This window comes from Chryseobacterium defluvii, assembly GCF_014204415.1.
Classification (GTDB): Bacteria; Bacteroidota; Bacteroidia; order Flavobacteriales; family Weeksellaceae; genus Chryseobacterium; species Chryseobacterium defluvii_A.
In genome coordinates, this window is the sequence record NZ_JACHLE010000001.1 from 403,699 (window position 1) to 461,369 (window position 57,671).

Genomic DNA, 57,671 nt, shown 5'->3' on the forward strand with positions numbered 1-57,671 from the left:
GATTTGCAAGCTCAAGAACAGGGCTATTCGGTGGAAACGATCTTGAAAGATCCATATTCAGCTATGCCAACTTCCTGTCTGCAGAATGGAATGTGACTGACTGGCTGTCTTTTCGCCCGGGGGTGAGGATGGCTTTAAGTGATAAGTTCGATTCCCAATATAATTATTCCACAACAACAAGATTCAAAATATCACAGAAATCAGATCTTCGTCTGGTATTTGGTACCGCCAACAGATTCCCGGCCTATGAAGAACTCTATGCCTATATGGTAGACAATAACCACGATATCCAGGGAAATGAGAACCTTAAACCTGAAACAGGGTATTCTACAGGAGTATTCTGGGATTATAATACCACATCATCAGGCAGCTGGAAATTCAATTTTAGTTTTTCAGGTATGTACCTCGATGTGAATGACAGGATAGAAAGTGTGATCATCAGTAACAGTCCTTTAAAATTCACCTATCTTAATGTAGATAATTATAAATCCATATTGTTTGGAGGAGGTCTTAATATCCGTAAAGGAGATCTGGCAGTTAATGCCGGGGTTTCTGTAATGGGAATTTCCCAGGTGCTGAACACAGGTAATATTTATTCGCCGGATGATTTTAACTATTATGCAGAAGCTAATCTGGCGGCCAATTATACATTGCCTTCAAAAACGCTTTTCGCATTGTACTACAAATATACGGGAAAACAGAAAAGATACACCCACAGAAGCAATGCACAGGACCCTATGGATCGGGGAGAATATGTTCTGGGAGAAATAGGAGACTTCAATATGCTGAATTTTACGGTGAGCCAGCCGTTCTTTAACAATCATCTGGAATTAAGTCTTGGTATTAAGAACATTTTTGATGTTACCACCGTAAAGAATACTATAGTTGCCGGAGATGGGCATAACGCAGCGGCCGGTGAACAAAATCTATTCTATGGCAGAAGTTATTTTGCCAGATTAAATTATAACTTTTAAAAATTTAAACATGAAGAAAATACTATTTTGCCTTTTAATAGGAGCTTCTTTTATTTCTCAGTCATGTATCAATGATAATGAAGATCCTGTTGCGGTAACTCCTACAGACGGTGCAGTTGTGAATCCTGATGTAGGCGGTGCCACGGAACCTAACCAGGTTTGGTTTGATTTAGGTACCAATACTGAAATTATTACGAAGAGAACAGATTGGGATCTTGCCTTCTATTCCGGAAGCGCATTTAAAGTAATTTTAAACTCATCGATCATGATGGCTGCTGGAAAAATCCCGGGTGCTGTTAATATCGATCTGGTAAAGGAAACTGATGTAACAACATTAATGGATGAGGTTCAGGTTGCTAATTTCAACCCGGCAAATGTTGCATATATAGACGATGTGAAAGGAGATGTTCCTGTAGGTTATACAGCAATTGGGGAGATTAAGGCCACCGATTCCGAAAATGCGGTCTACCTTGTGAACATGGGAAGAGAGATCTTTACAGGGACTGTACCTACAGGATCCGTATCAACCGGTGGAGATTTAAGAGGATGGATGAAAGTACAGGTGGTAAGATCAGGAGACGGGTATAAAGTGAAATATGCAGAGCTGAATGCGACCAGCCATAAAGAACTGATAATTGCCAAGAACCCTGCCTATAATTATACTTTTGTCAGCTTAAAAAACAATAAAGAAGTGCTGGTTCAGCCTGAGAAAAAGAAATGGGATATCTGCTTCACCGTATTTACCAATACCATTACCGGGGCAGGAAGTTATATTTACGCAGACTTTGTGACCAATAATAATCTGGGAGGTGCAGGGGCTTATGAAGTGAAAATCGCAGCGCCGGCATCCGGAGTGGAAGCTTATAATAATTTTAAAGCTTCAGATATCGACCAGTCTAAATTTGTTTATAACGATCAGCGTGTGATCGGTTCCAACTGGAGAAATCCTGTGGGAGTAAACGGCCTTGAAGTCTATGGAGACCGCTTCTATATCGTCAAAGATGCCGAAGGATACTATTTTAAGCTGAGATTCACCAGGCTGACCAGTACGGCAGGAGAACGTGGAAGGCCGCAGTTCGAATATAAACCTTTATAAAAATCAAATATAGTATATCATGAAAAAATTCGTTTTAGTAGCATCCGTTCTTTTAGCAGTGTACTCATGCAAAAAAGAAGAAAATGCCAAAAAAGAAAATACAACGGAGGCAGCTTCGGAAGCCCCAAAATCCAATAATAAAATCGTTACCCTTAGTGGTGGAATTACAGAGATCGTAAGTGCTTTAGGACACGAAAAAGAGATCGTGGGAACCGATGTTACCAGCACCTATCCTGAAACACTGAAAGCTACAGCCAAAGACCTGGGGCATGTAAGATCCATGACCATTGAGCCGATCATGGCCGTAAGCCCGACCCTGATCCTGGCTTCCGAAAAAGATATCAACCCTGAGTTACTGGGGAAAATTAAATCTTCAGGCATCAAAGCTGAGGTCTTCAAACAGGAATATTCTGTAGAAGGAACGAAAAAACTGATCACAGATGTGGCAAAAGCTGTAGGCAATACAGACTATCAGAAACTGATCGATAAGATTGATGCCGATCTGAAACAGATCCAGCCTATCGCTAAAAAACCGAAAGTATTATTCATCTATGCCAGAGGAAACATGATGATGGTGGCCGGAAAAAATACCCCGATGGAAAAATTAATAAGCATTGCCGGCGGAGAAAATGCAGCAAATGATTTTGAAGATTTCAAACCTTTGACCCCTGAAGCGGTAGTAAAAGCTAACCCGGATGTCTTATTCTTTTTCACCAGCGGACTACAGGGAGCAGGAGGAAGCGAAGGAGTTCTTAAAATGCCGGGTGTTTCCCAAACTAATGCAGGAAAGAATAAAAAAATCATCGCTATGGACGGAGGCCTGGTATCAGGTTTCGGGCCAAGAGTAGGAGAGGCAGCAGTAGGATTAAACAAACTGTTAATTGAAAACACAAAGTAAACTATATTTTTATTTTACCCTGAGTGCCGTATTGCTTGTTATTATAGCAGTACTGGCACTTAACACAGGAGTATATGACTTTGGAGGAACTTCCCCTTTCAGGATCCTGTGGCAATTTATAAAAGGCGATCCGGGCTTATCCTTAAGTGACAAATATGTGATTTGGGATGTACGGGCAGCAAGGATCATCATGGCTATTTTAATCGGGAGTATGCTGTCTGTTTCAGGAACCGGGCTTCAGGGGCTTTTCAAAAATCCTCTGGCAACAGGAGACCTGATCGGACTAACTTCCGGAGCCACATTGCTGGCGGCTATTGCCATTGTCTTGGGAGGACATTTCAAAGAATATCTTCCTGAAATGGTGCAGTTCTCGCTGGTCAGTTTCTCAGCTTTTCTGGGAGCTTTCCTGTCTATGATGCTGGTGTACAGGATCTCTACAAGTGGAGGAAAGACCAATGTGGTCATGATGCTGTTGACAGGGGTTGCCATAACAGCTATAGGGTTTTCGATCACCGGTTTTTTGATCTATATTTCAAAAGACGAGCAGTTGAGAGACCTTACCTTCTGGAATTTAGGAAGTTTAGCTGCAGCAACATGGACAAAAAATATTGTTTTAACGGTGGTTATGATCATTTCCTACATCATTTTGCTGCCACAGGGAAAAGCGCTGAACGCCATGATGCTGGGAGAAAAAGATGCACAGCATTTAGGGATCAATGTTGAAAGGCTAAAGAAGCAGATCATTATCATCACAGCATTAATGGTGGGAACCTGTGTGGCATTTGCCGGGACAATTGGTTTTGTAGGTCTTATTGTACCTTATATCTTAAGGCTTCTGTTCAAATCCGATTATGCTTTTATCCTGCCGTTGTCGGCCGTTTGCGGAAGTATTTTGCTGTTGACTGCAGATACCTTCAGCAGAAGCATTGTAGAGCCTTCAGAATTGCCGATCGGTATTCTTACCGCTCTGATGGGAGGCCCGATCTTTATTGCCATCCTCGTTAAATATAAAAGAGCATTATAATGATAAAGGCACATCAGATCAAATATGCACATAAGGAATTTCATATTCTGGACGGCGTGGATGTCTCTTTGGAATATGGTGAATTTCTGGCCATTGTCGGCCCGAACGGAGCGGGAAAATCAAGCCTGCTGAGTGTTCTGGCCAATGAAATAAAAGTCGGAAAACAAAAGATTTTATTTAAAAATAAACCCATCCATGAATGGGAAGTCAGGGAATTGTCCAGACATAAGGCTAAATTTTCACAACATAACAGCAATGATATTCCTCTTGAGGTAAAAGATGTTGTTATGATGGGCAGGTACCCGTATTTCGACGCACAGCCGGGAAAAGAAGACTATGAGGCAATGAATAACATGATGTACGACACCGATATTTTCCACCTGAAAGACAGGGAATATAATACCCTGTCGGGCGGAGAAAAGCAGCGTGTACATCTTTCCAGAGTAATGGCCCAGCTACAGAATGAAATTGCCTATAAGCTGGTTTTTCTGGATGAACCATTGAACAATCTGGATATTAAGCATCAGTACAAGGCTTTGGAAATCATTAAAAACTTTACCAAAAAAGCCAACAGTGCTATTGTTGTCCTGCACGATCTTAATCTGGCAGCCCAGTTTGCAGACAAGATCTTATTGATGAAATCCGGAAAAGTGTCAGCGTACGGGACACCACAGGATGTTTTCACTATTGACAATATCAGTGATGCATATAGTTTTCCCTGCACTATCTGCCCGCACCCCATTAATAATAACCCAATGATCATTTTCGGATAACCATGGAAAAAGACGAATTAAAAATCCTTGCTCAGAACCTTGCCAATCCGCAGGGAGAAAAAGGAATTGAGATCGGCGAAATGATGAATGCCAACAATATAGGAATGACTTTGGAAAGCATTCAGTCACTCCTCATAGAAGATGAAGAACACATTCTTGAAATAGGTCACGGAAACGCCGGACATCTGAAAAGCATTCTGAATAAAGCCAAAGGCATCAGATATACTGGTATCGACATTTCGGAAACCATGCATCATGAAGCCGGAAGATTAAACAAAGAATTTGAAGATCAGGCTGATTTTGTATTATATGAAGGAAAGAAATTTCCTTTTGAAAATAAGACTTTTGACAAGATATTCACGGTAAATACAGTGTATTTCTGGGAAGATCCGGCAGAATTCTTACATGAGATCTACAGAGTACTGAAAGACAGCGGAACCTTCGTTCTTACCTTCGGACAAAAGGAATTCATGGAGAAATTACCTTTTACGGAATATAATTTCACATTGTACAGCAACAGCGAAATGGAAGAGCTGATCTCCAAAAGCCATTTCAAAAGAATGAAAATATCCGAAAAAGAAGAAGAGATCCAAAGCAAGACAGACAACGAAATCATACAAAGAAAATATACAGTTTTAACCATAAAAAAATAAAATATAATGAGCACATTAGTTAACGACCTGAAAGAAAAATGGGAAGCTCTTAAAGCAGAAAATCCACACCTGAGAATAAGAAACGCTGCTGCACAATTAGGTGTAAGTGAAGCTGAGTTATTAGTGACCAACATCGGGGAAGGGGTGACCGTTTTGAAGCCTGAGTTTCAAAATATCCTGTCAGAAGTTGAGCAATTGGGAAAAGTGATGGCTCTTACACGTAATGATGAGTGCGTACATGAAAGAAAAGGAACGTATCTGAACGGAGATTTCAGCAGCCCTCATGCACAGCTTTTCGTAGGAGAAGATATTGACCTCAGGATTTTCCTGAACTCATGGAAATCTGCTTTTGCAGTAGTGGAAGGAGACAAGAAAAGCTTTCAGTTCTTTGGAAAAGACGGACTGGCTCTTCATAAGATCTACTTGACCAAAGACAGCAATGCAGCAGCTTTTGATACTATTGCTGAAAAATATAAAGCGGAAGACCAGAATCAGACCTTTGAATTTGAAGCAGTTGCTGCGAAACCTGAAGAAAAACCGGATTCTGAGATCGATGTGGAAGGCTTTCAAAAAGCATGGAAAGAATTAAAAGATACGCATGAGTTCTTCATGATGACCAGAAAATTCGGGGTAAGCAGAACCCAGGCTTTGAGGTTGGCTCCGGAAGGTTTTGCGAAAAAAATAGAAAACTCCAAAGTAGTCAATGTTCTGGAAGATGCCTCTGAAAAGAACCTTCCGATCATGGTATTTGTAGGGAACAGAGGGATTATCCAGATCCATACCGGAAATGTGAAGAAAACACTTTGGCATCAGCAGTGGTTCAACGTAATGGACCCGGATTTTAACCTGCACCTTGATGTAACGAAAATAGCAGAAGCCTGGATCGTGAAAAAACCTACTGAAGACGGGGAAGTGACAGCAGTTGAAGTCTTTAATAAAGAAGGGGATTTCATTGTTCAGTTCTTTGGAAAAAGAAAACCGGGAATTCCTGAATTACAGGAATGGAAAGACCTTGTAGCAGAATTAGAGAAATAATAGTTAGATGATTTGAGGAGGGCCGTTTTGTTTTTTATAATTCAAGGCGGTCTTTTATTTTATGGCTAAAAAGTAAAAAGGCTAAAAGGCAAATTTGCGATTTAGCTTTTGTGGTTACCATTTTTTAATAGTATTTTTATAAATCATGATAAAGATAAAAATGAAAAATATTTTCATAGCAATATTGCTTGGATTTTTTTGTACTCTTAATGCTCAGGACTTTAAAGCCTATCAGTTTTATGATCAGAAAGGAAAAACGATTAAAACCGATAAGCTGATCAAAGAGCTGGCTGAATATGATGTGGTCTTCTTTGGTGAAAATCATAACAGTTCCATCAATCACTGGCTTCAGCTAAAAGTAACGGAAGGGTTGTATGAAAAGAAAAAGAGGCAGATCATCTTAGGTGCCGAAATGTTTGAAAGAGACAACCAGTCTCAGCTGGATCAGTATTTGAATGGGAAATTTGATGCCAAAACATTGAAAGATTCGGCCCGGTTGTGGAACAATTACTCTACGGATTATAAACCTCTGGTGGATTTTGCAAAAAATAAAAAACTGAATTTCATTGCGACCAATATTCCGAGAAGATATGCTTCACAAACAGCAAAAGAAGGGTTGGAATCCTTAAATAAACTAGGTGAAAAAGAGAAAACCTATATTGCTCAGTTACCCATAAAAGTCACTCTGGATACGCCCGGCTATAAAGAAATGAAGACCATGATGGGAGATCACGCGGAAGGAACAAAGGTAATGAACTTCATTTCTGCACAGGCAGTGAAAGATGCTACCATGGCAGAATCTATCCTGAAAAACTTGCAGTCCGGGAAAACCTTTATTCATTATAATGGTAACTATCACAGCAAAGAGTTCGGGGGAATTTACTGGTACATTAAACAGAAAAATCCCAACCTGAAAATGGCCGTGATCTCGGTTTTTGAAACAGAAGATCCGGAACTGAAGATCCCTGAAAAAGAATATATCCCGACAGATTTTAACCTGATCATTCCGGCGGATATGACAAAGACCTTTTAATTATTTAAAACTATTTTATTCTCACAGATTCGGCAGATCACACAGATTTTCACAGAATAAAACAGCTTAAGAAAGATCTGCGTAATCTGCCAAATCTGCGAGAGCAAAAAACAAAACAGAGAATCCCGATAAAGCATCAATCTATAGTCGAGGTAGATTTTCATCGAACCACTTCATCATATTTCCGGTGAAATGAAAAAGGAATAAATTACAATATCTATCTTTGCTTTAGAAAGAATTAGAATGAAAAATTTATCCTGCCTTTTATTCCTTTTTGTTGGGTTGATCAATGCCCAGAAACTGAATTCAGATGAGCTTTCGATCATTAACCGAGGGAGTTCGGATTCTGCCTTATCCATTTACCAGACAACTGATGCCGACCAGCATAAAACATTATTGAGCCTTTCCACAGAAATCGATCCGCTAGATCCACATACGGAAACCCTGGTAAAAAGGATGAAACTGTCGCTGCTTTCCACAGACGGGGGAGTGGGGATTGCCGCTCCGCAGGTGGGGATCAACAGAAAAGTGATCTGGGTTCAGCGTTTTGACAAAGAAGGCGAGCCTTTGGAGTATTTTATCAATCCAGTGATCGTATGGAGGTCGGAGATCCTGAATCTGGGGCCGGAAGGAGACTTATCTATTCCTGATTTCAGGGACCAGTTTTACAGAAGCAAAGTGATCCATCTGGAATATGTGGATCTGAAAGGGAAGAAGCATTCGGAGATTGTGGAAGGTTTTACGGCTGTGATCTTTCAGCATGAGATCGACCATCTTTTCGGGATCCTGATCTCTGATAAGAAAGAAAAAGAAAAAGGAGATGCTTATCAGAAAGTGGATGCTTTTGAAAAGCTGAAATAAAATTAGGTGATTGTATATATCTGTCAAGTCATGTAGAGATGCTTCTAGCATGATAAACAGATTGTTTGGCCTCATTTAAATGTAGTTAAAATATCAGGACTTTCAATATTTAACAAATTTATCAGTTTTTTACCAGATTGCTGTTCAGGATGATATCTTTGATCTTTGTTTCAAAATAGTAATACAGGTCACTATTTTCATTCATCTGATTTTCCAGAACGATAATGCTGACATCATCTTTGGGAATATAGATATTTAAAGAAGCGAAGCCGTCTCCCAATCCACTATGGCCTAAATACTCAGCCCTCGGATCTTTTACAATTCTGATGTTATAACCATAGCCCATTTTCTCCTTCCCGAATACGTCATGCTGTGATAATACCGATGAGGTTGTCATTAATGCATAAGTTCTTGGCTTTAGAATTTTTCCTTTATGCAATTTGCTGTTCCATATCACCAGGTCTTTTGCAGTGGTGACCACTCCGTCAGCAGGCATATTTTCATCGTTAATAAAAGAATTTTCAACAACGGTAAAATGGCTGTTATTGCTCATATGGCCTGATACAAGATTCCTGCGGTTATCTTTTGAATAACAAAACGTATCTCTCATATTGAGTTGGCGGAACAATTCATTGGCTAACTGCGTATAGGTTTTCCCGGAAACATTTTCCAGTATTTTCCCCAAAAGAATATTGGACAGGTTTCCATATTTAAATTCCGAACCGGGTGTAAACAGCAGAGGTTTTTCAATAGCTTCAATCCCGTGGGTGTGATTCAGTAACTGGTGAACGGTAACCGTATCTGCCCATGTTTGGCTTAAAAACGGTAAATATTTTTTTATGGATGACTGTAGATCTATTTTTCCTTTTTCGACTTCTTTTAAGATCAAAACAGAGGTGATCTGTTTGGTATTTGACATGATCTCAAACTGATCATCAACATTTAAAGGAATTTTGGTCTGACTGTTTTTAAAGCCATATGCTTTTGAATATTTGCTTTTGCCGTCTTTAGTAATTACAACAACACCATTAAATGTCCTGGGAGTTTTAACTTTTATGAGACTATCAATTTTACTGGTATAATTATCTTTGCTTTGACCGTTAAAACAGGATACTGAAAAAAGTATAAGAAGGGTATACAATAACCCGGAAATGAATTTCATATTTTTTAATAGCTATCTTTAATTACCTGTTTATGATCTCTGCTCCGAAAACATCTACAAAATGCTTTCTGATCTTTGCTTTCACATCTTCCATTTCCTCAGGGGTAAGTTCCCTTTCCAGCTCCCTTTTTAATGAGGTCACCTGTTTGTCTTTGATGCCACATGGGATGATGTATTCAAAATACCGCATATCCGTATTCACATTCAGGGCAAAACCATGTAAAGTTACCCAGCGGGACGCCTTTACTCCCATTGCACAGATCTTTCTGGCATAAGGTTTTCCCACATCCAGCCAGACCCCTGTTTCTCCTTGGGAACGCTCACCGTTTAGCCCATACTCACCAATAGTCCTGATGATCACTTCTTCTAGGTTTCTCATATAAAGATGAATATCCGTAAAGAAATTTTCCAGATCCAGAACGGGATATCCCACAATCTGCCCATATCCGTGATAGGTAATATCCCCGCCGCGGTTGGTCTTCACAAAAGTGGCATCTATTTCTTTTAATTTGTCAATTCCCGCCAGCATATTTTCTTCATGCCCACTTTTTCCTAATGTATACACATGAGGGTGTTCCACAAAAAGCAGGTGGTTGGGAGTAATAAGGTGCTGTTCGGCGGGAAGGTCACGGTTTTTAATCTTGGTATCAATGATATCTTTCATCAGTTTTTCCTGATAATCCCATGCGGGCTGATATTCTTTTATACCCAGGTCTTCAAATTCTACTACTTTATTCAGATTGGTATTCATACTACAAATTTAGTGAATTTTACCCTTGTATGGAATTGAGAAAATCTATGGCATTCTTTCTCCAGTCTTTATTTTGTAATAAAATATCTACAAAGGCAGTTCCTATGATCCCGCCATCGGCTTTCTCCGTTACATTTTCGAAATCCTGTTTAGACCTGATCCCGAAACCGATCATTACAGGATTTTTTAATGAAAGAGTAGCTAGTTTTGTAAGATAATCCTCATTTTTTAAGACTGCATTTTCTTTTCCTGTGGTAGATGACGAACTCACCGCATACAGGAATCCTGAACTCAGGGAATCCAGATACAGAATCCTTTCATCAGAGGTTTCAGGAGTTACCAGAAAAGTAAAATTAAGACGATATTTTTTTAAAATTTCTTTATAATTTTTTTCAAATTCAATGGGAGGAAGGTCAGGAATGATGAGCCCCGAAACCCCGCTTTCGGAACATTCCCTGCAGAAATTCTCAAATCCGAAACTCAGGACAGGATTAATATAACCCATTAAAATAACCGGTATCCTTATTTCGTTTTTGATAGATTTAAGTTGCGAAAAAAGTTTTGCAATCGTCATTCCGTTTTTCAGGGCCAGTTCGTGGGCCTGCTGAATGACAGGGCCATCCGCTACAGGATCAGAATAAGGCATTCCGATTTCCATCATATCAGCCCCGGAATCCTGAATGAGTTTTATAATTTCGGTAGTATCTTCCAGCTGTGGAATTCCAGCTGTGAAGTATATGTTGAGTTTTTTCATTTTTTATTAGAAGTTAGAAATTAGAAGTTAGAGAATTTTGGTAAACACAGACAGAGACTAATAACTCATAACTTATAACTTTTCAGATATGTTTCCATATCCTTATCCCCGCGTCCACTGAGGCAAATGACCACAATATCATTTTCATTGAATTTCTTTTTGTCTAAAATCGCCAGAGCATGGGCACTTTCCAAGGCGGGAATGATACCTTCCAGTTTTGTCAGTTCAAAAGCAGACGCTAAAGCTTCATCATCATTAATACTGAAAAATTCTGCACGTTTTTCTTTGAATAAATGGGCGTGAAAAGGGCCTATTCCGGGATAATCCAGGCCTGCGGAAATAGAATGGGGTTCTATGACCTGACCGTCATTGGTCTGCATCACGAGGCTTTTACTTCCATGCAGTACCCCTAAGGTTCCTAAAAAAGTAGTAGCCGCCGATTTTCCGGAATCAACTCCTAAACCCCCGGCCTCAGCTGCAATGATTTTCACTTCTTCTTCATCGACAAAATGATAAAATGTGCCCGCTGCATTACTTCCGCCGCCTACACATGCAATCACATAATCCGGATTTTCCCTGCCAGTTTGTTCTTTAAGCTGCTCTTTGATCTCTTTGGAAATGATGCTCTGAAACCTTGCCACCAGATCCGGGAACGGATGCGGACCTACCACACTTCCGATCACATAATGGGTGGTTACGGGATTGTTGATCCAGTCTCTTAATGCTTCATTAACGGCATCTTTCAAAGTTTTTGAACCTGAAGTCGCTGCAACCACTTTTGCACCCAGCATTTTCATCCTTGCTACATTAGGGGCTTGCCTCCGGATATCAACCTCACCCATATACACAATACATTCCAGCCCCAGTAAGGCACAGGCCGTAGCGGTGGCCACACCATGTTGTCCTGCACCTGTCTCGGCAATGATCCTCGTCTTTCCCAGGCGTTTTGCCAGCAAAACCTGTCCCAAAGCATTATTGATCTTGTGAGCTCCTGTATGATTGAGGTCTTCTCTTTTCAAATAGATGTTGGTTTTGTATTTATGGCTTAAATTTTTGGAGTAGTAAAGTGGAGTAGCCCTGCCTACATAATTTTTAAGCAGATCCTGATATTCTTTCTGAAAATCTTCTGATTCTATGATCTCAATATAATTTTTCTGTAATTCTTCCACATTAGGATAAAGCATTTCCGGAATGAAAGCTCCTCCGAATTCTCCATAATATCCATTCTCATCAGGATTTTTATAATTCATATTCATATTTTTTGTTGATAGAGAGCCCCGAAGGGACGATTTAATAAATTGAAAGACTTAGTCCCGCTATATGGTCTATTTAATCCCACAAATATTTTTCATCATATTGAATTTTATGTTTTTTCAATATTTTAAGCAGCTTATCTTTACTGGAGTTTACCTTTAAAAGCTTTTATTTTTTCCAGATCTTTAATTCCGGGTTCAGTTTCAAACTTTGAATTAATATCCAGGGCAAAAGGGTTTTGATTTAAAATTCCTATTTTATCTATATTATCTTCCGAAATCCCGCCGCTTAAAAAGTAGGGTAGCGGAAGTTCAATATCATTCAATATATTCCAGTCAAATTGTTTTCCTGTTCCCCCAAATGCCTTTGAATCAGTATCAAAGAGAAAGTAATTGACAGCTGATAAAAGCTGGCTGGTGGCTTGCTGTATTTTATTTTCTGTTCCTGTCTCTTGATTACCTATTCGGATAGCTTTAATAATTCCAATCCTGGGATTCAATTTTTCTTTTAATTTTGAAATGTATATTTCATCCTCATCTCCATGAAGCTGGATAAAATTCAATCCCGATTTTTCTGCTGTTTCTGCTACTTTTTCTATGCTTTTATTAACAAATACCCCTGTTTTTCCCCGATGGCCGATCTTTGAGATATCTTCTAAAGTCAGATGGTTTAATACGTATCTCGGGGATTTCTCATAAAAAATGAATCCTAAGAAATCAATATTCATATAGATGAGTTCATGGATTTGATCAGGCTGTGTCAATCCACAGACTTTGAGCTTTGGCCTCAAGTTCATTATAATTTTATGTTGTTAAGTTTAAAATAAACTTTTCAAATGTCTGAGCCGGATTTTCATTTTTCATAAAATATTCTCCCATTAAAAAACCGTCAAATCCTTTTTCTTTCAGGTAATTGAAATCTTCAACATTATAAATTCCGCTTTCAGCAACTGACAATGCATTTTCCGGAAGCTGATCTTTCAGTTGTACGGAATGTTGAAGATCAACTTTAAAATCTTTCAGGTTTCTGTTGTTGATTCCTACCAGATCGATATCCCGATTGTAATGGTCTAACTCTTCTTCGGTGTGAATTTCCAGTAAAACCTCCATTCCCAATTCATGAGAAAGAGCAGTGAAATCTTTGACCTGGGAAGGAGAGAGGCATGAAGCAATAAGTAATACAACATCTGCTCCAATACTTTTGGCTTCATAAAACTGGTATTCATCGATCATAAAATCTTTACGAAGGACGGGAATGTTAATATACTTCCGGACATTCAGAATATCATCAAATGAACCTCCGAAAAAATCCTTGTCAGTAAGAACAGAAACCCCGCTTGCTCCAAAATTTTCGTATGCAGAGACCACTTCCAAAGGTTCAGCTTTGTAATTAATGATTCCTTTTGACGGGGATTGCCGTTTAAATTCCGCAATAATTCCGCTTTTCTCCTGTATGGATTTTTTTAAGGAAAAGTTTTTTCTTTCAAAAAATTCAGAACTTTTTAATCCTTCGACAGATATTCTTGATTTTGAAGCGATAATTTCTTCTTTTTTTCTTTCTATGATCTTATCTAATATGGTCATCATATTCCATTAATCTCAGCATTCATAATTTATAATTCATAACTATTCTAACAGGAGCTGAAGACACCTGAACGCTTTTCCGCTTTCAAGGCTGTCCTGTGCCAGTAAAAGGCAATCATCATAACTGCCGAATTTATTCGTATGGTAAAGAGCAACTGCAGCGTTGGCTAAAATCACGGAGTTTTGTTGTTTTGTGCCGTTTCCAAGTAAAATATTCCTGAAAATTTTTGCTGTTTCATGGGTGGTTTCTCCCGCTTTTATACTTTCCGGGCCGATGGAGTCAAAGCCCAGATCTTCTGTAGAGTAGATATCTTCTCCGCTTTTTGTGATGATCTTGGTATCATGGGTCAGGCTTATCTCATCATAGCCGTCCATACTGTGAACCAAAATAAATTCTCTTTCATCCTTCTGCAACAAATACTGGTAGATCCTAGCAATTTCCATATTGTATACGCCTATCATGGAAAATCGGGGTTTTGCAGGATTTACCAAAGGCCCCAGTAAATTGAAAAAAGTTCTTAGGCCTAAAGATCTTCTCAGGGTACCTACAGACTGCAGGGCAGGATGAAAATAGGGGGCATGTAAAAAACAGATGTTGGCTTTTTCCAGATCTTTATTGAGCATGTCGGAATCCGTTTTGAATATATAACCGATCTCTTCCATGACGTTTGAAGATCCTGTATGGGTAGAAGCACCATAATTACCATGTTTTGTTACCTTTTGCCCTGCGCCGGCAACCACAAAACTTGACAGAGTTGAAATGTTAATGGTGTTTTTTCCGTCTCCACCTGTTCCCACAATGTCTATTGAATCATCTGTTTCTAAGGTTACGGGAACGGCCATTTGCAATAAGGCTTCTCTGAAACCTTCCAATTCTTTCAGTGTAATGTTGCGCATCAGAAATACACTGATAAAGGCTGTGACCTCTATGCCATTAAATTTATTTTGAGCAATCTCAATCATTATCGCTTTGGCCTCAGATTTTGACAGCGTATGATGATTGAACAGGTATTGTAATATTTCTTTCATTTGTGGAGATTTTATTACGGTTGAGGGAATATTATAAGCAATCAATTCAAAAGGAAATTTTTAATAATGATCTCTCCGTCCGGAGTCAGAATACTTTCAGGATGGAACTGAACACCATGCACATCGTATGTTTTATGTTGCAGTGCCATGATCATCCCGTCATTATCAACAGCTGTTATTTCCAATTCTTCCGGGAAGCTGTCAGGGTTTACGGCCCAGCTGTGGTATCTCCCGACTTCCAGTCCTGAAGACAGGTTTCTGAAAAGCTTGGTGTCTTTTTTTACCAGCTCCGCAGTAGTGGCAACACCATGAAAGATTTCGGAAAGATTGATCAGGCTTCCTCCGAAAGCTTCTGCAATGGCCTGCTGGCCCAAGCAAACTCCCAGAATACTCTTGGTAGATGCATATTCTTTGATGAGATCAAGCAAAATTCCGGCTTCCTCAGGAATTCCGGGACCGGGGGAAAGTACAATTTTATCATATTTGCCAATTTCCTTTAAGGAAATCTCATCATTACGGAAAACATCTACCTTTTCATTCAGAACTCTTTCTATGATCTGAACAAGGTTATAGGTGAAACTATCGTAATTGTCAAAAACAAGAACTTTGGTTTCAGGTTTTAAATTTTGAATTGGTTGTATTTTGCTATTGTTCATTTCTTTCATTTTAGATTATTGTTCATTAGTTAAATGCTTCTTGGTGAGCCTATAACAAAGAACTAATAACTGAGCTTCTCTGCTTTTTCCACTGCTTTTTTTAATGCATTAAGCTTGTTGTTCACCTCCTGTAATTCACTCTCAGGGTCGGATTTTGCTACGAGCCCAGCTCCGGCCTGGTAATACAGCGTATTGTTTTTGCTTAAAAACGTCCTGATCATAATGGCCTGGTTACAGTCGCCATTCAACCCTATGATTCCGATACATCCGCCATAGTAGCCTCGGGAGTCTTTTTCATATTTATTAATAAGCTGAAGAGCCTTATGCTTTGGGGCTCCGCTTAAAGTACCCTGAGGGAAAGTGGCGGCAACGATCTCGAAAGGATTGCTGTTTCCGGGCAATTCTGCAGTAACTTCACTTACCATATGGATGACGTGAGAATAAAGCTGAATTTCTTTCAGTTTGGTAACCGTTACATTTTTTCCGAATTTTCCCAGGTCATTCCGGGCCAGATCAACCAGCATGGTATGTTCTGCATTTTCTTTCGGATCATCTTTCAATGCTTCCACAGATTGCAGGTCTGTCTCGAAATGGCCTGTTCTTTTAAAGGTTCCGGCAATCGGGTGAATTACCGCTTTATTGTTTTTAATAATCAGCTGGCTTTCAGGGCTGGACCCGAACAATTTGTAATTTCCGTAATCAAAAAAGAATAGATACGGGGAAGGGTTTATGTTTCTTAAGGTGCGGTAAACATTGAATTCGTCACCATGAAACTTCTGCTCGAACCTTCTGCTGAGCACCAATTGGAATACATCACCTCTCATGCAGTGCTTTTGGGCTGTTTTTACCAGTTCGATATAATCTTCATCAGTGATGTTGGACGTTTCCGGACCTGTTTTCTTGAAAGGATAAACCACGGAATTCTGATTTTTGATCAGGCTTTCCAATAAGTATAATTCTGATTTTACTCCCTCGATCTGATTCTCGATGATGTGCATTTCATCATTATAATGGTTGATAGCGATCACGTACTGATAAAGCCTGTATCGCAGGATAGGGATCTTAACTTCAGGGCTCTGAGCCTTAAACTTGATATTATCAAAAAACTGCACAGCCTCAAAACTTGTATAGCCAAAAAGGCTTTGCGCGGTTTCTTCAACCGGGTCTTTGGCTTTTTCGCAGACAAAAATATTGGAAAAATGCTCAAATACATCCGAAAGCTTATGGTCTATGATAAATTGTTTGATTGGTTCCTGCCTTGGAAGTTTTATTTCAAACTCATTAAGGTTCTTAATTTCGATACCGGCAACGGCATTGATGGCTATAAAAGAAAAATTATTGTCAATATTTTTTGAGTCCGAGCTTTCCAGTAATATAGTATCCCTGAACTTGTCCCGAAGCTGCAGGTAAATATTCATGGGGGTCTGGAGATCTCCCAATACTTTTTTGGAAACAGTTTTTATTTTAATTTTCTTGTTAAACATTTGCAGTTTTATTTTTTTATGAATTTAATAAATAAAAAAAGACTTTCACGAAATTCCGTCAAAGTCTTTATATTATTTTTTCTATATCAATCCTGCTATGAATTAGCAACATGACAATAGTTTCAGACCCGACGAAGAGTTTGAAAACCACCACCAATTAGTATTGCTAATATTAACCATAGGACAAATGTATATATTTTTTCAATATGAAAACAAGAAACAGGCAAAAATAAAAAAACTTAAGAATGGCATATTTTCCAAATGTTTGGTTTTTTCCGGGAAGAGCTTTCATCATAATACTGGTGAAAAATAGAATTTTGGCTAAGGCAATAACAGTTTAAATTTAAAACGATCTTCTACCTGTTGACGGGTTCAAATGTTTTTTTCTAAAAATATGCCCGAAGTGGGAAGATATCACTGCATTAAAAGGTTATTTTTTATATTTTTGCTTAAATTTTTATAGAAAAAATAATGAAAAAAGTATTGGCAATCGCATTTATCGGAAGTTTATTCGTAGTAAACTGTTCTAAGAAACCGGATCATTCATTACAAGACAGCAATACGATGCTGGAAGAACCTGAAGCAAAGACTGTGGTGGATTCTGCGGCTAAACCTGCTGAAACACCGGCAGCAACACCTGCTCCTGAAGCTGCTAAAACAGATTCTGCGGCGAAAAAATAATGAGAAAAATATTTTTGGTGGGAAGTCTGGGATTATTATTCCTTTCCTGCTCCAAAAAAGAAAATACATCAGTTGATACTACGTCTTCTGAGTCTTCTTCTGCTTCGAAACCTTCTGTAAAATCTGATCTTTCAGGAGCGCAGATCATAGAAACGTTGGATTGTACGGGGTGCCATACTGTCAATGAAAGAATGATAGGGCCTTCTTATCAGGAAATAGCCGATAAGTATTCTGAAAAAGATATTGAGCTGCTGGCTTCAAAAATTATAGACGGTGGAAGCGGAGTATGGGGAAATGTGCCCATGCAGCCTCACTCTCAGGTCTCAAAAGAAGAAGCAAAAAAGATGGTCGAATATATTCTGACTTTAAAAAAGACAAAATAGATTGTATCTTACAGTAAAAACAATAAAAAGCCCTGCAGATTTCCTGCAGGGCTTTTTATTGAACTATATTTAAGATTTTTTTTTGACTTATACCTGTAAAAACAATTATCTTTGCACGCTATTGAAATACAGAGAAATGCAATTATCAGAACAAGAAATCATTAGAAGAGAAAAGCTGAATAAGCTTGTTGAAATGGGGATCAATGCATTCCCTGCGGATGAATATGTAATCACAGATACCACGCAATCTATAAAACAGGATTTTTCTGAGAATAAAAAAGTAAAGATCGCTGGTAGGTTGATGTCCCGCAGAATTCAAGGAAAGGCTTCTTTTGCTGAATTGCAGGATTCTACGGGTAAAATTCAGGTGTATTTTAACAGGGATGAAATTTGTACAGGGGAAGATAAGACTTTGTATAATGAAGTATATAAGCACCTTTTAGATATAGGTGATATTATAGGTGTAGAAGGGGAATTATTCAAAACCCAGGTGGGGGAAATGACCGTAATGGTGAAAAACTTCACCCTTCTTACCAAAGCCCTTCGTCCGCTTCCCCATGCCAAAACCGATGAAAATGGAGTGGTACATGACGGATTCACGGATCCTGAGCTAAGATACAGACAGCGTTATGTAGATTTAACGGTAAACCCGCACATCAAAGAAATTTTTGTGAAAAGAACCAAGCTGTTCAATGCTATGAGAACGTTCTTCAACGATGCGGGATACTTTGAGGTTGAAACGCCGATCCTTCAGTCAATCCCAGGGGGAGCTGCGGCAAGGCCTTTCATCACCCATCACAATGCATTGGATATTCCGTTGTATCTGAGAATTGCCAACGAACTGTATCTGAAAAGACTGATCGTGGGTGGATTTGACGGAGTGTATGAGTTCTCCAAAAACTTCAGGAATGAGGGGATGGACAGAACCCATAACCCGGAGTTTACGGCAATGGAGATCTATGTAGCCTATAAAGACTATAACTGGATGATGGATTTCACAGAAAAACTATTGGAATTCTGTGCGATTCAGGTTAACGGAACTACCAAGGCGAAGTTCGGGGATCATGAGATCGATTTTAAAGCACCGTACCAAAGAATTTCAATGACAGAAGCCATTCAGAAGTTCACCGGATTTGATATTACGGGAAAATCTGAGCAGGAATTGTTTGATTTTGCCAAATCCATTGGAATAGAAGTAAATGAAACAATGGGTAAGGGTAAGCTGATCGATGAGATCTTCGGGGAAAAATGTGAAGGAAACTTCATTCAGCCTACTTTTATTACGGATTATCCGATTGAAATGTCGCCTTTAACGAAGAAACACAGAAGCAAAGAAGGCCTGACCGAGCGTTTTGAATTAATGGTGTGCGGGAAAGAGATCGCCAATGCCTATTCCGAGCTGAATGACCCGATCGACCAGAGAGAACGTTTTGAAGAACAATTAAAGCTTTCCGAAAAAGGAGATGATGAAGCCGGGCAATTTATTGATGAGGATTTCTTAAGAGCATTGGAATACGGAATGCCACCAACTTCAGGATTAGGTATCGGAATGGACAGGTTAATCATGTTCCTTACCAATAATGCTTCCATCCAGGAAGTGCTGTTCTTCCCTCAGATGAGACCGGAGAAAACAACTCCTCAAATAGAATTGGGAGAAGATGAAAAAGTGATCCTGGAGATCCTTAATTCTCAGGAAGAACCGTTTGCCTTAGCTGAGGTAAAGGAAAGGAGCCAGCTTTCAGGGAAAAAATGGGATAAAGCTTCTAAAACTTTAACCAAGCATAATCTGGTGAAAGTGGAGAAGATTGAGGAAAATCTTTTAATGAAACTGGTTTAATATTTTTCAATAATAAGTTAAGAAAGACTGCCTTTGAGTAGTCTTTCTGCATTAAGAAAGAATATTTTATTTATGAATTTGATATATTGCAAATCTTTTTGATCGAAAACAAATAAAACTATGTCAAAACAAATTAAGATTCTCCAGCCAGTAAAAATATACTCGGATCATGAATATGAAGCAGAAACATCAAATCTTTTAAATGCTGGTGATATTGTAAAATTTAATAGAGAAAAAAGAAGAAATGGAATAGACTGGATGGAGATCTTTATTAATAACCGTAAAGTTTACATTAAGAAAGATATGTCCAAATTATTCATATTAAAAGAAGCTAAGCTTATGGATAATTCTTGTACAGTAGTTTTTTATAAACCAAAAAATGATATTAAGTATAAATTTAATGAAGCTTTTACCGTTCATCAATTTGCAGATAAAGATCAGGGATCTATTCGGATGAGAAGAATTTATGAAGTAGCCACTAAAGAAAAATATATCGATTTATATTATGATAAAGATATGATTGAAGTTTCAAAGACGGTTTTGGCTAAAGGTGAAAAAATAATAATAACGTCGGAAAATAGAAGTTTTCTGGAAATTTTATATGGTAAAAAAACAGGATATATCTTGGCAGATGTTGCTTATTATGAAGCGAGAAACTGGTGGGTAATAGCAGTAGGAGTTATTGTTGCTCTTGGAGTTATAAGCGGATCTTTTTATGCATTAATTGATTCAGGTAGAACTGTTGTGGGACCTATTCTTGCTATTCCAATAATTATTATTGTTGCTATCATTGTTTTCTTTATTAAGTTTTTTCTGGCGATTATTAATATCATTTTTCAAAATATTAGAAAAAGATTGTGAAATCCTAATTTTTTTTCAAAATTTTCTAATCTTGCAGATGATAAATTGATATTTTCCCGTTATTTAGAAAACATATAATTGATGAAATCTGTTTTTTTCCTCATTCTGGCTATCCTTTCCGTAGGATTTAATGCACAAATGCTCAGCTCAGTTTACTTTGAGCATAATAGCTATGAACTTAATGAAGGATCTAAAAAGAAACTGGATAGCCTTGCCCTGTTAAAAGCAGGTCTTACGTTCAGGATTTTTGGAAATTGTGATTCTTCAGGAGAAACAGAATATAACAGATTATTGTCTGAAAAAAGAGCAAACGCAGTCAGTGCCTATTTGCAGGGAAAGATTGGAAATAATATAAGATTGGAAAATACGACTGGTTTGGGTGAGGAAAAGCAAATTAATGATAACAGCACAGACGAATTACGTGGGAAAAACAGAAGGGTAGATATATTTATCGAAAAAATATTTGCTCCAGGGGAAATAATTTCACGGAAAGCACTTCCGAGCTTTCTGAGTACAAAAGTTTCCCAAATGAAAGTGAAAGATACCTTTTCGCTGCCCGATGTCAATTTTATTGGAGGACGCCATGTCTGGCTTCCCAATGGAAGTACAAAGCTGGATCAGCTTCTCAGGATATTGAAAGATCATCCGGCATTGGAGGTCGAGCTGCAGGGGCATATCTGTTGTGATTATGAAAATTTTGATGGAGAAGATATCGATTTGGGAACCTTTAATCTTTCCTGGACAAGAGCCAATGCCATAAAAGAATTTCTGCAAAAAGAAGGAATAGCCTCTGACCGGATTAAAGTGAAGGGACTGGGCCATCTCAATCCTGTTGCTTACCCCGAACGCACTGAAACCGATAGGATAAGGAACAGAAGGGTGGAACTTGTTTTGCTTAAAAAATGAAATCCGAAGTTTCGGGCGCCAGCGAAGCTGGCGCCCGAAACTCTTATTACAGAAAATTATTACTTTCTCAGCTTACTGAACGAAAACATCAGATAAAACAAAAACGGTAAAATAAAAAAAGACCCTAACATCAAAGCCCATGCTAAAGCGGAAATGGTTTTAGGGGCTGCCACATGTTCCACTAAAGAAAGATGATTTCCGTTACCTAATAAGATAATATCGGGATTATGCTGGTAGGTGGCAGCTACAAGGATCATAATCATCTGAAATCCGGCTAAAACACGTACGGGCAAAAGCTTTCGTATTTTCAGGCAATATAAAATAATCCCCAAAGCTATTGTTGCAAGAGTAGTTGCGGCAATGCCTAATGGTTTTGAGAAGACCCACCTTAAAAGGGGAATATCAGAAATATGAGCGGTGAAAAATACCAGAATTCCCGTAACCACTACAAAGATCATCGTCTGTTTTGATTTTCTGATCATTAAATTCAGCTCAAGTCTGTCCGTAGTTTCCCTTAAAGCAAATATAGATGCCAGATAGGCGCAGATAGAAACCGTAAATAAGCCTACCGAAATACCAAACCAGTTCAGCCAGCTGAAAATATACAGATCCAAAAAGTTATCGGCATCAGGATTGATGGCATGAGAAACCGTTGCAGCAGCTATTAAACCAAGAAAAAACGGAGTCAAAAGACTGGAAAAGTAAAAAACCTGCGTATATAAAGTCTGCCAATTATCTTTCACCGCATCATAATGCCGGAACGTAAAAGCAGTTCCTCTTGCAATAATTCCTACAAGCATTAAAACCAATGGAATATGAAGGTAGACAGAGAGTGTGGTGTAGATCTCGGGAAATCCCACAAAAAGAATTACGATCGCGATGATCAGCCACATATGATTCGCTTCCCATACCGGGGCAATAGATTCGTACATGATCTGCTCGGTTTTATGGCGGGCTTTTTTATGGGTGAAAAATTCCACGATCCCGGCTCCAAAATCAGCACCGCCGAGGATCATGTAAAGACATATGGATAACCAGAGAAAACCTATAACAACATAGATCATGATTTCTTGTTTTTATCATTAAACAGAATATCGGTAGGGTCATAAAGCTTCGGAACCATTTGGATCTGCCTTCTCAAAAGGAAAATAATGATCAGGGATAATGATACAAAAATAGCTGTGAAAAAATAGAATGAATACTGAATTCCGGGCATTGGTGTAACGGCATCTATTGTTCTCATGACCCCGTAAATGATCCAAGGCTGTCTCCCTACTTCCGTTACAGTCCAGCCCGCCTCCAGTGCAATATACCCGAAAGGTGTCGCAATAAGGAATGTTTTTAGCAGCCATCTTTTTTCAAGCCACACTTTCCTGAAAAATAGGGCGTATAAATACACCATTCCTATGCAGATCATTATAACGCCAAAGAAGATCATGATCTGGAAAGCATAATGAGTAACGGCAACGGGAGGCCATTCATCCTTTGGGAAATCATTAAGGCCTTTTACTTCATGATTAAAATCATTGCTTACCAGGAAGCTTAAAACCTTCGGGATTCTGATGGCATATCGTATTTCGCCTTTTTCTTCATCAGGAATACCGCCAATGACAAAAGCAGCTCCTTTCTCAGTTTCAAAGTGAGCTTCCATGGCTGCCAGTTTTATGGGCTGCCTTTCAGCAACAGATTTGGCAGCTATATCCCCACTTAAAGGTGCTCCGAAAGCTCCTATCAACGCAAAACCCGCAGCAATTCTGAATGCTTTTGTATGGAATTCTACATTTTTTCTCCTCATGATCAGATAAGCATGAACTCCGGCCACGGCAAACCCCGTGGCACAGAAAGCGGCAACGGTCATATGTAAAGCCTGAGGAAACCATGCGTCATTGAACATTGCTTTTATCGGATCTATATTCAGGTATTTACCGTCAATATAATCAAAACCGGAAGGAGAGTTCATCCAGGCATTGGCCGCAACAACAAGAATGCCGGAAGCCAGCCCGCTGAGACCTACCAAAAATCCACAGAACCAGTGGAACCATTTATTGAATTTGTCCCAACCGTACAGAAAGAATCCTATGGCAATTGCTTCAATAAAAAATGCAGTTCCTTCCAGAGAGAACGGCATTCCGAAAATAGGCCCTGCATGTTTCATGAATTCCGGCCAGAGAAGGCCCAGTTCAAACGAAAGCATGGTACCGGATACGGCTCCGGTAGCGAATAAAATGGCAACTCCTTTGCTCCAGGCTTTAGTGAGGCCTTTGTAAATTTCATTGTTGGTCTTAAGGTATTTCCAGTGTGCAAAAGCCATTAAAAAAGGCATCACCATCCCTACACAGGCAAAAATAATATGGAAACCCAGGGACATGGCCATTTGAGCACGGGCTGCAATAAAATCATCCATAGCATCAACTTTTTGAATACATAAAGGTACGGATAAATTGCTGAGGCTTCATATGATTTACAACAGTTGAAATGATAGAAATTCAGGATAACTTTACTGTTTTTTGAACAGGACAGGTGTGGATAACTCAACTTTTTTTGGCACATTTTAACTTTCTCAATTCGAAAAAAATCACGATATTTGTAGGTCTTTGCATTTAGCAAAAATTTTAATATTTGATATGAGTCAGAAACAATATACAGCTAGTAGTATTCAGGCATTGGAAGGAATGGAGCACGTTCGTATGCGTCCTTCGATGTACATTGGTGATGTAGGGGTAAGAGGCCTTCACCATTTGGTTTATGAAGTAGTAGATAACTCTATTGACGAAGCGTTGGCAGGATACTGTGATACGATTTTTGTCAGCATTAAAGAAGGAAACGGGATTGAAGTAAGCGATAACGGTAGAGGTATTCCTGTTGATTTCCATGAGAAGGAACAGAAATCGGCCCTTGAGGTGGTTATGACAAAGATTGGGGCCGGAGGTAAGTTTGATAAAGATTCTTACAAGGTTTCAGGAGGTCTGCATGGAGTAGGGGTATCGTGTGTGAATGCACTTTCCAATGAGATGATCACTACGGTTTACAGAGACGGAAATATCTACCAGCAAGTGTATTCCAAAGGAAAAGCACAGACTGAGGTAGAGGAGATAGGTAAAAGTGACAAAAGAGGAACTAAGCAGTTTTTCCAGCCGGATGATACTATTTTTTCAGAATTAGTTTATAATTACGATACTTTAGCCACCCGTTTAAGGGAACTTTCTTACCTTAACAAAGGAATTACCATCACCCTTACTGATGAAAGAGAAAAACTGGAAGATGGTTCCTTCAGAACCGAAATTTTCCATTCCGAAGGCGGTCTGAAAGAATTTGTTGCCTACATCGATGGAAATCGAGAGTCCATTATGGAGCATGTGATCTTCATGGAAGGAGAAAGAGATGATATTCCGGTTGAGGTAGCCATGCGTTATAATACTTCATTCAATGAAAATCTTCACTCTTACGTCAACAATATCAATACGCATGAAGGAGGTACCCACTTAGCAGGTTTCAGACGTGCTTTGACGAGAACTTTGAAGAAATATGCAGATGATTTGGGAATTCCGCAGAAAGAAAAAGTGGAAGTCACCGGTGATGACTTCCGTGAAGGATTAACAGCTGTGGTATCTGTAAAAGTAATGGAACCTCAGTTTGAAGGGCAGACCAAAACTAAATTAGGAAACTCTGAGGTTTCCGGTGCTGTAGATAAAATTGTAGGTGAAATGCTTACCAATTTCCTGGAAGAGAACCCACTTGAGGCTAAACAAATTGTTCAGAAAGTTGTTTTAGCGGCAAAAGCAAGGCAGGCTGCAAAGAAAGCCCGCGAGATGGTTCAGAGAAAATCGCCGATGGGAGGTTCCGGGCTTCCGGGGAAATTATCTGACTGCTCATCCAAAGATCCGGCAGAGTCCGAAATATTCCTTGTGGAGGGAGATTCGGCAGGTGGAACGGCTAAGCAGGGAAGAGACAGGCATTTCCAGGCGATCCTGCCCTTAAGAGGTAAGATCCTGAATGTTGAAAAATCTATGCTTCATAAAGTATATGATAACGAAGAAATTAAAAATATCTATACTGCTCTGGGAGTTTCCGTAGGAACAGAAGAAGACAGCAAAGCACTGAATATGGTTAAGTTAAGATATCACAAGATCGTTATCATGACCGATGCCGATATTGATGGATCTCACATTTCTACCCTGATCCTTACCTTCTTCTTCAGATACATGAAGGAGCTTATCGAGAACGGATATATTTACATTGCCCAACCGCCTTTATATTTACTAAAGAGAGGAAACAAAAAAGTATATGCTTACAACGAAAAAGAACGTGAAGAATTTACCTTAGAGATGTCTCCGGACGGGAAAGGTGTTGAGGTACAGCGTTATAAAGGTCTTGGAGAGATGAATCCTGAACAGCTTTGGGAAACTACCCTGAACCCTGAACACAGGATCCTGAAACAGGTAACCATTGATAATGCGGTAGAAGCAGACAGTGTTTTCTCTATGCTGATGGGGGATGAGGTACCGCCAAGAAGAGAATTCATTGAGAAAAATGCCAAGTATGCTAAGATTGATGCCTAATTGATCTTAATTTTATATATGTTTAAAGGCTCCGTTTAGGAGCCTTTTTTAGTAAAATATAACATGAAAGAATAAATTCAGTTATGATGATGAAGTTTTATGTGATGAATTGTTATAAATTTAAACAACTTTAAAAAAGCTGATGAAAAAGATTGTTACCTCCTTTAAATATGTATTCCTTTTTGTAATGATGATTTCCGGTTGTACTGCTTTGGCCCAAAATCATAAGGGGCTATCTGATGAGAAGACAGAAGAAATGCGGAAAAAAGCCGAAGTACTATTATACGAAAAACCGGATCAGGCATTACAGCTTGCTGATAAAGTATATCAGCTGACCAAAAACGAAAATAATTTAACATTTGCTCATACCTCGGCATTGCTTGCTGAAATATATTCCATAAAAGGAGATCAGAAAAAATCCATTCAATATGCGGAAACGGCAAAAAAGACCTATGAGGATCTGGATAAGATTAACTATTCCGTAGATATGCTGAACATTATTTCGAGGGAATATTCAGTTTTGGGATTATTCAATCAGGCTATACAGTCAAATGATATGGCCCTTTCGGCCATGAAGTCCAGGGTTATGGAAGAAAGCAATGATGACAATATCAGAATTCTGGCCCTTACGTATGATACCAGATCCTATATCTATGACCAGAAAATGGAGGTCAGCGATTCCCTGGTAAAATACAATGAATTGTCTTATCAAAATGCAATGCGCTTAAAACAGACACCGGATAATATGTTGTACCAGCAGATGTCTGCCAATAACCTCGTGAATACTTACCTGAAAAAGAAAGAAAGGTCTGAAAAGGAAACGAAAAGGGTTTTTGAAATATTAGCCAAAGCCAGAGGTGACGAAAAGAAATTTCCCAATAAAAAAAGTGAAGCCTATCTGGCTTTTAATTTCGGTAACTATTACTTCACACAGGAAAATGATCAGTCAGCTTTAAAGGAATATCTGAACGCCTTGTCTTTAGCACAGCATGTGGAAGATATATACCTGCAAAGGGATGTACATGAAATGCTTGCGCTTACCTATGCATCAATGAAAAACCCTGACAAGGAATTATATCATCAAAAAAAGTATAACGAGCTTAGCAAGAAGATACACCTTAGCGAAAAGCAGAATACCAATACGGAAGTAACCAAAATTCAGAGTAAGAACGAAGAATCTTTCTTTAAAACCAAAAGAAATCTGATTATTGCAGCCATAATAATCGGAATTTTATTGTTCATTTCCGTTTGGATCGGGATCAGGAACTATAAAAAATCAAAAAGAGAATATGCCAATTATAAAAAGATCATTGAAAAACTGCAGAAAAAAGAATCCATTCTGACACCGGTAACCAATGCTGTGGTTGAGAAGACCATATTTTCAGTTCCAACGGATAAAGAGAAGGAAATACTACACAAGCTAGATCAATTTGAGGGTTCCGAAGCATTTGTAAATAAAAATATCTCCCTTTCGTCTTTAGCGGAGTCTTTTAATACCAATACGGCCTACCTTTCCACAGTTATCAATGCCAATAAGAATAAAAACTTTAATAACTATATTAATGAATTAAGAATAAGCTATATTGTTAATAAGCTTAAAAATGATCCTCAATACCTGAAATATAAAATAAGCCATTTGGCGGAAGAATCAGGCTTTTCCTCTCATAATACTTTTACTACAGCATTTTCCAATTGCATTGGCGTGTCACCTTCCAATTTTATTAAATTCCTGACCAAAGAAACCAAAATTTCGGCAGGTGGATGAAACGGGTGGAATTTTATATTTTCACTAAATATTTTATTATCAATATATTATGTTTTTAATTTTCCATGAATTAATAATTTTGGGAGTCATTTCCTTGTAATTGAAACCCGTTGATAAATAGATTTGCAGTATAACTTTTAACATTCTAAAAACTGCAGATAATGAAAAAGAATTTGATTATACTGAGCCTGTGTTTAGGTGTATTATCCTATTCTCAAGTCGGGATTAATACCCCTACGTCCAGTGTGCGGCTTTGGAAATTAATAATTCAAGTCCAGAGAGATGGTTACCCTTTTAGATAATGAACCCGTTTAAACTTTTTATAAAAAGTTTAAACGGGTTCGAAATAAAAACTACCCAATTTCAAAACTTGTTTTGTGAAAATCATTTCGCTTTATCATTTTCTTAAAAATATTACTTTAAATTAAAAAATACTGATATTTTGTTTTTTATTAAATAAAAATGATAATAAAATTGAACTTTCGTAACAAAAAATTAAACCAATTGTAAAATTAATAAATGCATGTATTCAATGTAAATTATTTTCTTTTTTAATATAAAATGAATAATACTAATGTTTTAGTGAAAAATCATCAAATACAATGAAAAACAAACTATTTCTAACGAGTGGGATTCTGCTAGGCATTTTTAATTTTTCAAATGCTCAGATAGGAGTTAATACAGGTAGCCCTTATGCTACGCTTGATGTTGAGGTACAATCAACTTATGCAACCGGTGGTAAAGCAGGTATTGCTGCTCCCAGATTGACAGGAGATCAGATTGAAGCTATCAATACAACGGGTCTGAAAGCTGGGACAATCATTTATGCAACAGCAGCATCCACAGCTGGAACACCTGATGTAACTTCAGTAGGATTCTGGTACTGGAAAGATGCAACTGCGAAATGGGAACCTTTTACCGATACCAATGCAGTTACATTAACCGAAGCTTGGAAAGATCCGAAAGGGACTCCGGCAAATCTTACAGACGATACTGGAGCCAATAATACCAGTACAAATATTTATTATAATAATGGAAAAGTAGGAATAAATACAGCCGATCCTGACGGAAGATTAACCGTTGTAAAAACAGCAAGTGAGAATTCTGCCGGACATTTTACTGCAAATGCACCTTCTTCGGGAACAAATATGGCCGGGCTTTTTGAAGCAAGTCCATCGAGTGATTTTACCGGCAATAACATAGGAATGAAAATAATAGCCAAACCGACTGCCAATGTAACCGGAAATAGTTACGGACTATCTATAGATGACGAAATAGACTTATCGGGAGCAAATGGATTTGGAGCTGTTACCGGTAAAACTCATACCCTGCATCTTAAGTCAGGAGATCCCCATTCGTCCGGGGGAGGTATGGGTTATAATTCTCCTTATAACTATGCTATTTATCAGGAATCTGCAACTGGTATTCCATCAAATTTTGGGATTGTAAGCTATTTTCAGGATCCCGTAGGAATTGGTATGGAAGAGCCTCGTTATCAATTGGATGTTAATTCTTATTGGCCTGATGATTCTGGCCTTGCATTTTTTCAGATGAGAGCAGATAGTCCTCCTGTTGCAGGAAAGCCAATAGGTGTAGACACAGATGGTAAAGTTGTTCGTATAGATGCTGTACAGTTTCATACTAATAATTCTTCCAGCCCAACTACTGTTATAGGCATGGATACATCCGGAGCAAATTACAGATATACCGGAGCAAATGCAATTGTTGATGGCGTGACTACAGGAGGAGCGGGTTTCTATCTTGTTACCATCCGTTATGCCGCAGATAAAACGGCTAATTGTAATGATTATGTAGTACTGAATCTTGACAGAAGAACCAGTGCGCCACCTTCTGCCGGTGTGAGCAGTCTTTCCAATCCGGCTTTTACATATGATCTTTACCAACCTCCGGGAAGCAAAACCGCTGATTTCTTTTATACCAGCCAGATTGTACAATTACAAGAAGGAACTTATTACCTTATGGCAAAAATTTCCGGTGGATGTACCTCCTATAATGTCCGTTCCGGTACTGCTAATAATAGCTTTACACTTACCAGGATAAAATAAGAACAGAAAACTATATAAAAAACAGGTCATTTTTAGAAAGTAACCTGTTTTTTTAATTGAATCTGTTTAAACTCTTATTTTTCTGAGGAACAAAATAGAAAAAGCCAAATAATGTAGGCTTCTCCAAGTTATATTCAAAGTCTCAAACCTTACTAATAAAGCTTTGAAGCTATCAAGCCATGCATTTGCCTTTTCTATTTTGAATCTTCTTTTATACAGTTCGGGATCAAAATATTTCTCATGCCTTGTATCCACAAAGGAAAATACAGTTACTGGTCCTGGATGACTTTCTTCCCTGATATCCACCGATTTTCCTCCTGTCCTGCTACAGGTATGACCTCCATCCAATCAGACGCTGGAAAGATCAAATTTCCTTTTATTTTTCTGACGAAAGAAACCAAAATCTCAGCAGGTGGATGAGACGGGTGACTTTTTATATTTTCATTAAATATTTTATTATCAATGTTTTATGTTTTTAATTTTCCATGAATTAATAATTCAAGGAACCTTTTTCTTGTAATTGAAACCCGTTGATAGATAGATTTGCAGCATAATTTTTAACATTCTAAAAACTGCAAATTAATGAAAAAGAATCTCATTGTACTGAGTCTGTGTTTAGGGATATTATCTTATTCTCAAGTTGGGATTAATACCCCCATGCCCAGTGCGGCTATGGACATTGTATCTAAAGGATCGGACGCAACCACTAAGGCTTTGGAAATTAATAATTCAAGTGCCAGAGAGATGGTTACCCTTTTAGATAATAATAATTTTGGAATAGGCATTTCCAATCCTCTGTATAATTTTGAAATAGGAGACTATCTTAATAATGGAGCCTACCTTTCTTTGAGCCAGACAGGGAGTAATGCAAACGGACAGACCTCTTTGACTTATTTTACCAAGAGAACAGGGAATAACAGCCTTACGAATGCGACTTCAAAAGGCTTTAAATGGTTTACACTTTCTGATACTTATGCAAATGCAACAGTGGCCAATTCTTTATTTTTAGAAAGCTGGTCTGCGGATAATCCGGCTGTTACCGGTTTATCAACTAACAGGCTGTCAAATATCCTTGTAATTAACCCTAAAGGAAATATTGGATTTGGGACTTCATCACCAACCGCAAAAGTACACATTGACGCTACGAATGCTTCTTCAGGAGGAAAAGGGGTTGGGACAGGATTCTGCTTACAGGACGGCTCCCAGGGAAACCTTAAAGTTCTGATGTCTGATGCCAATGGAAATGCAAGATGGGATAACCCAAGCTCCCAATATCTGGAGCAGGTAGCTGTGCACAATACACAGGATTACCAGATTGCAAAAACAACCCCGAATACTCAGATTCCGGGGCTTACAGGATTTACGGCTACATCTACGGGAAAATACCTTATCCAGTTTCACTGCTTTTTGCAGGCAGATACTTCTCCCGGAAATAAGGCATTTTACTTTATCGTAAAGAAAAACGGTACCCAGATTAAAGGGGTGGAGACTTATATTTACCTTGGCGGAGGTGCAGATGCTTATCTTGCCCAGCATATCCCCGTAATCATAGATGTAGCGGCAGGAGATGTGATAACTTATGAATTTGCTGATGGCACTCCGCTTCCCACAACACTTACCTTTAAGGCTACAACAGGCAGGTTTGCCAATAGAAACATCATTGAGGTCATTTACATGGGTAAGTAATTTTTATAAAAAGAAGATTAAAAAAAAAATAAAGTATAGTTAAGATTACTCATTTTGATAGTTAAGCTTAAAGCGAAGCTCATCTCATGATTCAGAAGTAAAAGTTTAAATAATCTTAAAATATATATTAACAGAGGCTTTATGCCTCTTTTTTATTTTAAATTCAGAGATGAAATTGATTTTAACATTTTATTAAGATTTTTTATTATTTTTGTTAAATTTTAATAAACAAATGATGAAAGTATTAATTGCCGGAGCTCTTTGCATAGCTTCTCTTTATTACAGTCAGAATTATCCCGTTTCAGCGATTCCTGAAAATCTGAAGAAAAATGCAAATGTTGTTGTAAGGAGAGATTTAACGACGGTGCAGATCAATAAAATTGATGAAATAAAGTACCAGTTTAATACGGTGACTACTGTTCTAAATAAAGATGGTGACCATAACGCCCTTGTTTTTATCCCCTATGAAAAAGGGAATACTATATCAGATGTTAAGGTGACGATCTATGATGAGGCCGGTAAAAAGATCAAAAGCTTTTCAAAATCTGATTTCAATGACTTTGCGAATAATCCGCAGGGAGCATTCTATACGGATAACAGAGTATTGGCGTTGCCTTATACCTCCATTCAATACCCGTATACGGTTGATTTTTCTTATCAGATCACCAATGAGAATACTGTTTTTATTCCTGATTTTGTACCCTTTACGAATACCAATATTTCCCTGGAAGAAGGGGAGTTCAAGGTCATCAATAAATCCGGGATTGAGCTTCGTACCAAGGTCTATCCTTCCAAATATAACTATACATCCGTCCAGGAAAATGATAACGGATCGGAAAAAACATATACCTACAAAAATGTTCCTGCAATAGATGATGCCTTTCTGCTGCCACAACCGGTGAAAATATTACCGAAAGTAAGTTTTTCACTGGCAAAATTCAATCTTGAAGGAAAAGAAGGGTCCATTAATAGCTGGGAAGACTTCGGAGTATGGTATTATAACAGTATTTTACAGCCCGTTTCAGTATCTACCCCTACTATTAAAGCTGAGGTGGCAGCCCTCAACCTGCAGGGTTCCAAAGAAGATAAAGTAAAAAAACTCTTTCAGCATATGCAGTCCAGGACCCGGTATATCTTTGTAGCACTGGGAATAGGCGGTTGGCAGCCTATGATGCCCGATGAAGTGAATAAGAAGGGATATGGTGATTGTAAAGGGCTTACCAATTATATGAAAACCCTGCTGGATGAAGCAGGAATACCTTCCCATTACTGTGTGGTAAACTCTAATGCTTCTCAGGTTTCATTTGATCCGGCTTTTCCCAAAATGGGCGGAAATCATGTTATCTTGATGGTCCCTACAGAGAATGGCAATATCTGGCTCGAAAATACTTCCCAGCAGATCGCATTTAACCATTTAAGTTTCAATACAACGGATAGAAACGTTCTGTCTATTAAAAAGAACGGAATAGAATTGATAGATACTCCGGTTTATGCTGCTGAAAAAAGTAAAGAGAAGCAGAATATGAAGATACAGGTGAATGAAGATAACAGTATTCTTGGCGAAGGAAAATTTGAATTTACCGGAAGCCAGTATGATTATGCCTTGGCATATACAGGTTTATCTCCCAAAGAAAGAAATGAGGCCCTCAAAAATCAGATGGATGTTTTGAGCTTTGAGAAGATCGAAATGAAAGACTTTATCAATGACAGGGATCATGCTGTTGCAAAATTCAATGTGGATTTTAAGGCTGTTAACTATTCTAAAAATGCCGGAAGCAGCATCATATTCAGAGCAGTTCCTTTGTTTTCAAATACCGTGTACAAAAATGAGGAGAATAGAGAGCTGCCTTTTGAGATAGGCCAGGCCTTTGAAGATGAATACAACATCAGCTTTATCATCCCTAAAAACTATAAAATAGATGAGGTTCCTAATGATATTAATATTAATTCTGAATTTGGTACCTACAAGCTGAGCTTTGTGAAAAACGGCGAAGAACTGAAGGTCATCAGAACCGTTAAGGTAAACAAAGGGATATATTCCAAAGAAAAATATAATGATTATATCAATTTCAGGAAAAAGATGATGAATATCGATAATTCAAAAATTTTAATCACTAAAATATAAGACACGATGAAAAAATTATTAACGGCCTTTGTTGTGGTAAGTTCTGTTTTTATCAATGCCCAAAAGCATGAATTCCTTACCCCGCCTAAATTTAACGATGCCGACCTGTCTAAACAAAAATCTCAGCTTGATGAGAATGCACCTGCAGAAATTCTGTATAAATCCACACATTTTCTGGTTGATAATGCGACCAATCAACTGCATAAGAGGTACCACTATAGGGTAAAGATCTATAATAAGGATAAAGCAGAACACTGGTTGAATCTTGAAATACCTCTTTATATGAGTGGAGGTAACCAGGAGACCATTGCCAAGATAAAAGCTTTTACCTATAATCTGGAAAACGGGGCAGCTGTTTCAACAAAAGTAGAAAAGAGTTCAAAATATAAGAGTAAAGAAAGCAAGTACATTTCCATTACCAAATTTGCTTTCCCTAACGTAAAGGATGGCTCTGTGATAGAATATGAGTATGAGGTATTATCTCCGTACCAGTATGTAATTCCTGAGGTACTGATAGAGTCAAATACCCCTTCATTGTATACGGAATATATTTTGGATGCTCCTTCCAATATCTCATACAATATTAATTACACAGGCGACCTTACTCCTAATCACAGGGTTGTGGATGAGAGGTACATGTACGGAACTAATTACAAAACCTATCGTTTTGGCTATGAAAACCTGAAAGGTTTCAAAAGTGAAAAATTTGTAAAAAATGACAATAACCACAGAACCAAAATAAGTGCTGAGCTGCATTCCACTTTTTTCAGGGAGTTAAAACTGTACTCATCATCTTGGGACCAGATCAAACAGAGGCTTTACGAACACGAACACTTTGGCAGTGAGCTGAAAAAAACAAAACTGGCTAAAGAGAATATGCCTGCCGGGATCGATTTTAAGAAAGACCAGGAAAAAGCCGATGCTATTTTCAGGCATGTTCAGAACATGTTTACATGGAATAAGGACAGAGGCGTATATACGGAAGATGGTATTAAAAAGCTAGTAGAAACAAAAACCGGGAATGCGGCAGAGATCAATCTTTTTCTCGTAATGATGCTTAGAGAAGCAGGTCTTAAAGCAGATCCTATGCTTATTTCTACGGTAGACAATGGGATCATCAATCTGGCATCACCTAATATCTCTAATATGAACTTCGTGCTTGCAGCCATTGAATCTGAAAGAGGCTACCATATTTATGATGCTACCTCCAAACAGTCTTCTATGGATGAGCTTCCGCCAAGGGACTGGAACCAGTTTGGAATCCTGCTTTCATCAAAAGATAAGGCAAAGCAGTTACAGATGATCAATGGTAAATCCAGCTTTACCTATCTTACTGTGAAAGCGAAGATTAATGAAGACGGGTCCATATCGGGAAGCTATTCCGATAAAGATACCGGGTCTTATGCCATGTTTGCCAAAGACAGCTATGATGAGAATGCGGAAAAATACAAAAAGCTATATAAAGACAATTTCACCATGGATTTTACGAATATTGATTCCAAAATTCTTGATAATGGCGATTTTGAAAGCATCATGAGCTTTAACTCAGAAAACCTGATTGACAGAGTAGGGAAGAAAATGATCATCAACCCGATGCTGTTCCTGAATAAAACTTCTAATGAATTTGACCAGACAGAAGAAAGAAAATATCCTATAGACTTTATTTCCCCGTTTACGAGGATAAAAAAGGTATCCCTGGAAATTCCGGAAGGATATACCGTGGAAGAGCTGCCTAAGAGCAAAAAAATCACTACTGACGATAAAGAAATAGAATACAGCTATGTGGCAGAGCAAAAAGGAAATATACTTGAGATCATATCAACTACCAAGGTAGCAAGTGCTGATTATCCCAAAGAATATTATCCCGCCTTTAAGCAAATATGGAGTGTTGCTTCAAAAAGTGAAAACCAGGTCATAAGTTTAATTAAAAAATAACTAAAAAGCTTCTAATTATTAGAAGCTTTTTTATATATTTGATAAAACCAATAAAAACTATTAATATGCTAACTCTTTTACAAGCAGACCCTTATGAGGGTATGGACGGAGCCGCGGCGGCGGGAGTAGGGATCGGAATGATGATCTTCTATCTGATATTGTTTCTGTTCTACGGATTCTGTATGTATAAAATTTTCCAGAAAGCAGGTAGGGAAGATGCCTGGGCTGCTTTTATCCCTATTTATAACAGCATTGTTCTGTTGGATATTGTTAAAAAACCAATCTGGTGGATTATTCTGTTCTTAATACCTTTAGTAAATATCTATGCTGCATGGGTAGTTTATGAAAGACTCTCAAAAGGCTTTGGGAAAGAAACTCCGTTGTACGCTATTCTTTTACTTTTCTTAGGATTCATATTTATTCCCGTGCTTGCCTTCGGGAATGATACCTTTGACAGGAATAAAATCCCAAATGATTAAAAAAATAGAAAAAATAACTAAAAACCATTCATTTTTGAATGGTTTTTGCATTTAAACAGGATAAATTGAAAATTATGAAAAATACCATCGCTGTTATCATCCTGTCTTCCTTTTTCCTTTTGTCTGCGTGCAAAAAAGAACAGGCAAAGAATGCCGGAACAATAAAAACAGAGGCCGGAGAGCCTCAGGAATTGGTCATGGATTCTGTAGTGGTGAATGATTCAACGAAAATAAGCGATTCCCTCAGCCTGAGATTTACATCCAAATTATTGGTATTCCCAACAATAAAGGATAAAAAGCTGCTGGACAGCATCTACTTTTTGGATAAGGGAATAAAAGATTATTCAAAACAGGGATTGCAGGCATTTCTGGAAAAAGAAAAAACAGGGTATTATAATTTGATAAAAACAGACAATAAAGACTGGCTTTCGGAAATCCCATACTCCCAGCAATGGTACACAAGCACGTCCATGAGCCTGAAGTCCGATAAGAATGATTATGTCCATATTCAGTACGCGGTAAGTGCTTACGAGGGCGGGGCCCATGATAACTATGGCTTTACGGAAAGGGTGTTTGACCTTAAAAACAATAGAAAAGTAGAGTTGAAAGATATTACATCTCTACCGGAAAATAAGCTGGAAGCCCTTTTGATGAAGAATATCAATACCATTCATAGCGGGACATCCGATGAGAACGGAGACGTGAAAAACTCCGAAATGCTTTTGGTAAAAGAAATTCCTGCTACCGATAACTTTTATTTTGATGATAAAAACCTTTATTTTCATTACAGCCCGTATGAGATCGCTGCCTTTGCTGCAGGTGATATTATCATTCCGGTCTCCTGGGAAGAACTGAAAGGAACCCTGAATCCTGAATTCAAAGAAAGAATGAAAATTAAATGATATTAATGCTTCCGGATCTGGGAGCATTTTTTATTTTTGCTGTAATGGAAAAAGTCGCCTTCATTATCAATCCTTTTTCAGCCAAAAAGAATTATCAGCCTTTCCTTAATGAGCTTAAGAACAGGGTAGATGATCCTTTATATTACATCTCCGAGTCTATCCGCGGAACAGATGAGTTCATTCAGGAAAACTTTGACAAAGTAGATATCTTTGTGGCCATAGGAGGTGACGGAACTATTTCAACAGTAGCAAGAAACCTTATCAATACCCCTAAGATTCTGGCCATATTTCCTGCGGGCTCAGGAAACGGATTCTCCAATGAGACAAATTTCAACAAAAATTTAGGTGATCTTCTGGAAAAGATAAAATCTGCCAGATTCAGAAAAATAGACACATTTATGGTAAATGAAAGGCTTTCCATCAATGTATCGGGCACCGGTTTCGATGGAAAAGTAGTAAAGAGATTTGAAAAAACAGATAGAGGATTTAAGAATTATATTAAAGTTTCCTTTAAAACATTTTTCAGTTTCAAATCCATAAAGGTTAGGTTTTCGGATGAAGAATATCAGAAATACAACGGAAAATACCTGATGCTGAATATCGCCAATACGCGCCAGTTCGGAAATAACGCATACATTGCTCCCATGGCAAGCAAAAGTGATGGTCTGGTAGATGTTGTACTCGTGAAAAAATTTCCTTTTGCCTATTCATTGCTTTTCGCTTTCAGGATGTTTACCAAAAGGCTGAAAGATGATGAATACGTCACTTATCTTCCTGTTTCAGACATCAAATTTAAAGTAAATACCAAAAACTGGCATCTGGATGGTGAATTCAATAAAATAAAATCACCCGTTCATGTAAAAGTGCTTCCCAAAAGCCTGAATATTCTGATCTAAACTTCCAGTTTCTTCTCGATCTCGTGCGGATGATTCAGGCTGTAGTGCAATTGCTTTTTATCCAGCTGTTTCTCCCAGTTGGCGACCACCACAGTAGCTACCGAGTTTCCGATTACATTGGTAAGTGCCCTGCACTCACTCATGAACTTGTCGATTCCCAGAATTAACGTCATTCCGGCGATCGGTATTTCCGGAACAACTGCTAATGTTGCTGCTAAAGTCACAAAGCCTGCTCCTGTAACGCCTGCAGCCCCTTTTGAGCTCAGCATGGCTACCAGAAGAAGCATGATCTGCTTTTCGATCGGAAGATGGATATTCAGAGCCTGGGCAATGAATAATGAAGCCAGGGTCATGTAAATATTCGTTCCGTCCAGATTGAAAGAATAGCCTGTAGGCACCACCAGGCCTACAATAGCCCTGGAGCATCCCGCTTTTTCCAGTTTTTCCATCACTCCCGGCAGTGCTGATTCCGATGAACTCGTTCCCAGAACCAGCAGAAGCTCTTCCTTAAGGTAATACATCAGTTTAAAAATATTAAACCCGTTATACCAGGCAACGGTTCCCAGAATCAGGACAATGAAAAGAATAGAAGTAATATAAAATGTTCCGACTAAAAAGATCAGATTCAAAACAGAATGCAGCCCATATTTTCCTATGGTGAAGGCCATTGCTCCGAAGGCGCCTATCGGGGCCAGTTTCATCAGCATATGAACGATTTTGAATACCGGTGCGGAAAGGCTTTGAAGGAGATCTGTTATCTTCTGGCTTTTTTCCTTTGTTAAAACTAAAGCAACCCCCATTAATATGGCTACAAGAAGCACCTGTAGTATATTTTCACCAACCAGCGGGCTGAATAAGGTTTCCGGGATGATATTCATAATGAACCCCGTAAGGGTAGACTCGTGGGCTTTCTGCTGATATTGCGAGATATCTCCTGAAAGAGTGGCGGGGTCAATATTCAATCCTGTTCCGGGTTGTATAACATTCCCGACGATCAGACCAATAATGAGCGCTAATGTGGAAAAAGTGAAAAAATAGATCATTGCTTTTATAGCGATCCTTCCTACTTTTTTCAGATCTGTCATATGCGCGATCCCCAATGTAAGCGTAATGAAAATTACAGGGGCAATGATCATTTTTACCAGCTTAATGAAACCGTCGCCCAAAGGTTTCATCTTTTCACCCAGTTCCGGGTAATAATATCCGAGAAATATACCCAGAATTATAGCTATAATAACCTGAAAATAAAGCTGCTGGTAGAATTTTTTTGCTTTCAAAAGATGCTGTTTAGTTTTTAGAGATATCAATGAAGATGAAGCTTTATTCCACTGCCACAGAATCATCGCCACGTCCATCCGCCACGGCATGAATATTTCCGTTGTCATCAATAAGGATCATCTCTGTTCTTCCGAGCTGGTTCCATCTTTCGGCCTTATATCCCAGTTTCTCAAGATCCTTAATGGTATTTTCAGGAAAATTCTTTTCAAATGCTACACTTTCCGGCAGCCATTGATGATGAAACTTTGGGGCATTGACGGATATATTGGCTTTCTGCTTAAAATCAATAACGTTTACAATAGATTGGTATACGGAAGTAGGAATGGTAGTTCCTCCTGGTGTTCCTACTACCATATAAGGTTTTCCGTTTTTCAGCAGGATCGTAGGAGTCATGGAAGAAAGCATTCTTTTATTGGGCTGAATGGCGTTAGCTTCACCGCCTACTGCTCCAAACATATTCGGAACACCCGGTTTTATAGAGAAATCATCCATTTCATTATTCAGGAAGAAACCTGCTCCGGATACTATTACTTTACTCCCGTATAAACCGTTAAGAGTAGTAGTTACTGCCGCAGCATTGCCATCCTTATCGATAACGGAAATATGGGTCGTTTCTGTTGATTCCTTAGGCTGTTGAATGATCTTTCCCACTGCTGAACTCGGAGTGGCTTTGTCAAAGCTGAAGCTTTTCCATCTGTTTTTCAAATATTCATCAGAGATCAGGTAAGAGGTTTTGTCATTAATGAAATCCGGATCGCCCATATATTCAGCCCTGTCGGCATAGGCTCTTCGTTCAGCTTCCACCATGATCTGTACGGTCTGTGTGGAATTCTGCTGATACTTTTCCAGATCCTCATATCCTGCCATTTTCAGCATTTGAGCCAGAAGGACACCGCCGCTTGAGGGTAAGGGCATAGATACGACAATATTTCCTTTATAATCGAACTCAAGGGCTTTTCTTTCCGCTACTTTGTAATTCTTCAGGTCTTCCGGTGTGATGATTCCGTTTCCTTTTTTCATTTCAGCCACCAATAGGTCTGCTGTTTTTCCTTCATAAAAACCTTTTGCCCCTGATTTTTGGATCAATTTCAGCGTTTCAGCCAGCTCTTTTTGAACCAGGATATCACCTGCCTGCCACGAAGTGTTCTTTACGAATGCCAGCTCAGATTGATTATGCTTTTGAAAGCTTTCTTTATGGGCATTCAGCAAGCCTGCTTCCTGTTCTGTGATGGCAAAGCCCTTCTCAGCCAGGTCAATGGCAGGCTGGATGAGTTTTTCCATAGGAAGTTTGCAATATTTTAAAGTGGCAAAAAAGCCGGCTACACTTCCCGGGATCCCTACTGCCAGCCTTCCGTTCTGGGAAAGATCTGTATTGGCTTTTCCGTTTTTATCCACATACATATCTCTTGAAGCTTTTTTAGGAGCTGTTTCACGATAGTCAATCGTGAATTTTTCTCCATTGCTCTTAACGCCTACCAAAAAACCGCCACCACCAATGTTACCGGCCTGAGGATAGACCACGGCTAAGGCGTATTGCGTGGCAACAACTGCATCATAAGCATTTCCACCCATTTTCATCACCTTTGCACCGGCTTCACTGGCTAAAGGATGCGCAGAGACTACCACACCTTTGTTTTTTACTTTTACTTCTTTTATAATATTAAACCCTGTGAACTGTGGGAAATACAATTGATAAGTAACAAGAACAATTGCTGTTAAGATTTTTTTCATGAGATGAAATTAATAAAAAAATTATTCATTTTTAAATTGATAATTTTATGTTAAATTCATCTGAAAGTTTATATTATTTTCATTAAAAGTTATATTTTTTTTAATGTTAACTTTGTTGATGTGTTTTTTATTGCTATGTTTTAAAATCAATATAATCTAAAAGCGTACTATTTCATGAAGAAAAATTACCAGAAAATTTTCTCTGTCGGGTTTTGTTTTTTATTTTGGCAAACTTTAGTGCTCAAACTAATGATTCCTTAAAAACTAAAACGGTAGAAGAAGTTAAAATTACGATCGGTTCCGGAAACAAAAGCAGAGTCGCTACAGATACTTCTGTTCCTGTGGATGTAACCAGCATAAGCTCACAATCGATATTAAGTCCGCAGACAGATCTTAATCAGATTTTAAGTTATGTGGCTCCTTCATTCACCTCAAATTCAACTACGATTGCATAACTCCGATCAGTTTGTTTACTCCAGGAATGTTTCCCAGTTCGGTATGAATGGAAGATTTCTTTTCGCAAGAGTGAATCTGAGTTTTTAAATCATATTTTTTCAGGATAGTAAAAAAAGGTGCATTTTACGCACCTTTTTTATTTTGGTTGGTATGATTTTTTTACTTTTGTAACATTCTAAAAATCTAAAAAAATCTAAAAATGGAGTCCTATACGGAGAAAATATTGATTACCGGTGCTTTAGGCCAGATAGGTACTGAGCTTACCAACAGGCTTGTCGAAATTCACGGTGCGGAAAATGTTGTAGCCTCGGGATTAGACAGGTGGAATAAAGGGCTTACTTCGGCCGGATATTATGAAAGAATGGATGTAACGAATACCCAGCTGGTAAGGCAGATCATCAAAGATTACGATATTACTACGGTTTACCACCTGGCTTCATTGCTTTCGGGAACTTCAGAGAAACAGCCTGTTTTTGCATGGAAGCTTAATCTGGAACCTCTTCTTCAGTTTTGTGAAATGGCAAAGGAAGGACTGATCAAAAAGATCTTCTGGCCGAGTTCCATTGCCGTATTCGGGAAAGGGATCCCTAAAGAAAATGTAGGACAGGATGTAGTGCTGAATCCGACTACTGTATATGGAATCTCTAAGATGGCAGGTGAGAAATGGTGCGAATATTATTTTGACAAGCATGGTGTGGATGTGAGAAGTATAAGATACCCGGGACTGATCTCCTGGAAAACACCTGCAGGCGGAGGAACAACCGATTATGCCGTGGAAATTTTCTACGAGGCCGTGGAAGAAGGAAAATATACCAGTTTTATTTCGGAAGATACAGCCATGCCTATGCTCTATATGAATGATGCTATCAATGCAACATTGCAACTGATGGAAGCTCCAAAAGAAAACCTGACGGTGCGCTCATCTTATAACCTTGGCGGGATGTCTTTCACACCAAAACAACTCGCAGAAGAAATCAAAAAAGAAATCCAGGAATTTACTATTGATTATCAACCGGATTTCAGACAGGCTATCGCAGATTCCTGGCCGTCTTCCATTGATGATTCCGTGGCTAAAAAAGACTGGGGACTTTCTTATGATTTCGGAATTGCCGAGATGTCAAAAGATATGATTAAAAATTTAAGGGTTAAATTGAATAGATAGTAATGGTTTTATTTTACTTTAAATAAAAATTGTATTCTATTATGATTAAAATGGTTATGTTTTTTATCTAAAAAATAGTTTAAATGATATTGTTAACGTTTAATGTGGTGAATATTGAAGCTGAAACTAAAAATGGCGTTCATATTCCTGATGAGGAGAGGCTGAAAATTACGGAAGATAATACCAAAGCTGTTTTGAGGATTTTGGATATCCATGACATAAAAGCGACTTTCTTTATTGAAATTTCCATCGCTGAAAAACTTAAAAATCTTATAAAAGCAATTTCAGGGCGCGGCCATGAAATTGCTTTTTATAATAAAAATTCAACGCTTGAAGAAATTGATCAGGTAAAAAAAAACATGCAGGATTTCCTGGAAAAACAGATTAGGGGAATCCGTCAGAAAGATTTTAAACTTCCTCAGGAGAGCCTGAAGCTTTTGGAGTTTAGTTATATTTCTAATATTGATAATGCCAATATTCTCTTTCCTTTCAAACGCCTTGAAAGAAATACTGAAATCACGGAAGAAAATGGATTAAGCCTTGTTCCGGAAAGCATTTCACCTTACAGTCAGCTGCCCTACAATGACTTTGTATTTCAGATCCTGCCTATGAAATATTACCAGAGTATGGTTTTTGAAACCTTGAAAAATGATGAATTTGTCCTGATCTATCTTAATTCCTGGCAGTTTACGGATTTCAGCAAATATCAGTTTAAAATTCCTTTTTATAGAAGCCTGTTTTCGGGCAGAAAAATGGAAGATAAACTGGATGCCCTTCTTACCTGGATCAATGAGAAAGAGCTGGCTACTTCCCGGATGAAGGATTATATCTTTTGATTCATCTGGCTGTGATAAGATGTTTTCTAAACGTAAAGACAAACAAGGCTATTTAGATTGATTTATTCACGGAATTTTCAATATATAAGGGAAGTTTCATTCCTGAATACAGATCGCAAACAGGTCTGTAGAATGCTCTATTTCTTTTCTGATGACAATATCTCCGGAAGAATATTGTGAAACGAAATCAGGTGTTGTATTGTTTGTTACGGGTGTGTTCTTTTTACCGGGCCTGATTTTGTTTTTCAATTCAAAGGCATATTTTAATGTATTTAAAAGGAAAACCCTCAAAGGATATGGATAAATGGACAGGGTGAACGGAAGGGTGATCATTTTCTGCTTCCTGGTGCGGCTGATCTCTTCCAGTACCAGATCCGAATCGGAGCCGATTCTAAGGACTTCTGCCTTTTTAAAATGTCTTTTGAGTAAACTTTCCAGGCCTTCAAATGTATATTCCTTGATGTGGAAAATGTTCCAGGGCTTTTGAATATAATTGAAAAGCCTGTTTTTTTTATCAGGTGTGGAGATCAGCAGGCATCCGCCGGGATTTAAGAGCTTTTTCAGATCATTAAGATATTGGGTGTCATTGGGAACGTGCTCTATGACCTGAAAAGAAGTAATGACATCAAACTTTTCACCCCCTAGTTCAGGGATAGTTTTAAAACCCAGATTGGGGGATGTATAGTTTTTTTTCGCAAACTCAATGGCTTCTCTGCTTACATCCGCACCAACAATACTTTCGGCATTTTCGGACAGCATTTGGGTACCATAGCCGGAACCACAGCCAAAATCCAGTACTTTTTTGCCTTTTACAAATTCTTTTGCATATTCATAAGTGGCCATATGCATCAGATGGATATAAAATGCTGATTTGTTATTAAAATTTCCGTTGAGTATGTGTCTTTCCCCGGTATGTTCCATTCAGGTATGTTTTTGCTAAAATAAAAAAATTAAGACAGTTCGAAAAGCGTGATCTCCGGTAAAACACCCACTCTTCCGGGGTATCCCAATACTCCGAAACCTCTGTTCACATATAATAATTTGCCTTCGCTTTCATACAGGTCCGCCCATTTCGGATAGCGGTATTGTACAGGAGACCATTTTATGTTTTTCAGATCCAGCCCGAACTGCATGCCGTGCGTGTGGCCGGAAAGGGTAAGATGGACATTTCCTGTGTGTTTTTTAACTACTTGGTCAAAATGAGTAGGGTCGTGGCTCATCAATATTTTTGCGGCTGATTCCGGGAGGTTTTCTAATGCCTTATCCAGATCTCCGAACTGCGGGAAAGGTTTCAATCCCCAGTTTTCAACCCCGAGGATATATAATTTTTCACCGTTTTTCTCAATAACCCGATGTTCATTTCTCAGCATGTCGAAACCTGCCTGTTTCTCGTAGTCAATAAGCGTTTCAAGGTTTTTTTTCTTCTCATAAGGGGAACTCCAGGTCACATAATCGCCGTAATCATGGTTCCCTAAAACCGCAAATTTCCCGTCATTCGCTTTGATCGTGGAGAACAAAGGGATGAAAGGTTTGAATTCATCAGCCACATTATTTACCATATCTCCTGTAAATAATACCAGGTCGGGTTTTTGTTCGTTGATGAGTTCAACAGCGTGTTTCAATTTATCAGGATCGGAAAAGCTTCCGCTATGGACATCCGAAATCTGTATGATCTTATATTCTTTAAAGCTTTCGGGAAGGTTATTAATCTTTACTTTTAATTTTCTCACCTTATGCCTGTATTTCCCAAACGTGATACCGTCTATGAACAAAGCCGAAAGCACGCCTCCAAGTCCCAGCCCCATAAGGCTTAAAAACTTCCTCCTTTCAGGGAAAAAATTCTCCGAGGGCCGGAACAGCCCGGTCAGGTAGCTTCCTGTCCTGAAAATATCATCAATCAACAGGAATAAAACAATGAAAATTTTCGGGAGAATGAATACTAAAAATAGAGAGATCATGATCTGAGCTCTCATTGTGCTTCTGTCTGATCTTTGAAAATGAGTTACCTCATAGGCAAAGATTCCGTACACCGCTAAAGATATCACCCAATAGCCGATCCTTATCCAAAGGTTGTCTGTCAACGTTCTTATTGCCTGGTAAATATAAAGTTCCAGAAAAAGGAAAATAGCGGCAATAATTAAAAAATTTCTTTGCATAACGTGTTTTAAAAAAAGCACAAAAGAAACTCCCTTTGTGCTTTTTATATTTAAATTATTTATTTAACTAAGGAAATCTGTAAACGATAGCATTGATGTTCATTCCTGCTCCTACGGAAGTCATCACAATGTTACCTTTATCTATAAACGATTGACCTTCCATTTTTCCTTTAATTATTAAATCATACATGGTAGGAATGGTTGCTACGGATGAGTTTCCGAACATCTGGATCGTCATAGGGGAGATCGCATGGTCATAATCTTTCACATCATAAAGCTTATGAAGCCTTTCGATCATTGCATAATCCATTTTAGCATTGGCCTGATGAATCAGTACTTTGTTGATATCCTGAATAGAAAGCCCGGCATCATCAATAGTTTCCTTAATGGCAACCGGAACATTTTTAAGGGCGTACTCATAAATTTTTCTTCCCAGCATCCTTACATATAAACGCTTCTGATCCGCTTCTTTATTGAGAGAGCAGCTGTTTCTTAGATAATCTATTTCAACTCCGTTGTCACAGATCGTATTGTGGGAAATGATCCCTACATTTTCATCATCGGTAGCTTTTACAACCACGGCACCGGCTCCGTCGGCAAAGATCATTTTATTTCGGTCATAAGGGTCCGTAACACGGCTTAAAGTTTCTCCGCCGATAACAAGGATGGTTTTGGCTGCTTTAGCTTTGATCAGGTTATCAGCCAGGATCATAGCTTCTACCCATCCCGGGCAACCGAATATCATGTCATAAGTGACACATTTTCTGTTTTTTATCCCTAATTTATTTTTTACTCTTGCAGCCATATTCGGCATGAAGTTCACATAGCCGTTAACCGTAACTTCTCCGAAATTGCTTGCATAAATAATATAGTCTAATTCTTCACCATCTATTTTTGCGTCCTCAATGGCCAATTTTGCAGCCTCATAGCCGATTTGTGAGTTTGAAAGTTCATCTTCTATAAACCTTCTGTTCTCTATCTCCGTAATTTCTACAAATTTGGCAATAATTTCTTCAGTAGGTTTTTCTATTTTCTCTCCTTCATCCGTATAGAACTCGGAATTTAAAAAATAGTCTCTACCAATAACTCTATTAGGAATATAAGATCCAGAACCAATAATGATCGTATTCGGCATTTCGTTTAAATGATTTTTTAAAAATGCAAAGTTAATAATTAATCTTAATAAGAAAGAATTAAAAATATTATTAAATTTGCAAAAATTGTACTTTACAATCTATGAAAAACAATCCGTCCTTAAAAGGTTTACTTATTGCTGTTGCGGCATTTGTAGTTGCTTTTGGGATCTATTTCCTTTTTCTGTCCAAGAGAAACTATTACCTGGTAGATAATCCTACTCCCAATATATATTATTATAACATTAATAACGGTTCCGAAGGGATCATCTCGGGAGGGCAGTCTGTACGGGTAGACCTGAAACAGGGGAAAAACTCTATCAGGGTTTTTGACCAGAATAAAAAACTGCTTTACGATTCTGCTTTTCAGGTGGATAAGATCCGCGGTCTTTTAAATATTGCCCATCAGGATTATTACGTTAATCGCCAGTATTATGGATACAACCTTAAAAAAGATTCATTACTTTTGACACTTGATAAAACCTTGATAGACGGTAAAGTATATTTGGGCGGAGCTAAGCACTTTAATAAGCTTTATACAGAAGATTTCTACTATAATGTAGATGAAGACTATGATAAACTTATTAAAAATATAGATAAGGTGGAGTCCCGCACCAAGATTTTCAGAAAACAAGATTACCTTAATTATTATAAAGAATATTACAAGTTTTGACAAAAGATATTAACCAAGTAACTCCCTACAATTCTGAAGCTACAAAAAAAAGCCAGGTAGAGGATATGTTCGACAATATTGCACCAAAGTATGATCTTCTGAATCATGTTTTGTCTATGAAAATTGATGTTTTGTGGAGAAATACGCTGGTGAAATGGATGAAAAATGATGACCCGCAGGAAGTACTGGATGTGGCTACAGGAACGGGGGATCTCGCCATTACGATCGAAAAAGGAACGAAGGCAAAAGTAATTGGTTTGGATTTATCGCAACAAATGTTAAATGTTGGCGTTATTAAAATAAAAAAACTTAAATTAGACGGCAAAATTTCCATGCAAAAGGGGGATGCGGAAAATTTACCTTTCGAGGACAATAGATTTGATGCTGTTTCCGTTGCATTTGGAGTGAGGAATTTTGAAAACCTTACCAAAGGTTTGGCAGAGTTGAGAAGAGTAGTTAAAGATAACAAGAGTGTTTATATACTGGAGTTTTCAAAGGTTGAGGGTTTCATGGGGCCATTGTATATGTTTTATTTCAAAAATATATTACCTGCCATCGGCAGACTGGTTTCCAAGGACAATAGGGCATATACATACCTTCCGGATTCTGTAAATGCTTTTCCTCACGGGGAAAAGATGAGACAAATTCTTTCAGATACAGGATTTAAAAAAGTTGAATATAAAAAACTAAGTTTAGGTATAGCCACAATTTATAAAGCAACAAAGTAACCTATGAATAAATTTTTATTAAAAGCACTGGTTTTAGCCTCAGTAAATATTGCAGTTTTTGCAGATGCACAATTCAGAACCCGAAACAGGATGGACAAGCTGGAAGATTTTGACCAGCAGACATTCAGTTGGGGTTTTTATCTGAATGGCAACAGGCTGGATTACCGTATTGTGTTACACCCGAGATATGGTATGAACGGGAATCATAATCTTGTTTCTTCCAAAGAAAGTTATAGTTTCGGTGCCGGGCTTATCGGAAAATGGAGACTTAACGATTATCTGGACCTGAGATTAGAACCGGGTTTACAATTTGCTCAGAGACAGTTGACTTTTAATACCCAGTCCAATGACCAGTATGCTGCCGGAACATTGACTAATCCTCCTTTTATTCCTATTCCTTTAGCAGAAAATGACAGAGTAAGAGATATCAAAACAACTTTGGTGGATGTTCCCGTATTATTGGAACTTCACGGGCAAAGATGGTACAACTCAAGGCCTTATGTGGCAGCCGGTGTGAATTACGTAGTGAACTTACAGTCCAACTCAGGTTCAGAAGATGATAACCTGCAGCAGACCTTCAGGTCTACCACCCATAATTTTGCATGGTCTGCCGAAATGGGGATCCAGTTTTACTTCAATAAGTTTAAACTGACTCCGGGTATCAGAGGGACATTCTTCATGAATAACGAAAAAGTAGCCGATAATGTTGAAACACCTCCTTACTGGTCATCAGCCATATCTACTTTGCAAACCAGAGCAATCATGTTTGTATTGAAATTTGAATAAAATATCTGAAATTATCATAAAAAGGAGGTGCTTTGCATCTCCTTTTTTGTTGGGATGAGCAAAATATAAGGGATTTTATTTTTATTAATGTTAATAATTTCATATTTTTGCTATTAGTTAGAATATATAAACCTGAAATGCTTCAAGACTTAGAAAACAATTTTTCAGAGCTGGAAAAAAAGATTTCGAATTTGCAAAAGAACTATCGGAATCTTGCTGAAAAATTATCAGAATTAAGTACTGAGCATGAAGACCTGAAGAAGAAATATGATGAAGAGAGAAGAAAAAATCAGGTATTAGCAGAAGAACAAAAAAATATAAAACTTTATTCAGCAATATCAGGAAACCCTGAACATAACAGGCTAATGAAAAACCACATCAACAGACTGGTGAAGGAAATAGATTTCTGTATTGCACAGCTTCAAAACAGTGGATTATAATGGAGGTAAGAAGAATAACCATCAACATTGCAGGAAGGGTATATCCGCTGAACGTACCGGCAGCAGAAGAAGAAACGCTGCGTAAGGTGGGGAAGCAGATCGAAAATATGATTAAAGATTTTGAACAGAACTTCGATGTAAGAGATAAACAGGATGCTCTGGCTATGTGTGCCCTGAAACTGGGAACCAATGCCGAAGTCGTATCTCTTAATTACGAAAAAAGTATACATTCTACCAACGAAAGGTTAACGCAGATTAACCGGTCGTTAGATGAAATTGGGAAATAGATTTTTTCCCATACAAACTGCCTACAATAATTCTAACACATTAAAGGTAAACTCAACGCTAAACAATTACCGAACAAATGTCCATTGAATGGCGTGCCGGTATCCGGATTACAGACAATGGAAATCAGTTCAAATCGTGTTGATTAGGAGTTTACTCTCAATCTTTGAATTGTTGTGGGCTTTTTTATTTGAGGTATGAGAAGAACTGGAAGTCAGAAGTCTGGAAGTCTCAAATAAAAAGAATAAGCTGGAAAATGAGAATGAAGATCGGAGGTTTATATTAAAAAACTTCCATCATGCATCTTCAGATTTCCGGAAGAAATGAATATTAAAACTCGATATATATATGATGACAACCGCAATTATTGTCGGCGTAATTTGCTTAGTAATCGGTGCTGTTTTAGGAATGGTATTCTCTAAAAGTTCACTGAACTCAAAAGCTAAATTTATTGTAGATGATGCTAAGAAAAATGCCGAAAACCTTATAGAAAAAGCAAATGTACAGGCCGAATCCATAAAAAAGGAGAAAAATCTTCAGGCTAAAGAAAAATTCCTGGAGCTGAAATCTCAGCACGATGCAGACATCCAGTCACGTGAGAAGAAAATGCAGGAGGTTGAAAAAAGGATAAAGGATAAAGAGCACAAGCTTAACGAAGAACTCAGCAAGACCGGAAAACTTGAGAAAGATCTGGACAAGCAGATTGCAGATTACGCTAAGAAAAATGAAATTTTAGATAAAAAACAACAGGAATTAGACTCCGTTACCACGAAAAAAGTTGAAATCCTTGAAAAAATATCTAATTATTCAGCAGAAGAAGCAAAAGCAGAATTGGTAGAATCCATGAAAGCGGAAGCTAAGACCAGAGCTCAGGCCCACGTTCAGGGAATCATGGAAGAAGCTCAGCTGAATGCTAAAAGTGAGGCAAGAAAGATCGTAATTCAGACTATTCAAAGGATAGGAACCGAACAGGCTATTGAAAATTCGGTATCAGTATTCAATATCGAATCTGACGAAGTAAAAGGAAGGATCATCGGTAGAGAAGGTAGAAATATCCGTGCCTTGGAAGCCGTTACAGGAGTTGAGATCATTGTAGATGATACCCCGGAAGCCATTCTTCTTTCATGCTTTGACCCGGTGAGAAGGGAAATCGCAAGATTGTCACTTCACAGATTGGTTACGGATGGAAGGATTCACCCGGCAAGGATCGAAGAAGTGGTAGAAAAAACAAGAAAACAGATTGAAGAAGAGATCATTGAAGTGGGGAAAAGAACAATTATTGATCTTGGAATCCACGGATTGCATCCTGAATTGATCAAAATAGTAGGAAGAATGAAATACCGTTCCTCTTACGGGCAAAACCTGTTGCAGCACTCCAGGGAAGTAGCCAATATTGCTGCTACGATGGCTGCAGAATTAGGACTGAATGTAAAATTAGCCAAAAGAGCAGGCCTTTTACACGATATCGGGAAAGTTCCCGAGCAGGAATCCGAGCTTCCGCACGCTTTACTGGGAATGCAGTGGGCAGAAAAGTATGGTGAAAATCCGGAGGTTGTGAATGCTATCGGAGCCCACCATGATGAGATCGAAATGAAATCATTACTATCCCCGATCATTCAGGTAGCGGATGCTATCTCAGGAGCAAGGCCGGGAGCAAGACGCCAGGTATTGGAATCCTATATCCAAAGACTGAAAGATCTGGAATCTGCCGCATTAAGCTTTGACGGAGTATCCAGCGCATATGCCATCCAGGCAGGTAGAGAACTGAGAGTAATGGTAGAGAGCGGAAAAGTAAACGATGAAGTGGCTTCCCAGCTGTCTTATGACATTTCTGAAAAGATACAGAATGAGCTTACGTATCCTGGTCAGGTAAAAGTTACGGTGATCAGAGAAACAAGAGCCGTAAATATTGCAAGATAATAGTACTCCCAATCGGGATATTTTATAAAAACCTTTCAGGAAATTGAAAGGTTTTTTTATTTTTATCAAAATTTAAAGAGACCCATGCAAGAACTTTCCCTGTCTTCCAAGCTGAAACATATTTTTTCCATTCCCGTTATTATTTCCGCGTTAGGATATTTTGTTGATATATATGACCTGCTTTTATTCGGGATCGTCAGAATACCCAGTTTAAAAGACCTGGGCCTGAATCCGGATGTTGACGGGACCTTTATTCTGAACTGCCAGATGGTAGGGCTTTTAATCGGGGGAATCCTTTGGGGCGTTTTTGGAGATAAAAAAGGAAGGCTTTCCGTTTTGTTCGGGTCTATATTGGTCTATTCATTAGCGAATATTGCCTGCGGATTTTTGCCGTATTTCCCCAAAGAGAATCTTGTTTATCAGTATGCTTTGTTAAGATTTATTGCCGGGATCGGGCTGGCAGGAGAGTTGGGAGCGGGGATCACTCTGGTTTCCGAAAGCCTGCCCAAAAACCTGAGAGCGATCGGCACTTCCGTAGTGGCAGGCTTTGGGCTGATGGGGGCAGTTGTTGCCCAGCTGACGGTAGAGTTGTCAGGCGGATGGAATATATCTTATATCATAGGAGGAGGGCTGGGAATCCTTCTTTTATTCCTGAGAATCAGTGTTTCTGAATCGGGAATTTATAAAAAGATCGAACATAAAACGGTCTCTAAAGGGAATTTCCTTTCTTTCTTTACCAATAAAGATCGTTTTGTGCGGTATTTGAAATGTATTGCTGTCGGATTGCCAACATGGTATTGTATAGGCATTCTGGCGGTTCTCGCCAATCAGTTTGCGCCTGAAATGGGTATTCATGATCTCAATCCCGGAAAAGCAATTATGTGGGCTTATGTAGGTATTTCCATAGGCGATCTGATGAGCGGATTTATTTCACATGCTTTAAAGTCCCGGAAGATGGCTATTTTCTATATGCTAGCCTTTACTTTGGTAGGAGTTGCCATTATGCTTTTCGGAAATACGAATACCGAAACGAAATACTATGTTTTCTGTGTATGGCTGGGATTGGGAACAGGGTATTGGGCCATGTTCGTGACGCTGGCTGCAGAACAGTTCGGAACGAACATAAGGAATACGGCTACTACTACGGTTCCTAATATGGTAAGAGGGCTGGTTCCGGTAATGATCCTTGCATTTGACCTTTTTAAAAACAATTTCTCAGTGATCATAAGTGCTGCCCTTGTCGGGATTATTGTTTTTGGGCTGGCATTTTATTCGGCACTTACCATTTCCGAGACCCACAATAAGGATCTGGAATTTGTAGAGTAAGGGTTTCAAAGATTTTAAGGTGATGGGTTATTAATTAGAGAAATGATGTTGTTGGTAGATTTTATTTTTCCTGGATAAGAATAAGCAGGAAATTTAAACATTGAAATTACCTAAACCATCTACAATCTTAAAATCAAATTAATATGTTAAAAGAAACTTTAAAAAATGCTAGAAAGCTGAGAAAAAGTGACCTTAAAGCAATCACGGGCGGAAATATGGAAACATTTGATCTGTCATTATGCGGATGTGACTGCAGGGGAGTAGTAACGGGGCCTAAAGAATGCTCGGATCATATGGCCTGCTTACAGGTTTATACCTGCGGAACGACTGAATCATAAATAGAACTTCTTTATTAAATAGTAAAAATCTTCTGGTCTTTCAGGAGATTTTTTATTGTTATGACAGGGATAAAATAAATTTAATGTTTTTTTTGCATAAACTATGCCTCAAATACTATATAATTTATTAACTTTGAAATGAACTAAATTATATGTTTAATCACCAAAATCAAGTCACATGTCAAACAACATTCTAAAAAACGCTAAAAAATTAAAAAAGCAGGATCTTAAAAGCATCACAGGAGGAATAAGCGGAAAACACGATTTATCCCTTTGCGGATGCAGCTGTTCAGGTTCTGTGACCGGACCTTGGTATTGTGTGCAGTATATTGGCTGCCCGCAGGTATATACCTGCAATTCTGAGATCTGAGAAATTATTTCAGCTTGAAATAAACATTTCCACATTTAAATACGAAAGCCTTTCGGATATCCGGAAGGTTTTTGTTATGAATGAAAGATAGTAATCAGCCAGTATAATAGGAAGGTTAATTCTTCTCGTAATGGATAGCTTTATCTAATTCAACAGGATTATTGTATTTTCGTATGATACCCTGCATATTCCTGGTCTGGGTGTTCAGCTCATCAATAGTGTGTATCTCTTTTCCGCCAATATTGATTTTGATATTGGTATTTGCTTTATTGAAATTATTTCTTTCCACGGCAAAAGGGTCATTGTAAAACTCCAAGAACAGTTTTTTCTTCTGTTTTTCTATTACGGGAATGGCTTTGGTTCCAAAGTTTGATTCAAGAAAATCATGAGTAGGATAGGAGCCGGATAATTTCTGGCTTTTGCTCAGGTTGTAAATAAAATTATTTTTAGTATCATATATTTCAAAGATCAAACCAGGCAACCCCCTGAACTTGAACGGTCCTTCATTAAAAGGAATGTCTTTGCTGAACCATGCCGTCCAGTTTCTTCCCCCAAATGTAGTGGTTGCCTTCTGCAGTATATAGCCCTGAACGTTTTTTGTTTCATCAGATATCTTCCATTTCATTTCGTCATGGGTGTTGAATGTATAATACCCAAATTTTATATTGATAAAATTTTCATGATCAAAACTGTTGATTTTTCTCTTAACGATCTGCCCGGTCATATCAACATGCCTGTTATCTGTATTTCCCGATCTTTTATTCAATGAATCAGCAATTAAAAGATTACGTCCGTAAAATTTTACCTCTTTTGGATCGATATCCAGGATCATACTGAATTTCTGATAATCGCTTTCAGTGGAATCCATTTTTAGTTGCAGTTCATAAATAAATCTATGGGTTTGTGAGCTTGCCAAAGTCATCAACAGTAAAAAAAGCACAATGAGAATATTTTTCATAATATGTTTTAATGTTATATAAAATTCATTAAAAAAAGAAATCATGGGTAAGAATATAATCCCGGCTTATTCTGATGCTCTCAAAGATATCCTTATCACCGGAATCCTGCTCAACAAACCAATGCATTAAGCCTGCTTTTTCCCGGGCTTCAAAAATCTTTTTAAAATCAATAATCCCGTTTCCTATTTCCGTGAAGCCCTTTGTTCCTTTCTCCATATCCTTTACATGCCACAAAGGAAATCTGCCCGGATGTTTTTCAAAATAATCCAAAGGATCTGATCCTGCTTTTGATATCCAGTACAGATCCAGTTCCATTTTCACCAGATCCGGGGATGTGTTTTTTAAAAGGAAATCATAGACGTTTCCTTGTTCATTAAACTTTTCAAATTCAAAATCATGATTATGATAGGCAAACTGAATTCCTGCTTTTCCTGTAATTTCCCCTGACTTTTCCAGTAACTCAGAAAGTTTTTTATAATGTTCTGGAGACCTTTCTTCCGGGGAGAGATAAGAACAAACCATGTAATCAGCTCCGATAAAGCCCAGATCTTCTACAGATCTTTCCCAGTTATTGGATAACGTTCCTTTGCCGTTATCAGTAATCCCGGTGGTATGATGGGAGCTGATAACCTTTAGACCCGTATTTTTTAAAATGGATAGAAATTCAGTTTTATTTTTCCCAAAGAAAGTACCATTATATCCATAGATCTCCAGCTCTTTAAAACCCAGGTCTTCAAGCTTTTCCAGAGCTATTTCCAAGTTAGCGGATAGGGCATCACGGATCGTGTAGAGCTGTATGGCTAAAGGCTTTTTCCCTCCATTGAACTTCACACCGAAGATTTCACAGGAACATAGTCCCAAGAAACCTAATGATGAGATTTTAATGAATTCTTTCCTTAGCATTTTATCATAAACTATAAAAATGGTTTCATTTCATCCTCGATCTGTGTTCTCAGCTCCATCAGGCGTTTTGCATACATTTCAAGCTGTTTTTCCTCTTCAGTTTCCGGGATCCATTTCGGGACAGGAAGTTTTTTTCCGTTCTCATCCACCGCCACAAAAACAATGATGCAATGTGTTTTTTTATCAAAACGGGGTTGCTTTAGGTTTCTTGAAGATACATTGATGGCAATATGCATGCTTGAACTTCCGGTATAGATCACCTGGGCTTCCACCTGTACCACTTCTCCGATCTTGATAGGTTCATAAAAACGGATCCCGCCGACATAGACCGTTACAGAATAATTTCCGCTCCAGGTAGTGGCGCAGGCATAGCCGGCCTGGTCTATCCATTTCATCACACTGCCTCCATGAACATTTCCGCCGTAATTAACATCCGAAGGTTCTGAAATAAACTGAAAAGTGATAGGTTTGTTCTCCATTCGTGTAAAATTTGAATAAAGATATTTAATAATTTTCAAAATATTAGATTAAATCCTACTTTTGGGGCTTAAAACTTAAAGAATTAATAGTATTCAAAAATAAACAGGAGTAGTACATGAAAAAAGTATTTTACCTTAATACCTGCGATACCTGCAGAAAAATATTGTCACAGTTTGACCTTACGGATTGGGAGCACCGTGAAATAAAAACCGAACCCGTTACAAAAGAAGAGCTGGCGGAAATGCATAAAAGGACAAAGTCTTACGAAGCGCTTTTCAGCAAAAAATCTACCCAGATCAAAGCAAGAGGAATCGATGTGAAATCTTTGGAAGAAAAAGACTTCAAAAAGCTGTTGCTCGATCATTATACCTTTTTAAAACGTCCGGTCTTCATTACAGATCAAGAGATCTTTGTAGGAAATGACAAGAAAAATGTTGAAAAATTAAAAGAGTTTTTTGGAGTAACTGAATGAAACTTATTGTTTTCATATTGTTTTTTATTTCGCTGGGGCTGAATGGACAGACGGTTTATAAAACTCCATCCGGTACAAAGTATCATTTGTCATCATGTGGTATGGTGAAAAATGTTTCCTCGGCTTTGGATGTAAGCAAGGCAGTGGAAATAGGACTGCAACCATGTAAAGTTTGTAATCCCCCGACCGTTAATGCTTTAGGAATAATTTTCAAGCCCAAAAAAGTAAATGGAACCAACCGGGGCAACAGATGTCCTGCTATCACCAAGGAAGGAACAAGATGCAAGCGTTATACGAAAATCGGAAACGATTATTGTTTCCAGCATACTCCTGATCAATAAAAATAGATCAAATGAAAAAGCGGCCAATTTTGGCCGCTTTTTTATGATTTCTAATAGCTCTTTATACAAAAGGAGCTTTCACCACCTTTGCAGGAATATTCTTATTTCTTACCTGGATGAAGATCTCGGAACCTAGTTTGAAGTGTGGTTTATCCACATAAGCCAATCCTAAACCGATTTTTTTCATAGGGGACTGTGTACCCGAAGTTACCTTTCCAATTACGTTTCCTTCTGCATCTACTACCGGATAGTCATGTCTGGGAACTCCTTTGTCCTGAAGCTCAAAACCTACTAGTTTCCTTGTGATGCCTTCTTCTTTTTGTCTGGCAAATGTATCTTTGGAGACAAAATCTTTATCGAATTTGGTGATCCAGCCCAGCCCTGCTTCAATAGGAGAAGTAGTATCATCAATATCATTTCCGTACAGGCAGAAACCTTTTTCAAGCCTTAAAGTATCTCTGGCAGCCAGTCCGCATGGAATGATCCCTTCTGTTTTGCCGGCTTTTAATACTTCATCCCAAAGTTTTTGCGCATCTTCATTTCTGAAATAGATCTCAAAGCCGCCACTTCCGGTATATCCTGTGTTGGAGATGATCACGTCATTTACTCCGGCAACATTTCCCACGGTGAAATGATAATAAGGAATTTCAGAAAGATTTACCTGTGTCAGCTTCTGAAGTATTCCGGTAGCCTCAGGTCCCTGGATCGCCAAAAGAGACATCTCATCAGAAGCATTCGTCATTTTTGCCCCGAAAGTATTGTATTTTGAAATATGATTCCAGTCTTTATCAATATTG

58 protein-coding genes (2 of these 58 only partly in view) are annotated in these 57,671 nt (G+C 38.3%); 38 read left to right on the forward strand and 20 right to left on the reverse strand.

What is annotated here, in order from left to right:
- The 9 genes from HNP38_RS01745 to HNP38_RS01785 form a co-directional block, all read left to right on the forward strand.
- Nucleotides 1-974 carry the 3' portion of a TonB-dependent receptor plug domain-containing protein gene (locus HNP38_RS01745; protein ID WP_184183506.1) on the forward strand. The gene continues 1,156 nt to the left of window position 1, outside the view, so the window shows 974 of its 2,130 coding nt (coding positions 1,157-2,130); its start codon lies beyond the left edge, outside the window; the stop codon is at nucleotides 972-974.
- A 10-nt stretch (nucleotides 975-984) separates the two neighbouring features.
- Complete coding sequence (locus HNP38_RS01750) at nucleotides 985-2,070, forward strand: HmuY family protein (RefSeq protein ID WP_184183509.1); 1,086 nt, start codon at nucleotides 985-987, stop codon at nucleotides 2,068-2,070.
- A 19-nt stretch (nucleotides 2,071-2,089) separates the two neighbouring features.
- Entirely contained in the window at nucleotides 2,090-2,968 is an 879-nt protein-coding gene (locus HNP38_RS01755; RefSeq protein ID WP_184183511.1) for a hemin ABC transporter substrate-binding protein, read from the forward strand.
- Nucleotides 2,952-3,992 (forward strand): FecCD family ABC transporter permease, encoded by a 1,041-nt coding sequence (locus HNP38_RS01760; RefSeq protein WP_184183513.1) that lies wholly within the window; start codon nucleotides 2,952-2,954, stop codon nucleotides 3,990-3,992. Before HNP38_RS01755 ends, HNP38_RS01760 begins: the two co-directional genes overlap by 17 nt.
- The gene (locus HNP38_RS01765) at nucleotides 3,992-4,765 is read left to right on the forward strand and encodes a heme ABC transporter ATP-binding protein (RefSeq protein ID WP_184183515.1); all 774 of its coding nucleotides are present in this window, start codon (nucleotides 3,992-3,994) and stop codon (nucleotides 4,763-4,765) included. The genes HNP38_RS01760 and HNP38_RS01765 overlap by 1 nt, the downstream gene beginning before the upstream one ends.
- Before the next feature lie 2 nt (nucleotides 4,766-4,767).
- The gene (locus tag HNP38_RS01770; protein ID WP_184183517.1) at nucleotides 4,768-5,418 is read left to right on the forward strand and encodes a class I SAM-dependent methyltransferase; all 651 of its coding nucleotides are present in this window, start codon (nucleotides 4,768-4,770) and stop codon (nucleotides 5,416-5,418) included.
- 6 nt (nucleotides 5,419-5,424) lie between these two features.
- Entirely contained in the window at nucleotides 5,425-6,453 is a 1,029-nt protein-coding gene (locus HNP38_RS01775; RefSeq protein WP_184183519.1) for a hemin-degrading factor, read from the forward strand.
- Nucleotides 6,454-6,613: 160 nt separating this feature from the next.
- Complete coding sequence (locus HNP38_RS01780) at nucleotides 6,614-7,486, forward strand: ChaN family lipoprotein (RefSeq protein ID WP_184187498.1); 873 nt, start codon at nucleotides 6,614-6,616, stop codon at nucleotides 7,484-7,486.
- 243 nt (nucleotides 7,487-7,729) lie between these two features.
- The gene (locus HNP38_RS01785) at nucleotides 7,730-8,347 is read left to right on the forward strand and encodes a peptide deformylase (protein WP_184183520.1); all 618 of its coding nucleotides are present in this window, start codon (nucleotides 7,730-7,732) and stop codon (nucleotides 8,345-8,347) included.
- A 121-nt stretch (nucleotides 8,348-8,468) separates the two neighbouring features.
- Here the strand turns inward: HNP38_RS01785 and HNP38_RS01790 are convergent, their stop codons facing one another.
- The 9 genes from HNP38_RS01790 to HNP38_RS01830 form a co-directional block, all read right to left on the reverse strand.
- On the reverse strand, nucleotides 8,469-9,509 hold the full coding sequence (locus HNP38_RS01790; protein WP_184183523.1) for a serine hydrolase domain-containing protein: 1,041 nt from the start codon (nucleotides 9,507-9,509) through the stop codon (nucleotides 8,469-8,471).
- 22 nt (nucleotides 9,510-9,531) lie between these two features.
- The gene (lipB, locus tag HNP38_RS01795; RefSeq protein WP_184183526.1) at nucleotides 9,532-10,260 is read right to left on the reverse strand and encodes a lipoyl(octanoyl) transferase LipB; all 729 of its coding nucleotides are present in this window, start codon (nucleotides 10,258-10,260) and stop codon (nucleotides 9,532-9,534) included.
- Between the two features lie 19 nt (nucleotides 10,261-10,279).
- The gene (gene trpA / locus HNP38_RS01800) at nucleotides 10,280-11,014 is read right to left on the reverse strand and encodes a tryptophan synthase subunit alpha (protein ID WP_184183529.1); all 735 of its coding nucleotides are present in this window, start codon (nucleotides 11,012-11,014) and stop codon (nucleotides 10,280-10,282) included.
- Nucleotides 11,015-11,079: 65 nt separating this feature from the next.
- Nucleotides 11,080-12,264, reverse strand: coding sequence for a tryptophan synthase subunit beta (gene trpB / locus HNP38_RS01805; protein ID WP_184183532.1), 1,185 nt, complete (start codon nucleotides 12,262-12,264; stop codon nucleotides 11,080-11,082).
- 146 nt (nucleotides 12,265-12,410) lie between these two features.
- Nucleotides 12,411-13,064, reverse strand: a complete 654-nt coding sequence (locus HNP38_RS01810) for a phosphoribosylanthranilate isomerase (protein ID WP_184183535.1) — start codon at nucleotides 13,062-13,064, stop codon at nucleotides 12,411-12,413.
- Between the two features lie 7 nt (nucleotides 13,065-13,071).
- Entirely contained in the window at nucleotides 13,072-13,851 is a 780-nt protein-coding gene (gene trpC / locus HNP38_RS01815; protein WP_184187501.1) for an indole-3-glycerol phosphate synthase TrpC, read from the reverse strand.
- A 42-nt stretch (nucleotides 13,852-13,893) separates the two neighbouring features.
- The gene (gene trpD / locus HNP38_RS01820) at nucleotides 13,894-14,880 is read right to left on the reverse strand and encodes an anthranilate phosphoribosyltransferase (RefSeq protein ID WP_184183537.1); all 987 of its coding nucleotides are present in this window, start codon (nucleotides 14,878-14,880) and stop codon (nucleotides 13,894-13,896) included.
- 41 nt (nucleotides 14,881-14,921) lie between these two features.
- Nucleotides 14,922-15,536, reverse strand: a complete 615-nt coding sequence (locus HNP38_RS01825; protein ID WP_184183540.1) for an anthranilate synthase component II — start codon at nucleotides 15,534-15,536, stop codon at nucleotides 14,922-14,924.
- 62 nt (nucleotides 15,537-15,598) lie between these two features.
- The gene (locus HNP38_RS01830) at nucleotides 15,599-17,020 is read right to left on the reverse strand and encodes an anthranilate synthase component I family protein (protein WP_184183543.1); all 1,422 of its coding nucleotides are present in this window, start codon (nucleotides 17,018-17,020) and stop codon (nucleotides 15,599-15,601) included.
- Between the two features lie 471 nt (nucleotides 17,021-17,491).
- On the opposite strand from HNP38_RS01830, the gene HNP38_RS01835 reads away from it, so the two are divergent.
- The 5 genes from HNP38_RS01835 to HNP38_RS01855 all read left to right on the forward strand — a co-directional run bounded on the left by HNP38_RS01835 (nucleotide 17,492) and on the right by HNP38_RS01855 (nucleotide 21,688).
- Nucleotides 17,492-17,701 (forward strand): hypothetical protein, encoded by a 210-nt coding sequence (locus HNP38_RS01835; RefSeq protein WP_184183547.1) that lies wholly within the window; start codon nucleotides 17,492-17,494, stop codon nucleotides 17,699-17,701.
- The gene (locus tag HNP38_RS01840) at nucleotides 17,701-18,084 is read left to right on the forward strand and encodes a c-type cytochrome (protein ID WP_184183550.1); all 384 of its coding nucleotides are present in this window, start codon (nucleotides 17,701-17,703) and stop codon (nucleotides 18,082-18,084) included. Before HNP38_RS01835 ends, HNP38_RS01840 begins: the two co-directional genes overlap by 1 nt.
- Before the next feature lie 136 nt (nucleotides 18,085-18,220).
- Nucleotides 18,221-19,921: a lysine--tRNA ligase gene (gene lysS, locus HNP38_RS01845; RefSeq protein ID WP_184183553.1), complete on the forward strand. Its 1,701-nt coding sequence runs from the start codon at nucleotides 18,221-18,223 to the stop codon at nucleotides 19,919-19,921.
- 120 nt (nucleotides 19,922-20,041) lie between these two features.
- A complete protein-coding gene (locus tag HNP38_RS01850) occupies nucleotides 20,042-20,782 on the forward strand; it encodes a hypothetical protein (RefSeq protein ID WP_184183556.1) in 741 nt (246 codons plus the stop codon).
- 81 nt (nucleotides 20,783-20,863) lie between these two features.
- Nucleotides 20,864-21,688 (forward strand): OmpA family protein, encoded by an 825-nt coding sequence (locus HNP38_RS01855; protein WP_184183560.1) that lies wholly within the window; start codon nucleotides 20,864-20,866, stop codon nucleotides 21,686-21,688.
- A 59-nt stretch (nucleotides 21,689-21,747) separates the two neighbouring features.
- Here HNP38_RS01855 and HNP38_RS01860 read toward each other — a convergent pair whose 3' ends face one another.
- Both HNP38_RS01860 and HNP38_RS01865 read right to left on the reverse strand, forming a co-directional pair.
- A complete protein-coding gene (locus HNP38_RS01860) occupies nucleotides 21,748-22,752 on the reverse strand; it encodes a cytochrome d ubiquinol oxidase subunit II (protein WP_184183563.1) in 1,005 nt (334 codons plus the stop codon).
- Complete coding sequence (locus HNP38_RS01865; RefSeq protein WP_184183566.1) at nucleotides 22,749-24,092, reverse strand: cytochrome ubiquinol oxidase subunit I; 1,344 nt, start codon at nucleotides 24,090-24,092, stop codon at nucleotides 22,749-22,751. The genes HNP38_RS01860 and HNP38_RS01865 overlap by 4 nt, the downstream gene beginning before the upstream one ends.
- Nucleotides 24,093-24,312: 220 nt before the next feature.
- Between HNP38_RS01865 and gyrB the strand changes: the two genes are divergently transcribed.
- The 10 genes from gyrB (at nucleotide 24,313) to HNP38_RS01915 (ending at nucleotide 38,101) form a co-directional block, all read left to right on the forward strand.
- Nucleotides 24,313-26,247, forward strand: a complete 1,935-nt coding sequence (gene gyrB, locus HNP38_RS01870; protein ID WP_184183569.1) for a DNA topoisomerase (ATP-hydrolyzing) subunit B — start codon at nucleotides 24,313-24,315, stop codon at nucleotides 26,245-26,247.
- 142 nt (nucleotides 26,248-26,389) lie between these two features.
- Nucleotides 26,390-28,012, forward strand: coding sequence for a helix-turn-helix domain-containing protein (locus HNP38_RS01875; protein ID WP_184183572.1), 1,623 nt, complete (start codon nucleotides 26,390-26,392; stop codon nucleotides 28,010-28,012).
- A gap of 602 nt (nucleotides 28,013-28,614) precedes the next feature.
- Complete coding sequence (locus HNP38_RS01880; protein WP_184183575.1) at nucleotides 28,615-30,078, forward strand: hypothetical protein; 1,464 nt, start codon at nucleotides 28,615-28,617, stop codon at nucleotides 30,076-30,078.
- 240 nt (nucleotides 30,079-30,318) lie between these two features.
- Entirely contained in the window at nucleotides 30,319-30,498 is a 180-nt protein-coding gene (locus HNP38_RS01885; RefSeq protein ID WP_184183578.1) for a hypothetical protein, read from the forward strand.
- 162 nt (nucleotides 30,499-30,660) lie between these two features.
- Nucleotides 30,661-31,764, forward strand: coding sequence for a hypothetical protein (locus HNP38_RS01890; protein WP_184183581.1), 1,104 nt, complete (start codon nucleotides 30,661-30,663; stop codon nucleotides 31,762-31,764).
- A gap of 232 nt (nucleotides 31,765-31,996) precedes the next feature.
- Nucleotides 31,997-33,889, forward strand: coding sequence for a DUF3857 domain-containing protein (locus HNP38_RS01895; RefSeq protein WP_184183584.1), 1,893 nt, complete (start codon nucleotides 31,997-31,999; stop codon nucleotides 33,887-33,889).
- Nucleotides 33,890-33,895: 6 nt separating this feature from the next.
- Nucleotides 33,896-35,824, forward strand: a complete 1,929-nt coding sequence (locus HNP38_RS01900; protein WP_184183587.1) for a DUF3857 domain-containing protein — start codon at nucleotides 33,896-33,898, stop codon at nucleotides 35,822-35,824.
- Nucleotides 35,825-35,889: 65 nt separating this feature from the next.
- Complete coding sequence (locus HNP38_RS01905) at nucleotides 35,890-36,303, forward strand: DUF5684 domain-containing protein (protein WP_184183590.1); 414 nt, start codon at nucleotides 35,890-35,892, stop codon at nucleotides 36,301-36,303.
- 74 nt (nucleotides 36,304-36,377) lie between these two features.
- On the forward strand, nucleotides 36,378-37,205 hold the full coding sequence (locus HNP38_RS01910; RefSeq protein WP_184183593.1) for an RsiV family protein: 828 nt from the start codon (nucleotides 36,378-36,380) through the stop codon (nucleotides 37,203-37,205).
- A gap of 5 nt (nucleotides 37,206-37,210) precedes the next feature.
- On the forward strand, nucleotides 37,211-38,101 hold the full coding sequence (locus HNP38_RS01915) for a diacylglycerol/lipid kinase family protein (protein WP_410493754.1): 891 nt from the start codon (nucleotides 37,211-37,213) through the stop codon (nucleotides 38,099-38,101).
- Here HNP38_RS01915 and HNP38_RS01920 read toward each other — a convergent pair.
- Nucleotides 38,098-39,378, reverse strand: coding sequence for a dicarboxylate/amino acid:cation symporter (locus HNP38_RS01920; RefSeq protein WP_184183596.1), 1,281 nt, complete (start codon nucleotides 39,376-39,378; stop codon nucleotides 38,098-38,100). The two genes, HNP38_RS01915 and HNP38_RS01920, sit on opposite strands and share 4 nt — an antisense overlap.
- A 43-nt stretch (nucleotides 39,379-39,421) precedes the next feature.
- Nucleotides 39,422-41,110, reverse strand: a complete 1,689-nt coding sequence (ggt, locus tag HNP38_RS01925) for a gamma-glutamyltransferase (RefSeq protein WP_184183599.1) — start codon at nucleotides 41,108-41,110, stop codon at nucleotides 39,422-39,424.
- Nucleotides 41,111-41,334: 224 nt separating this feature from the next.
- Between ggt and HNP38_RS01930 the strand changes: the two genes are divergently transcribed.
- The 3 genes from HNP38_RS01930 to HNP38_RS01940 all read left to right on the forward strand — a co-directional run bounded on the left by HNP38_RS01930 (nucleotide 41,335) and on the right by HNP38_RS01940 (nucleotide 43,564).
- On the forward strand, nucleotides 41,335-41,565 hold the full coding sequence (locus HNP38_RS01930; protein WP_228460906.1) for a hypothetical protein: 231 nt from the start codon (nucleotides 41,335-41,337) through the stop codon (nucleotides 41,563-41,565).
- A gap of 200 nt (nucleotides 41,566-41,765) precedes the next feature.
- Complete coding sequence (locus tag HNP38_RS01935) at nucleotides 41,766-42,728, forward strand: NAD-dependent epimerase/dehydratase family protein (protein WP_184183602.1); 963 nt, start codon at nucleotides 41,766-41,768, stop codon at nucleotides 42,726-42,728.
- Between the two features lie 83 nt (nucleotides 42,729-42,811).
- Nucleotides 42,812-43,564, forward strand: coding sequence for a polysaccharide deacetylase family protein (locus tag HNP38_RS01940; RefSeq protein WP_184183605.1), 753 nt, complete (start codon nucleotides 42,812-42,814; stop codon nucleotides 43,562-43,564).
- Between the two features lie 96 nt (nucleotides 43,565-43,660).
- Here HNP38_RS01940 and HNP38_RS01945 read toward each other — a convergent pair whose 3' ends face one another.
- From HNP38_RS01945 to HNP38_RS01955, 3 genes are all read right to left on the reverse strand, one after another.
- The gene (locus tag HNP38_RS01945) at nucleotides 43,661-44,485 is read right to left on the reverse strand and encodes a class I SAM-dependent methyltransferase (RefSeq protein WP_184183608.1); all 825 of its coding nucleotides are present in this window, start codon (nucleotides 44,483-44,485) and stop codon (nucleotides 43,661-43,663) included.
- Between the two features lie 29 nt (nucleotides 44,486-44,514).
- On the reverse strand, nucleotides 44,515-45,720 hold the full coding sequence (locus HNP38_RS01950; protein WP_184183611.1) for a metallophosphoesterase: 1,206 nt from the start codon (nucleotides 45,718-45,720) through the stop codon (nucleotides 44,515-44,517).
- Between the two features lie 67 nt (nucleotides 45,721-45,787).
- Nucleotides 45,788-46,855 (reverse strand): 3-oxoacyl-ACP synthase III family protein, encoded by a 1,068-nt coding sequence (locus HNP38_RS01955; RefSeq protein WP_184183614.1) that lies wholly within the window; start codon nucleotides 46,853-46,855, stop codon nucleotides 45,788-45,790.
- Between the two features lie 101 nt (nucleotides 46,856-46,956).
- Between HNP38_RS01955 and HNP38_RS01960 the strand changes: the two genes are divergently transcribed.
- The 9 genes from HNP38_RS01960 (at nucleotide 46,957) to HNP38_RS02000 (ending at nucleotide 53,719) form a co-directional block, all read left to right on the forward strand.
- Nucleotides 46,957-47,526, forward strand: coding sequence for a hypothetical protein (locus tag HNP38_RS01960; protein WP_184183617.1), 570 nt, complete (start codon nucleotides 46,957-46,959; stop codon nucleotides 47,524-47,526).
- Complete coding sequence (gene ubiE, locus HNP38_RS01965) at nucleotides 47,523-48,254, forward strand: bifunctional demethylmenaquinone methyltransferase/2-methoxy-6-polyprenyl-1,4-benzoquinol methylase UbiE (RefSeq protein WP_184183620.1); 732 nt, start codon at nucleotides 47,523-47,525, stop codon at nucleotides 48,252-48,254. The genes HNP38_RS01960 and ubiE overlap by 4 nt, the downstream gene beginning before the upstream one ends.
- A 3-nt stretch (nucleotides 48,255-48,257) precedes the next feature.
- A complete protein-coding gene (locus HNP38_RS01970; RefSeq protein ID WP_184183623.1) occupies nucleotides 48,258-49,040 on the forward strand; it encodes a porin family protein in 783 nt (260 codons plus the stop codon).
- Between the two features lie 137 nt (nucleotides 49,041-49,177).
- The gene (locus HNP38_RS01975; protein ID WP_184183627.1) at nucleotides 49,178-49,480 is read left to right on the forward strand and encodes a hypothetical protein; all 303 of its coding nucleotides are present in this window, start codon (nucleotides 49,178-49,180) and stop codon (nucleotides 49,478-49,480) included.
- Complete coding sequence (locus HNP38_RS01980; RefSeq protein ID WP_184183630.1) at nucleotides 49,480-49,767, forward strand: cell division protein ZapA; 288 nt, start codon at nucleotides 49,480-49,482, stop codon at nucleotides 49,765-49,767. Before HNP38_RS01975 ends, HNP38_RS01980 begins: the two co-directional genes overlap by 1 nt.
- 349 nt (nucleotides 49,768-50,116) lie before the next feature.
- Nucleotides 50,117-51,685 carry a ribonuclease Y gene (gene rny, locus HNP38_RS01985; protein ID WP_184187509.1) on the forward strand — a complete coding sequence of 523 codons (1,569 nt, stop codon included), beginning with the start codon at nucleotides 50,117-50,119 and terminating at the stop codon, nucleotides 51,683-51,685.
- An 84-nt stretch (nucleotides 51,686-51,769) separates the two neighbouring features.
- Nucleotides 51,770-53,011: an MFS transporter gene (locus HNP38_RS01990; RefSeq protein ID WP_184183633.1), complete on the forward strand. Its 1,242-nt coding sequence runs from the start codon at nucleotides 51,770-51,772 to the stop codon at nucleotides 53,009-53,011.
- 143 nt (nucleotides 53,012-53,154) lie between these two features.
- Complete coding sequence (locus HNP38_RS01995) at nucleotides 53,155-53,349, forward strand: hypothetical protein (RefSeq protein WP_184183636.1); 195 nt, start codon at nucleotides 53,155-53,157, stop codon at nucleotides 53,347-53,349.
- 178 nt (nucleotides 53,350-53,527) lie between these two features.
- Nucleotides 53,528-53,719 (forward strand): hypothetical protein, encoded by a 192-nt coding sequence (locus tag HNP38_RS02000; RefSeq protein ID WP_184183639.1) that lies wholly within the window; start codon nucleotides 53,528-53,530, stop codon nucleotides 53,717-53,719.
- Between the two features lie 115 nt (nucleotides 53,720-53,834).
- Here HNP38_RS02000 and HNP38_RS02005 read toward each other — a convergent pair whose 3' ends face one another.
- From HNP38_RS02005 to HNP38_RS02015, 3 genes are read right to left on the reverse strand one after another with little or no spacing between them, the layout of a single operon-like run.
- On the reverse strand, nucleotides 53,835-54,677 hold the full coding sequence (locus HNP38_RS02005; protein WP_184183642.1) for a GLPGLI family protein: 843 nt from the start codon (nucleotides 54,675-54,677) through the stop codon (nucleotides 53,835-53,837).
- Nucleotides 54,678-54,705: 28 nt separating this feature from the next.
- A complete protein-coding gene (locus HNP38_RS02010; RefSeq protein WP_184183646.1) occupies nucleotides 54,706-55,581 on the reverse strand; it encodes a sugar phosphate isomerase/epimerase family protein in 876 nt (291 codons plus the stop codon).
- A gap of 11 nt (nucleotides 55,582-55,592) precedes the next feature.
- Nucleotides 55,593-56,060, reverse strand: a complete 468-nt coding sequence (locus HNP38_RS02015; RefSeq protein ID WP_184183650.1) for an acyl-CoA thioesterase — start codon at nucleotides 56,058-56,060, stop codon at nucleotides 55,593-55,595.
- A 116-nt stretch (nucleotides 56,061-56,176) separates the two neighbouring features.
- On the opposite strand from HNP38_RS02015, the gene HNP38_RS02020 reads away from it, so the two are divergent.
- The gene (locus HNP38_RS02020) at nucleotides 56,177-56,533 is read left to right on the forward strand and encodes an arsenate reductase family protein (RefSeq protein ID WP_184183653.1); all 357 of its coding nucleotides are present in this window, start codon (nucleotides 56,177-56,179) and stop codon (nucleotides 56,531-56,533) included.
- Nucleotides 56,530-56,874, forward strand: coding sequence for a hypothetical protein (locus HNP38_RS02025; RefSeq protein ID WP_184183656.1), 345 nt, complete (start codon nucleotides 56,530-56,532; stop codon nucleotides 56,872-56,874). The genes HNP38_RS02020 and HNP38_RS02025 overlap by 4 nt, the downstream gene beginning before the upstream one ends.
- 61 nt (nucleotides 56,875-56,935) lie before the next feature.
- Here the strand turns inward: HNP38_RS02025 and gcvT are convergent, their stop codons facing one another.
- On the reverse strand, nucleotides 56,936-57,671 hold the 3' portion of the coding sequence (gene gcvT, locus HNP38_RS02030; RefSeq protein ID WP_184183659.1) for a glycine cleavage system aminomethyltransferase GcvT. 341 nt of this gene lie beyond the right edge of the window; 736 of the gene's 1,077 nt are visible here — the last part of the coding sequence; its start codon lies beyond the right edge, outside the window — the gene reads right to left on this strand; it ends in the stop codon at nucleotides 56,936-56,938.

Excerpts from the sequence above, each read along its gene's own strand:
- HNP38_RS02020 (WP_184183653.1), top strand. The coding sequence starts at position 56,177 with ATGAAAAAAGTATTTTACCTTAATACCTGCGATACCTGCAGAAAAATA.
- HNP38_RS01885 (WP_184183578.1), top strand. The coding sequence starts at position 30,319 with ATGCCTTGTATCCACAAAGGAAAATACAGTTACTGGTCCTGGATGACT.
- HNP38_RS01945 (WP_184183608.1), bottom strand. The coding sequence starts at position 44,485 with ATGGAACATACCGGGGAAAGACACATACTCAACGGAAATTTTAATAAC.
- HNP38_RS01910 (WP_184183593.1), top strand. The coding sequence starts at position 36,378 with ATGAAAAATACCATCGCTGTTATCATCCTGTCTTCCTTTTTCCTTTTG.
- HNP38_RS01995 (WP_184183636.1), top strand. The coding sequence starts at position 53,155 with ATGTTAAAAGAAACTTTAAAAAATGCTAGAAAGCTGAGAAAAAGTGAC.
- HNP38_RS01940 (WP_184183605.1), top strand. The coding sequence starts at position 42,812 with ATGATATTGTTAACGTTTAATGTGGTGAATATTGAAGCTGAAACTAAA.
- HNP38_RS01750 (WP_184183509.1), top strand. The coding sequence starts at position 985 with ATGAAGAAAATACTATTTTGCCTTTTAATAGGAGCTTCTTTTATTTCT.
- lipB (WP_184183526.1), bottom strand. The coding sequence starts at position 10,260 with ATGAATACCAATCTGAATAAAGTAGTAGAATTTGAAGACCTGGGTATA.
- trpD (WP_184183537.1), bottom strand. The coding sequence starts at position 14,880 with ATGAAAGAAATATTACAATACCTGTTCAATCATCATACGCTGTCAAAA.
- HNP38_RS01880 (WP_184183575.1), top strand. The coding sequence starts at position 28,615 with ATGAAAAACAAACTATTTCTAACGAGTGGGATTCTGCTAGGCATTTTT.
- HNP38_RS02000 (WP_184183639.1), top strand. The coding sequence starts at position 53,528 with ATGTCAAACAACATTCTAAAAAACGCTAAAAAATTAAAAAAGCAGGAT.
- trpA (WP_184183529.1), bottom strand. The coding sequence starts at position 11,014 with ATGAAAAAACTCAACATATACTTCACAGCTGGAATTCCACAGCTGGAA.
- ggt (WP_184183599.1), bottom strand. The coding sequence starts at position 41,110 with ATGAAAAAAATCTTAACAGCAATTGTTCTTGTTACTTATCAATTGTAT.
- HNP38_RS01770 (WP_184183517.1), top strand. The coding sequence starts at position 4,768 with ATGGAAAAAGACGAATTAAAAATCCTTGCTCAGAACCTTGCCAATCCG.
- HNP38_RS01900 (WP_184183587.1), top strand. The coding sequence starts at position 33,896 with ATGAAAAAATTATTAACGGCCTTTGTTGTGGTAAGTTCTGTTTTTATC.
- HNP38_RS01785 (WP_184183520.1), top strand. The coding sequence starts at position 7,730 with ATGAAAAATTTATCCTGCCTTTTATTCCTTTTTGTTGGGTTGATCAAT.
- HNP38_RS01850 (WP_184183556.1), top strand. The coding sequence starts at position 20,042 with ATGTCAAAACAAATTAAGATTCTCCAGCCAGTAAAAATATACTCGGAT.
- HNP38_RS01790 (WP_184183523.1), bottom strand. The coding sequence starts at position 9,509 with ATGAAATTCATTTCCGGGTTATTGTATACCCTTCTTATACTTTTTTCA.
- HNP38_RS01825 (WP_184183540.1), bottom strand. The coding sequence starts at position 15,536 with ATGAACAATAGCAAAATACAACCAATTCAAAATTTAAAACCTGAAACC.
- HNP38_RS01765 (WP_184183515.1), top strand. The coding sequence starts at position 3,992 with ATGATAAAGGCACATCAGATCAAATATGCACATAAGGAATTTCATATT.
- HNP38_RS01990 (WP_184183633.1), top strand. The coding sequence starts at position 51,770 with ATGCAAGAACTTTCCCTGTCTTCCAAGCTGAAACATATTTTTTCCATT.
- HNP38_RS01860 (WP_184183563.1), bottom strand. The coding sequence starts at position 22,752 with ATGATCTATGTTGTTATAGGTTTTCTCTGGTTATCCATATGTCTTTAC.
- HNP38_RS01840 (WP_184183550.1), top strand. The coding sequence starts at position 17,701 with ATGAGAAAAATATTTTTGGTGGGAAGTCTGGGATTATTATTCCTTTCC.
- HNP38_RS01950 (WP_184183611.1), bottom strand. The coding sequence starts at position 45,720 with ATGCAAAGAAATTTTTTAATTATTGCCGCTATTTTCCTTTTTCTGGAA.
- HNP38_RS01830 (WP_184183543.1), bottom strand. The coding sequence starts at position 17,020 with ATGTTTAACAAGAAAATTAAAATAAAAACTGTTTCCAAAAAAGTATTG.
- HNP38_RS01810 (WP_184183535.1), bottom strand. The coding sequence starts at position 13,064 with ATGAACTTGAGGCCAAAGCTCAAAGTCTGTGGATTGACACAGCCTGAT.
- HNP38_RS01835 (WP_184183547.1), top strand. The coding sequence starts at position 17,492 with ATGAAAAAAGTATTGGCAATCGCATTTATCGGAAGTTTATTCGTAGTA.
- HNP38_RS01905 (WP_184183590.1), top strand. The coding sequence starts at position 35,890 with ATGCTAACTCTTTTACAAGCAGACCCTTATGAGGGTATGGACGGAGCC.
- HNP38_RS02005 (WP_184183642.1), bottom strand. The coding sequence starts at position 54,677 with ATGAAAAATATTCTCATTGTGCTTTTTTTACTGTTGATGACTTTGGCA.
- HNP38_RS01975 (WP_184183627.1), top strand. The coding sequence starts at position 49,178 with ATGCTTCAAGACTTAGAAAACAATTTTTCAGAGCTGGAAAAAAAGATT.
- HNP38_RS01935 (WP_184183602.1), top strand. The coding sequence starts at position 41,766 with ATGGAGTCCTATACGGAGAAAATATTGATTACCGGTGCTTTAGGCCAG.
- lysS (WP_184183553.1), top strand. The coding sequence starts at position 18,221 with ATGCAATTATCAGAACAAGAAATCATTAGAAGAGAAAAGCTGAATAAG.
- HNP38_RS01865 (WP_184183566.1), bottom strand. The coding sequence starts at position 24,092 with ATGGATGATTTTATTGCAGCCCGTGCTCAAATGGCCATGTCCCTGGGT.
- HNP38_RS01970 (WP_184183623.1), top strand. The coding sequence starts at position 48,258 with ATGAATAAATTTTTATTAAAAGCACTGGTTTTAGCCTCAGTAAATATT.
- HNP38_RS01915 (WP_410493754.1), top strand. The coding sequence starts at position 37,211 with ATGCTTCCGGATCTGGGAGCATTTTTTATTTTTGCTGTAATGGAAAAA.
- trpC (WP_184187501.1), bottom strand. The coding sequence starts at position 13,851 with ATGACCATATTAGATAAGATCATAGAAAGAAAAAAAGAAGAAATTATC.
- HNP38_RS01780 (WP_184187498.1), top strand. The coding sequence starts at position 6,614 with ATGAAAAATATTTTCATAGCAATATTGCTTGGATTTTTTTGTACTCTT.
- HNP38_RS02010 (WP_184183646.1), bottom strand. The coding sequence starts at position 55,581 with ATGCTAAGGAAAGAATTCATTAAAATCTCATCATTAGGTTTCTTGGGA.
- HNP38_RS02015 (WP_184183650.1), bottom strand. The coding sequence starts at position 56,060 with ATGGAGAACAAACCTATCACTTTTCAGTTTATTTCAGAACCTTCGGAT.
- HNP38_RS01855 (WP_184183560.1), top strand. The coding sequence starts at position 20,864 with ATGAAATCTGTTTTTTTCCTCATTCTGGCTATCCTTTCCGTAGGATTT.
- HNP38_RS01875 (WP_184183572.1), top strand. The coding sequence starts at position 26,390 with ATGAAAAAGATTGTTACCTCCTTTAAATATGTATTCCTTTTTGTAATG.
- HNP38_RS01980 (WP_184183630.1), top strand. The coding sequence starts at position 49,480 with ATGGAGGTAAGAAGAATAACCATCAACATTGCAGGAAGGGTATATCCG.
- HNP38_RS01895 (WP_184183584.1), top strand. The coding sequence starts at position 31,997 with ATGATGAAAGTATTAATTGCCGGAGCTCTTTGCATAGCTTCTCTTTAT.
- HNP38_RS02025 (WP_184183656.1), top strand. The coding sequence starts at position 56,530 with ATGAAACTTATTGTTTTCATATTGTTTTTTATTTCGCTGGGGCTGAAT.
- HNP38_RS01955 (WP_184183614.1), bottom strand. The coding sequence starts at position 46,855 with ATGCCGAATACGATCATTATTGGTTCTGGATCTTATATTCCTAATAGA.
- gyrB (WP_184183569.1), top strand. The coding sequence starts at position 24,313 with ATGAGTCAGAAACAATATACAGCTAGTAGTATTCAGGCATTGGAAGGA.
- HNP38_RS01755 (WP_184183511.1), top strand. The coding sequence starts at position 2,090 with ATGAAAAAATTCGTTTTAGTAGCATCCGTTCTTTTAGCAGTGTACTCA.
- HNP38_RS01890 (WP_184183581.1), top strand. The coding sequence starts at position 30,661 with ATGAAAAAGAATCTCATTGTACTGAGTCTGTGTTTAGGGATATTATCT.
- rny (WP_184187509.1), top strand. The coding sequence starts at position 50,117 with ATGACAACCGCAATTATTGTCGGCGTAATTTGCTTAGTAATCGGTGCT.
- trpB (WP_184183532.1), bottom strand. The coding sequence starts at position 12,264 with ATGAATTATAAAAATCCTGATGAGAATGGATATTATGGAGAATTCGGA.
- HNP38_RS01960 (WP_184183617.1), top strand. The coding sequence starts at position 46,957 with ATGAAAAACAATCCGTCCTTAAAAGGTTTACTTATTGCTGTTGCGGCA.
- HNP38_RS01775 (WP_184183519.1), top strand. The coding sequence starts at position 5,425 with ATGAGCACATTAGTTAACGACCTGAAAGAAAAATGGGAAGCTCTTAAA.